General features: G+C 69.5%; 54 protein-coding genes (1 of these 54 only partly in view). 22 read left to right on the forward strand and 32 right to left on the reverse strand.

Going from position 1 to position 52,904, the window contains the following annotated elements:
* The 8 genes from H504_RS0106680 to H504_RS0106715 form a co-directional block, all read right to left on the reverse strand.
* Nucleotides 1-1,754: the 5' portion of a toxin glutamine deamidase domain-containing protein gene (locus tag H504_RS0106680; RefSeq protein WP_026422138.1), read on the reverse strand. It extends 14,692 nt beyond the left edge of the window; the window shows 1,754 of its 16,446 coding nt (coding positions 1-1,754); its start codon is at nt 1,752-1,754; its stop codon lies beyond the left edge, outside the window.
* Nucleotides 1,755-1,771: 17 nt separating this feature from the next.
* The gene (locus H504_RS0106685) at nt 1,772-2,083 is read right to left on the reverse strand and encodes a hypothetical protein (protein WP_026422139.1); all 312 of its coding nucleotides are present in this window, start codon (nt 2,081-2,083) and stop codon (nt 1,772-1,774) included.
* Entirely contained in the window at nt 2,080-2,493 is a 414-nt protein-coding gene (locus H504_RS38475; protein WP_051385568.1) for a YbaB/EbfC family nucleoid-associated protein, read from the reverse strand. Before H504_RS38475 ends, H504_RS0106685 begins: the two co-directional genes overlap by 4 nt.
* A 9-nt stretch (nt 2,494-2,502) precedes the next feature.
* Nucleotides 2,503-4,509, reverse strand: coding sequence for a hypothetical protein (locus tag H504_RS0106695; RefSeq protein WP_026422140.1), 2,007 nt, complete (start codon nt 4,507-4,509; stop codon nt 2,503-2,505).
* 48 nt (nt 4,510-4,557) lie between these two features.
* Nucleotides 4,558-4,914, reverse strand: coding sequence for a hypothetical protein (locus H504_RS0106700; protein WP_026422141.1), 357 nt, complete (start codon nt 4,912-4,914; stop codon nt 4,558-4,560).
* 118 nt (nt 4,915-5,032) lie between these two features.
* A complete protein-coding gene (locus H504_RS0106705) occupies nt 5,033-5,323 on the reverse strand; it encodes a hypothetical protein (RefSeq protein WP_026422142.1) in 291 nt (96 codons plus the stop codon).
* Between the two features lie 27 nt (nt 5,324-5,350).
* Entirely contained in the window at nt 5,351-5,650 is a 300-nt protein-coding gene (locus H504_RS0106710; protein WP_026422143.1) for a hypothetical protein, read from the reverse strand.
* 477 nt (nt 5,651-6,127) lie between these two features.
* Nucleotides 6,128-7,225 carry an epoxide hydrolase family protein gene (locus H504_RS0106715; RefSeq protein ID WP_026422144.1) on the reverse strand — a complete coding sequence of 366 codons (1,098 nt, stop codon included), beginning with the start codon at nt 7,223-7,225 and terminating at the stop codon, nt 6,128-6,130.
* 56 nt (nt 7,226-7,281) lie between these two features.
* On the opposite strand from H504_RS0106715, the gene H504_RS0106720 reads away from it, so the two are divergent.
* The gene (locus H504_RS0106720) at nt 7,282-8,226 is read left to right on the forward strand and encodes a helix-turn-helix transcriptional regulator (RefSeq protein WP_026422145.1); all 945 of its coding nucleotides are present in this window, start codon (nt 7,282-7,284) and stop codon (nt 8,224-8,226) included.
* 12 nt (nt 8,227-8,238) lie between these two features.
* Here the strand turns inward: H504_RS0106720 and H504_RS0106725 are convergent, their stop codons facing one another.
* Nucleotides 8,239-8,667: an ATP-binding protein gene (locus tag H504_RS0106725; protein WP_051385569.1), complete on the reverse strand. Its 429-nt coding sequence runs from the start codon at nt 8,665-8,667 to the stop codon at nt 8,239-8,241.
* A gap of 101 nt (nt 8,668-8,768) precedes the next feature.
* Between H504_RS0106725 and H504_RS0106730 the strand changes: the two genes are divergently transcribed.
* Nucleotides 8,769-9,986 carry a PP2C family protein-serine/threonine phosphatase gene (locus H504_RS0106730; RefSeq protein ID WP_026422147.1) on the forward strand — a complete coding sequence of 406 codons (1,218 nt, stop codon included), beginning with the start codon at nt 8,769-8,771 and terminating at the stop codon, nt 9,984-9,986.
* A 1-nt stretch (nt 9,987) separates the two neighbouring features.
* On the opposite strand, the gene H504_RS0106735 is transcribed toward H504_RS0106730, so the two are convergent.
* From H504_RS0106735 to H504_RS0106745, 3 genes are read right to left on the reverse strand one after another with little or no spacing between them, the layout of a single operon-like run.
* On the reverse strand, nt 9,988-10,350 hold the full coding sequence (locus tag H504_RS0106735) for a cupredoxin domain-containing protein (RefSeq protein WP_026422148.1): 363 nt from the start codon (nt 10,348-10,350) through the stop codon (nt 9,988-9,990).
* Complete coding sequence (locus H504_RS0106740; RefSeq protein WP_026422149.1) at nt 10,351-11,148, reverse strand: ferritin-like domain-containing protein; 798 nt, start codon at nt 11,146-11,148, stop codon at nt 10,351-10,353. It abuts the gene before it with no gap.
* Complete coding sequence (locus H504_RS0106745; protein ID WP_211239273.1) at nt 11,145-11,966, reverse strand: ferritin-like domain-containing protein; 822 nt, start codon at nt 11,964-11,966, stop codon at nt 11,145-11,147. Before H504_RS0106745 ends, H504_RS0106740 begins: the two co-directional genes overlap by 4 nt.
* A gap of 347 nt (nt 11,967-12,313) precedes the next feature.
* On the opposite strand from H504_RS0106745, the gene H504_RS42870 reads away from it, so the two are divergent.
* From H504_RS42870 to H504_RS0106770, 7 genes are read left to right on the forward strand one after another with little or no spacing between them, the layout of a single operon-like run.
* Nucleotides 12,314-13,273: a helix-turn-helix domain-containing protein gene (locus tag H504_RS42870; protein ID WP_026422151.1), complete on the forward strand. Its 960-nt coding sequence runs from the start codon at nt 12,314-12,316 to the stop codon at nt 13,271-13,273.
* Complete coding sequence (locus H504_RS39520; protein WP_425394039.1) at nt 13,242-13,364, forward strand: DUF397 domain-containing protein; 123 nt, start codon at nt 13,242-13,244, stop codon at nt 13,362-13,364. Before H504_RS42870 ends, H504_RS39520 begins: the two co-directional genes overlap by 32 nt.
* A gap of 53 nt (nt 13,365-13,417) precedes the next feature.
* The gene (locus H504_RS0106760; protein ID WP_026422152.1) at nt 13,418-13,603 is read left to right on the forward strand and encodes a DUF397 domain-containing protein; all 186 of its coding nucleotides are present in this window, start codon (nt 13,418-13,420) and stop codon (nt 13,601-13,603) included.
* 52 nt (nt 13,604-13,655) lie between these two features.
* A complete protein-coding gene (locus H504_RS39525) occupies nt 13,656-13,844 on the forward strand; it encodes a DUF397 domain-containing protein (RefSeq protein WP_211239278.1) in 189 nt (62 codons plus the stop codon).
* A 37-nt stretch (nt 13,845-13,881) separates the two neighbouring features.
* Nucleotides 13,882-14,058 carry a DUF397 domain-containing protein gene (locus tag H504_RS39530; RefSeq protein WP_084467441.1) on the forward strand — a complete coding sequence of 59 codons (177 nt, stop codon included), beginning with the start codon at nt 13,882-13,884 and terminating at the stop codon, nt 14,056-14,058.
* A 51-nt stretch (nt 14,059-14,109) separates the two neighbouring features.
* A complete protein-coding gene (locus tag H504_RS39535; RefSeq protein WP_084467442.1) occupies nt 14,110-14,286 on the forward strand; it encodes a DUF397 domain-containing protein in 177 nt (58 codons plus the stop codon).
* A 21-nt stretch (nt 14,287-14,307) separates the two neighbouring features.
* The gene (locus H504_RS0106770; RefSeq protein WP_245614093.1) at nt 14,308-15,396 is read left to right on the forward strand and encodes an LLM class flavin-dependent oxidoreductase; all 1,089 of its coding nucleotides are present in this window, start codon (nt 14,308-14,310) and stop codon (nt 15,394-15,396) included.
* Nucleotides 15,397-15,434: 38 nt separating this feature from the next.
* On the opposite strand, the gene H504_RS0106775 is transcribed toward H504_RS0106770, so the two are convergent.
* The 9 genes from H504_RS0106775 to H504_RS43975 form a co-directional block, all read right to left on the reverse strand.
* Nucleotides 15,435-16,367 (reverse strand): ABC transporter substrate-binding protein, encoded by a 933-nt coding sequence (locus H504_RS0106775; RefSeq protein ID WP_026422155.1) that lies wholly within the window; start codon nt 16,365-16,367, stop codon nt 15,435-15,437.
* 41 nt (nt 16,368-16,408) lie between these two features.
* On the reverse strand, nt 16,409-17,167 hold the full coding sequence (locus H504_RS0106780) for an IclR family transcriptional regulator (protein ID WP_026422156.1): 759 nt from the start codon (nt 17,165-17,167) through the stop codon (nt 16,409-16,411).
* Nucleotides 17,168-17,200: 33 nt separating this feature from the next.
* Nucleotides 17,201-18,355 (reverse strand): LLM class flavin-dependent oxidoreductase, encoded by a 1,155-nt coding sequence (locus tag H504_RS0106785; RefSeq protein ID WP_026422157.1) that lies wholly within the window; start codon nt 18,353-18,355, stop codon nt 17,201-17,203.
* Nucleotide 18,356: 1 nt separating this feature from the next.
* On the reverse strand, nt 18,357-19,265 hold the full coding sequence (locus H504_RS0106790) for an LLM class flavin-dependent oxidoreductase (protein WP_026422158.1): 909 nt from the start codon (nt 19,263-19,265) through the stop codon (nt 18,357-18,359).
* A complete protein-coding gene (locus tag H504_RS0106795) occupies nt 19,262-20,272 on the reverse strand; it encodes an ABC transporter substrate-binding protein (RefSeq protein WP_026422159.1) in 1,011 nt (336 codons plus the stop codon). Before H504_RS0106795 ends, H504_RS0106790 begins: the two co-directional genes overlap by 4 nt.
* A complete protein-coding gene (locus tag H504_RS0106800) occupies nt 20,269-21,027 on the reverse strand; it encodes an ABC transporter ATP-binding protein (RefSeq protein ID WP_026422160.1) in 759 nt (252 codons plus the stop codon). The genes H504_RS0106795 and H504_RS0106800 overlap by 4 nt, the downstream gene beginning before the upstream one ends.
* Nucleotides 21,024-21,854 (reverse strand): ABC transporter permease, encoded by an 831-nt coding sequence (locus tag H504_RS0106805; protein WP_026422161.1) that lies wholly within the window; start codon nt 21,852-21,854, stop codon nt 21,024-21,026. Before H504_RS0106805 ends, H504_RS0106800 begins: the two co-directional genes overlap by 4 nt.
* Nucleotides 21,851-22,858: an NrtA/SsuA/CpmA family ABC transporter substrate-binding protein gene (locus H504_RS0106810; protein WP_026422162.1), complete on the reverse strand. Its 1,008-nt coding sequence runs from the start codon at nt 22,856-22,858 to the stop codon at nt 21,851-21,853. The genes H504_RS0106805 and H504_RS0106810 overlap by 4 nt, the downstream gene beginning before the upstream one ends.
* A gap of 118 nt (nt 22,859-22,976) precedes the next feature.
* The gene (locus H504_RS43975) at nt 22,977-23,054 is read right to left on the reverse strand and encodes a putative leader peptide (protein ID WP_425394040.1); all 78 of its coding nucleotides are present in this window, start codon (nt 23,052-23,054) and stop codon (nt 22,977-22,979) included.
* A gap of 221 nt (nt 23,055-23,275) precedes the next feature.
* Between H504_RS43975 and H504_RS0106815 the strand changes: the two genes are divergently transcribed.
* Nucleotides 23,276-23,734: a hypothetical protein gene (locus H504_RS0106815; protein WP_157440253.1), complete on the forward strand. Its 459-nt coding sequence runs from the start codon at nt 23,276-23,278 to the stop codon at nt 23,732-23,734.
* A 594-nt stretch (nt 23,735-24,328) separates the two neighbouring features.
* Here the strand turns inward: H504_RS0106815 and H504_RS33710 are convergent.
* From H504_RS33710 to H504_RS0106830, 4 genes are read right to left on the reverse strand one after another with little or no spacing between them, the layout of a single operon-like run.
* A complete protein-coding gene (locus H504_RS33710) occupies nt 24,329-24,799 on the reverse strand; it encodes a nucleoside deaminase (RefSeq protein WP_169735337.1) in 471 nt (156 codons plus the stop codon).
* Between the two features lie 38 nt (nt 24,800-24,837).
* Entirely contained in the window at nt 24,838-25,224 is a 387-nt protein-coding gene (locus H504_RS0106825) for a radical SAM protein (RefSeq protein ID WP_169735335.1), read from the reverse strand.
* Nucleotides 25,109-25,594 carry a radical SAM protein gene (locus H504_RS43980; RefSeq protein ID WP_084467432.1) on the reverse strand — a complete coding sequence of 162 codons (486 nt, stop codon included), beginning with the start codon at nt 25,592-25,594 and terminating at the stop codon, nt 25,109-25,111. Before H504_RS43980 ends, H504_RS0106825 begins: the two co-directional genes overlap by 116 nt.
* Nucleotides 25,595-25,612: 18 nt before the next feature.
* Nucleotides 25,613-26,449, reverse strand: coding sequence for a hypothetical protein (locus tag H504_RS0106830; RefSeq protein ID WP_026422165.1), 837 nt, complete (start codon nt 26,447-26,449; stop codon nt 25,613-25,615).
* A gap of 353 nt (nt 26,450-26,802) precedes the next feature.
* Between H504_RS0106830 and H504_RS0106835 the strand changes: the two genes are divergently transcribed.
* The 3 genes from H504_RS0106835 to H504_RS33715 all read left to right on the forward strand — a co-directional run bounded on the left by H504_RS0106835 (nt 26,803) and on the right by H504_RS33715 (nt 30,112).
* Nucleotides 26,803-27,735 carry an ABC transporter ATP-binding protein gene (locus tag H504_RS0106835; RefSeq protein ID WP_026422166.1) on the forward strand — a complete coding sequence of 311 codons (933 nt, stop codon included), beginning with the start codon at nt 26,803-26,805 and terminating at the stop codon, nt 27,733-27,735.
* On the forward strand, nt 27,732-28,547 hold the full coding sequence (locus tag H504_RS0106840; protein ID WP_026422167.1) for an ABC transporter permease: 816 nt from the start codon (nt 27,732-27,734) through the stop codon (nt 28,545-28,547). Before H504_RS0106835 ends, H504_RS0106840 begins: the two co-directional genes overlap by 4 nt.
* Nucleotides 28,548-28,783: 236 nt before the next feature.
* Nucleotides 28,784-30,112 (forward strand): MFS transporter, encoded by a 1,329-nt coding sequence (locus H504_RS33715; protein WP_084467433.1) that lies wholly within the window; start codon nt 28,784-28,786, stop codon nt 30,110-30,112.
* Here H504_RS33715 and H504_RS0106850 read toward each other — a convergent pair.
* On the reverse strand, nt 30,093-32,951 hold the full coding sequence (locus H504_RS0106850) for an NACHT domain-containing protein (RefSeq protein WP_026422168.1): 2,859 nt from the start codon (nt 32,949-32,951) through the stop codon (nt 30,093-30,095). The two genes, H504_RS33715 and H504_RS0106850, sit on opposite strands and share 20 nt — an antisense overlap.
* 393 nt (nt 32,952-33,344) lie before the next feature.
* Here H504_RS0106850 and H504_RS33720 point away from each other — a divergent pair, with 393 nt between their 5' ends.
* From H504_RS33720 to H504_RS0106880, 6 genes are all read left to right on the forward strand, one after another.
* A complete protein-coding gene (locus H504_RS33720) occupies nt 33,345-33,656 on the forward strand; it encodes a WXG100 family type VII secretion target (protein ID WP_035303426.1) in 312 nt (103 codons plus the stop codon).
* Entirely contained in the window at nt 33,657-33,953 is a 297-nt protein-coding gene (locus H504_RS0106860; protein ID WP_026422169.1) for a WXG100 family type VII secretion target, read from the forward strand. It abuts the gene before it with no gap.
* On the forward strand, nt 33,950-35,374 hold the full coding sequence (locus H504_RS33725) for an endonuclease toxin domain-containing protein (RefSeq protein WP_035303428.1): 1,425 nt from the start codon (nt 33,950-33,952) through the stop codon (nt 35,372-35,374). The genes H504_RS0106860 and H504_RS33725 overlap by 4 nt, the downstream gene beginning before the upstream one ends.
* On the forward strand, nt 35,371-35,811 hold the full coding sequence (locus H504_RS0106870; RefSeq protein WP_026422170.1) for a hypothetical protein: 441 nt from the start codon (nt 35,371-35,373) through the stop codon (nt 35,809-35,811). The genes H504_RS33725 and H504_RS0106870 overlap by 4 nt, the downstream gene beginning before the upstream one ends.
* Before the next feature lie 882 nt (nt 35,812-36,693).
* Nucleotides 36,694-37,968: an MFS transporter gene (locus H504_RS0106875; RefSeq protein WP_245614094.1), complete on the forward strand. Its 1,275-nt coding sequence runs from the start codon at nt 36,694-36,696 to the stop codon at nt 37,966-37,968.
* Nucleotides 37,965-39,494 (forward strand): amino acid adenylation domain-containing protein, encoded by a 1,530-nt coding sequence (locus tag H504_RS0106880; protein ID WP_051385572.1) that lies wholly within the window; start codon nt 37,965-37,967, stop codon nt 39,492-39,494. Before H504_RS0106875 ends, H504_RS0106880 begins: the two co-directional genes overlap by 4 nt.
* Nucleotides 39,495-39,503: 9 nt before the next feature.
* Here the strand turns inward: H504_RS0106880 and H504_RS0106885 are convergent, their stop codons facing one another.
* The 6 genes from H504_RS0106885 to H504_RS0106910 form a co-directional block, all read right to left on the reverse strand.
* Nucleotides 39,504-41,831, reverse strand: a complete 2,328-nt coding sequence (locus H504_RS0106885) for a condensation domain-containing protein (RefSeq protein WP_035303429.1) — start codon at nt 41,829-41,831, stop codon at nt 39,504-39,506.
* Nucleotides 41,831-43,420 (reverse strand): AMP-binding protein, encoded by a 1,590-nt coding sequence (locus tag H504_RS33730; protein ID WP_051385573.1) that lies wholly within the window; start codon nt 43,418-43,420, stop codon nt 41,831-41,833. The genes H504_RS0106885 and H504_RS33730 overlap by 1 nt, the downstream gene beginning before the upstream one ends.
* A gap of 58 nt (nt 43,421-43,478) precedes the next feature.
* Complete coding sequence (locus H504_RS43570; RefSeq protein WP_026422174.1) at nt 43,479-44,624, reverse strand: acyl carrier protein; 1,146 nt, start codon at nt 44,622-44,624, stop codon at nt 43,479-43,481.
* A complete protein-coding gene (locus H504_RS0106900; protein ID WP_051385574.1) occupies nt 44,618-45,379 on the reverse strand; it encodes an alpha/beta fold hydrolase in 762 nt (253 codons plus the stop codon). Before H504_RS0106900 ends, H504_RS43570 begins: the two co-directional genes overlap by 7 nt.
* A 134-nt stretch (nt 45,380-45,513) precedes the next feature.
* A complete protein-coding gene (locus tag H504_RS33735) occupies nt 45,514-48,711 on the reverse strand; it encodes a non-ribosomal peptide synthetase (protein WP_211239275.1) in 3,198 nt (1,065 codons plus the stop codon).
* Nucleotides 48,708-48,950 carry a phosphopantetheine-binding protein gene (locus H504_RS0106910; protein WP_026422176.1) on the reverse strand — a complete coding sequence of 81 codons (243 nt, stop codon included), beginning with the start codon at nt 48,948-48,950 and terminating at the stop codon, nt 48,708-48,710. The genes H504_RS33735 and H504_RS0106910 overlap by 4 nt, the downstream gene beginning before the upstream one ends.
* A gap of 240 nt (nt 48,951-49,190) precedes the next feature.
* On the opposite strand from H504_RS0106910, the gene H504_RS33740 reads away from it, so the two are divergent.
* From H504_RS33740 to H504_RS0106925, 3 genes are read left to right on the forward strand one after another with little or no spacing between them, the layout of a single operon-like run.
* Nucleotides 49,191-50,309 carry an amino acid kinase family protein gene (locus H504_RS33740; RefSeq protein WP_051385575.1) on the forward strand — a complete coding sequence of 373 codons (1,119 nt, stop codon included), beginning with the start codon at nt 49,191-49,193 and terminating at the stop codon, nt 50,307-50,309.
* Nucleotides 50,306-51,568: a glutamate-5-semialdehyde dehydrogenase gene (locus H504_RS0106920; protein ID WP_026422177.1), complete on the forward strand. Its 1,263-nt coding sequence runs from the start codon at nt 50,306-50,308 to the stop codon at nt 51,566-51,568. Before H504_RS33740 ends, H504_RS0106920 begins: the two co-directional genes overlap by 4 nt.
* A gap of 25 nt (nt 51,569-51,593) precedes the next feature.
* Entirely contained in the window at nt 51,594-52,799 is a 1,206-nt protein-coding gene (locus H504_RS0106925; protein ID WP_026422178.1) for a pyridoxal phosphate-dependent aminotransferase, read from the forward strand.
* Nucleotides 52,800-52,904 lie beyond the last annotated feature (105 nt).

A 52,904-nucleotide genomic window follows, 5' to 3' on the forward strand; every position in this document is an offset into this window, starting at 1 on the left:
GGCGCCGTGGTGGCCGGGGTCTGCGCCTTGGCGGCGGTGGTCGCGGCCGGTTCCGACGACGACACCTGCCTGCTGGTCGACTGTCCGGCCGTGGTCGTCTCGGTGGTCGCCCGCCCGGTCGTCTGACCGCTGGTCTGGCTGGTCGACTGGCCCGTTCGCTGCCCGCTCGACGACCGGTCCGCCGCCGTCTGGCTCTCCGCCGTCCGTCCGGTCGCTGCCTTGCTCTCGGCTGTCCTGTTCTCCGCTGTCTTGGTCTCCGCGGTCTGGGTTTCCGTTGTCCGGCTCGGTGTCGCCTGGTTCGCCGTGGTCTGACTTGCTGTGGTCCGGTCGAGCGTGGTCTGGCTTGCCATCTGGTTCGGCGTGACCTGGACCGGCTCTGTGTGGGCAGGCGCGGTCTGGCTCGGCGTTGTCCGGTCTGGCGCCGCTTGTCCCCGCGCCTGCTGGTTCTGCGCGGTCCGCTCGGGCGCCTGCTGACCCGGTGTGGTCCGCTCGGGCGTGGTCTGACCTGCTGTCTGGTGCGCCGCTGCCTGGTTCGGCGCTGTCTGGTGTGCCCCGGCTTGGTTGGCCGTGGTCTGCCCGGCCACCGCCGATGAGCCGGTCTCCGAGCCTGCCCTGGACTGGCCGTGGGTGGCCGCCGGGATCGCGGTCGCGGCCTGCGTGCTCGGGGTCTGGCCGGGAACAGTCTGGCCGTTCGCCGGGTGTCCCGCCTGGGTTGCGGGGGAGTACGGCGGTGGCGGCGTTTCCGGGTGCTGTTCCAGGTGCGACTTCTCGGGTGTCTTGCTCGTCGCGCCGTGGGCGATGATCGCGGCACCGGCGAGCGCGGCGTGGTTGCCGTGTCCGGCTACCCGGCCCGCGGCGCCGCCGATGCCGGAGATGGCACCGGAGGTGGCGGAGAAGACGTTCATCTGGAACTGGCCGGTGGTGATGTAGTTGTACAGCGCCTCGGTGAAAGCCTCGTGGAAACCCTCCACACCTACCTCGACGATGACCTCGGGCATGGTGTGCGCCCAGGACTGGGCCAGGTGCGCGAACTTCGCGAACTTGGCCATGACGCCCTCGACACCGGCCGTGGCCAGGTGCGCCAGCATCTCGCCCACGCCGCCCAGCGGGAGCATGAGCACGCCACCGAGGGCGCCGACGCCGACGGCGTTGACGGTGTAGTCGGTGTTCCAGGTGTGCCGGGTGCCCATGGCGAATTGGATCGACTGGGTGAGCACGTCGATGACGACCTGGAACGCGATGCCGATCAGTTCCGCCTGGACGAACTGGATGAACAGCCTGCCCAGCAACGTTTTCAGCAGGTAGCGCACGATCGCCAGCCGCGCGGCGAGCCAGGCGATGCTGGCGCCCGCGGTCATGTACGAGGACGCGATGGCCCAGGCGATCTCGGCGACCAGCGCGAACAGGCTCAGGATCGAGACCAGCTTGACGTACTCGACGTCCACGGCCAGGTCGCGCAGGAACGTGCCCAGGGCGTGGAACTGTTCCGCCGCCGCGTCGAGGTAGTTGTCCGAACCTTCCACGAACGGCGCCATCTGTTGGGCGAACGCGCGTTCGGCGCTGCCCGAGAAGGTGCCCATGATGGTCTGCACGGCTTTGAGCAGTTCGGGCCGGAGTTCGCCCGAGAGCCGCTGCGCGGTGGTGTCCCACGCGTCCGCGAGTTCGCGCAGCTTGCTCTCGTCCGCGTCCGGCCACTCCTCCCCGGTGAGTACGAGAAAGAGCTTGCGCACCTCGTCGGGGACCATCATGGACATCGGTTGTTCGTCCTCGCTCAGTCCGGCTGGACGACGGCTTCGGCGTCGTCGGATGTCTCGGCGAACACGCCCGCGGTCTTGATGGTGCGCGAGCCCGTCTGGGTCAACGTGCGTCGCAGCAACCGCAGGAACCCGGTCGCCTGCTGCTCGGTCGGTCGGTACCCGGTGTCGAACCGCTGGCCCATCTGGCCGGTGCCGCCCGCGCCGGCCGCCTTGTCCACCGCGGCAAGGTGTTTGTCGCAGATGTCGACGGCGATGTCGGCCACCCGGTCCAGGTTGACCCCGCCGTTGCGCAGGGCCTCCGGGTCGACGCTGAGCCGGTCGCTCACCTGGTCCACATCCGCTCGGCGTCGGTGATGGCGGTGTCGAACATCGCGGCGATGTCCGAGCTCACCTCGTCCGGTGTGGACGATCCGAACCCGTTGGGCACCACACCACCGGGCAGCACGTCGGCGAAGATGCCCTGCGTGGTCACGGCCGACTCCCGCTGGGCCTTGGTGACCGCCTCGACCACCCTGGCGCACAGTTGGGCGGGTGGCATGCTGCGCCAGCGCTTGCTGATGAACCGCACCTCGACGAGCTGACCCTGACCGTCCACTGTGGCCTCGACCACCCGGTCCGTCGAGGTGACCACCGTGGTCACCTCCGCGGACCGGCGCAGCGCCGCGGCGATCAGGCCCTGCTGCTCGCGCAGCTCGGCCAGCGCCGCGGCCAACTCCCCGTTCGGTGGTACCGACACCGTCGTCTCCTATTCCGCTGTCGCTTGCGCCGTCGGCGCGGTCTCGTCTTCGATCGGTTTCCGGGTGACGGGCGCGGCCGTCCGCAGGTGCACGTGCCGGGCGGCCACTGGCTCGTCGGTCTCCGGGGCGACCAGGTCGGGGTGCCCGAGCACGCCGAACCCGGCCTGGCTCTCGGTGCCCCAGAACTCCTCGTCCTCCGACAGCCAGGTCTCGCGGTCGCGTTCCTTCTCCTCGCGGTTGCCCCCCGCCCCGCCGCCCGCCATCGGCGGCATGAAGGGCATCCCCCCGAGCCCCGATGAGGTGTCCCGGCTCGCGACCGTGCCGGGCAGCCCGGCCGCCTCCGGGGCGATGGTGTTGAAGTTGGGTGTGTTCCCCGCCCAGTTCGACCAGCCCGTGGGCGAACCGGCGTCGAACGCGTCGGACCCGGGCGCGCCGACCCCGCCGCCGGTGCCGCCCCAGGAATCCGGAGCACCGCCACCCGCGCCGCCCCCGCTCAGAGCCGGCAGGGTGGCTCCGTCCGAAGTAGACACCGGGTTGATGTGCGCCGAGCCCCCGGCCGAACCGGTGCTGGGCAGCGCCACCTGGTCCTTGCGCGGCTGGCCGGGCAGCGACGCCGAGGGCGTCCAGCCGTCGTCGCCGGTCGTCGGGTGGCTGCCGTTGGGCAGCGTACCGGTCGACTTGTCGCCGGTGGTCGTGCCGGGCAGGGTGGGCAGCACCAGGCCGCCGCCGGGCAGCACCGGCAGCGTGGTTCCCGTCGTGCCGCCGCCGGGCAGCACCGTGCTGGTGCCGCCGTTCGGGAGGTTGGCTCCGCCGCTCGCGCCGTTGGTGAGCGGGAAGTCCACCGATCCGGCGGCGCCGCCGCCGGGGAGGTTCGCGGTCGGGTCGCCGATGCCGCCGGTACCGCCCACCGAGCCGTCCGGTGGGGTGAGGCCGCCCGCGCCGATCAGCGAGGCGTCCGGGACGTCGGGTGGGAGCGAGCCGACCGTCGGTGGCTGGTTGGTCTTCAGGTCGACCAGGCCCTTCCCGCTGCGCCGGTAGGCCGCCTCCAGCTTGGCGAACTCGGTGCGGGCCAGTTGGTCCATGGTGGACAGTTCGGTGAGCACGATCGAGCTGATGGTCTGGTTGAACGCGTCCCACAGACCGGCGGACATCAGGCTGCCCGCGACGCCGTTGAACTCGGCGGGCATCGGGTAGGCGAAGAGGTTGGGGCGGTAGCTGGACAGGATGCTCCGGATGTACTCCTCGGCCGCGGTCTTCCCGCCGTTGGCGTAGTAGTCGTCGAGTTGGTAGGGCGGGTTCTTGTCCTTGGTACTCTTGTCGAGACCGTTGTCCACCACCCACTCGTTCACGCTGTTGAGCACGTTGTTCACGTTGTTCACCGGCGAGTTGAGCAGCGCGTTGCGGTGGTCGTACCAGATCTGGGCCATGTTCTGGCCGAACGCCCGCAGCGCGAGCGAGGCCTCCGCGAGCCCGGCGACGGCACCGGGGACGCGGTCGAGGGTCAGTTGCCGGTGCACGTCGCCGAAGGTGAACGCGAGCCGTTCCAGGTTGGCCTGGATCGCGTAGGCGGCCTTGCCCTTGAGGTCGGCGTCGTCGCCGCCGAGGTCGTCGGCCCACCGCTTGGTGGTGGACTGGCCCAGTTCGAGGAAGCGCACGTACTTGTCGGTGACCTGGGTGGCCTCCCGCAGCAGCGGCACGTCCATCAGGCCCGCCTTGCCCGAGGCCAGCCGGGGGACCATCCCGTCGATGGCGTGGTAGGCCGTCGACCAACTGTTGAGCGCGGTGGTGTTGACGTCCACACCGAAGTAGTAGGTGTCCCAGGCTTGGTAGCCGTAGTTGTTCGCGGCCGACCCGGGCGCGGCGAACTTCAGCCACGCGTTGGGCGCCTCGCCCGTGCCCGTCCCGCCGTCGGCGACCGCGTGCAGGTCGCCACCCAGGCCGGTGACGGCGAACAGGATCTGTTCATAGGTGGCGGCGCTGAAGTCGCCGGACACGGGGACGACGGGGTCGGCCATTGCTGCTCCTGCCTGTGTGGACGGTGTGGGCGCGGTGGGTGGTGTTGGTCAGTGCCCCGCTGTGTTGAGGTCCGGGTACTCGGCCACGAACCGGCTGATGTCGTACTGGGCGAGGTCGTCGGTCTCCTTGAACACGCCCTTGGCCGCCACCAGCGCGTTGCGGAACTTCACGATCGCCTGCCGGATCGACTCGTTCTGCTGGTCGATCGTGCCGCCGAAGTGCTTGCCCTTGGTCACCAGGTCCTGCGCCGCCTGCCACTTCTGCGTGCCGGGCTGGGTGCTGAAGTCGGCGTTGAGCGGGTTGGTGGCGGAGTCGGTCGCCTGGTGCAGCAGCAGGTCTTCTAGCTGGTTGAGCACGTCGATGAGCTGGTCGTAGCGGTTCTCGTCGAAGGTGATGTCGGCCATCTGCCGCCTCCTGTGGACTGTCCGAGTGGATACGCCGGACCGCCGCACGCCCGGGGTGGGCGTGCGGCGGGGTGGGACGAGTGCGTGGTGCGACGGCGGGGGGTGGCCGCTGGGCCGGTCAGCCCAGCATGATCCCTTGGCCGCGGCTGTCACCCGCGCTGAAGATGTCGTGCACGTTGATGGACGAGAGCGAGTGCGCGTTGAGCTTGGTCTGCATGTCGGCGTAGGTGGTGGTCCAGTTGTGCTGGGCCTCCTGCCAGAGCGCGGTCGCCTTGCCCTGGGTGGCGACCTCGATGTTCTTCAGCGCGCTGTTGAGCGCGTCCAGGATGTCGCCGAGCTGGCGGACGTACATGTAGAGCTGCTCGTTGAGCTGGAGGTAGCCGTCGTGGTCGATGTCGAACGCGGTCACGGTGGGTGTCCTTTTGGGAATTTTCGATCAGGCGGTCGCGGTGGTCGCGTCGGTGTCGGCGGAGCGGTTGGTCTGCAGCAGCGCGGTCGCCTTGCCGTTGAGCGCGTCGAGCTGGTTCTTCACGGTGTTGAAGTCCGAGCTCCACTCGCCGATCACGGTGGCCAGCTTCACGCCCGAGGCGGAGTTGTTGACCACGGGCAGGGTGGCCTGGATGTTGAGCACGCCGCTGTTGAGGTGCGCCATCTGCTGCAGGCCGGTCTCGGTCGCGGTGATGATCCCCTGCAGCGTGGCGTCATCGTAGCCATAGCGGTTTCCCGGGGTGGTCATGGCGGTTCTCTCCTGGGTCTCAGGCCGGTCGGCACCGGGGAACTTAGGCGCAAATCCACCGCGCGGGACGCCATCCAGGGTTAACAGCGGATGAATCACGAACCGGACTCGACCCGAGTTGCGCTGTTTGGTCTAGACCGATCCGTCCGTCCGGAGTGGATGATCCTGTTGGGACTGTCCGAATCCGGACTTTAGGCCCGCCACCGCGCTTGCCGTGCCTGCTACGCTGTGGCTCCGGTCACTTGCCTTGCCCCGCAACGGTTCTACCTCGCGCCTGCCTCTCAATCGGACTGACGTCGCCCCGGCGGCTTGGCTGGGAGGGGTCGCGTTCGCTGTACGCCGCCGAGACGGCAGCCGTGGCGCCGGATTCCCTGTGGTTGCAAGGGAAACTACCCGGCTTCTGCCGCTCTTTCCGCGCGAGGTTGACAGCTCAAGGAGCTACCCGGTAGTAGCCGTCGACCGCGTGGCGTGACCGACTCAACGCGGCCCGGTGAAGAAGGCGCGGATGTCGGCCGCCACGAGTTCCGGTACCTCCAGGGCGGCGAAGTGGCCGCCGTGGTCGAACCGGCTCCAGTGGACGATCGCGGTGTTGTCCCGCTCGGCGAAGACCTTGATCGTCTGGAAGTCGTCGGCGAACACCGCGACGCCGGTTCGGGCGGTGTTGACCGCCGTGGCGTCGGGAGCCTCGGCGTTCTCGTAGTAGGAGCGGGTCATGCCTGCGGCGGCGTTGGTGAACCAGGCCACCGACACCTCCAGCAGCACCGTCTCCAGCGGGACGAGCGAGGTGCCGTTGCCGAACGAGTTGAACAGTTCGCTGTAGGCGAGCAGGCCGACGGGGGAGTCGCTGAGCCCCGCCGCGACGGTCTGGGGGCGGCTGGCGTTCATCGTGTTGTAGCCGCCGACCTTCTGGAACCACTTCATGTGCTCCAGACCCGCGTAGTCCTGCGGCTCCAGGCGGTCGAACTCGGCCGGGTCGCCGGAGGGGAAGGAGAACAGTTGCAGCACGTGCAGGCCGAGGAAGCCAGCCGGGGCGAGCAGGCCGAGTTCGCGGGCGATCATCGCGCCCTGGTCGGAGCCGTGCGCGCCGTAGCTGTCGTAGCCGAGGCGGCGCATCAGGGTGTCGTAGGCGCGGGCGGTGCGGGCCGTGGTCCAGCCGGACTCGGTGACCGGGGTGGAGAAGCCGAAGCCGGGCGCGTCCGGGATGACCAGGTGGAACGTGTCGGCGAGGTGGTCGATCACGCCCAGGTAGTCCACCGACGAGCCCGGGTAGGTGTGCAGGAGCAGCAGCGGGGTCGCGTCGGGATTGGGCGACTCGACGTGGATGAAGTGGATCGGCTGCCCGTCGACGTCGGTGACGAAATGCGGGTGCGCGTTGATCCGGTCCTCGGCCGCCCGCCAGTCGAACTCCCGCCACGCGGCGACGGCCTCGCGCAGGTAGTGGTTCGGGGTGCCGGTCGCCCAGTCGTCGCCGGGCGCGGGCTGGGGGAGCCGGGTGCGGGCGAGTCGGTCGGCCAGGTCGTCCAGTTCGGCCTGGGCGATCTCGACGCGGAAGGGGCGGATGCTCGGGTTCGTCATGTCCCCAACGCTAGAGTGCGTATAGGAACGTTTACTTCCTAATTGAGGGGGAGTTCGTGGCTGACACCCCGGCTCGGCTGCTCGCACTGCTCTCGCTGCTCCAGTCCCGGCCGGTGTGGAGCGGCACCGAGCTGGCCGAGCGCCTGGACGTCACCACCCGGACGGTCCGCGCCGACATCGAACGGTTGCGCGGCCTGGACTACCCCGTCCACGCCACCCGGGGCGCCACCGGCGGCTACCGGCTCGGCGCGGGCGGGAAGCTGCCCCCGCTGCTGTTCGACGACGAGGAAGCGGTCGCGATGGCCATCGGGCTGCGCGCGGGTCGCGGCATCGCGGGCATCGAGGCGGCCAGCGCCCGCGCCCTCGCCAAGCTCGAACAGGTTCTGCCCCCGCGCCTGCGCCCCGCCGTCGAGGCACTGACATCGGCCGTCGAGCACGCCCCCGAGAACACCGGCACCGACGTCCCCGACCCGGAGGTCGACCCGGCCGTGCTGCGCGCCGTCGCGACCGCCATCCACGCCGTCGAACACTTCCGCTTCGACTACGACGGCGTCCCGCGCCTGGTCGAGCCCTACCGCCTGCTGTCCTGGCAACGCCGCTGGTACCTCGTTGCCCGCGACCCCGCCACCGCCGACTGGGACGTCTACCGCGCCGACCGCCTCACCCCCCGCATGCGCACCCACCGCCGCTTCGCCCCAACCCCGATCGACGACGGCGACTACACGGCGTTCGCCATGCGCCAAGTCGCCAGCAGCGGCTGGAACGTCCACGCCCGCCTACGCGTCAACGCCCCCGCCGAGACTGTGCTGTCCCGCATCAACCCCACCGTCGGCGTCGTCGAGGCCGTTGACGCGTCCACATCGGTTCTGGTCACCGGCGCCGATTCCCTGGAAACGGTGGCCGCGTACATCGGAATGCTCGGCCTGGATTTCACCGTCGAGTCCCCGACCGAGTTGCGACCGCTACTCCGCGCACTGGCCGACCGCTACGCCCGCGCGTGACCCGGGCTCGGGTCAGTCCGTGAGGTGGAACTCGGCTTCGATGGTGGTGCCGTGGGCACCGTCGGTGCCGTGGTGGATGCGCAGTCTGGTGGCCAGCGCGCGCACGATGTTCAGCCCCCGGCCCCGCAGGCCGATCTTGCCGCCCGCGGCGGGGACGGGTTCGCGCCAGTGGCCGTGATCGGCCACCGACACCCGGATCGTGCCGCCCGCGACCTCGGCGTCGATGATCACCACGCCGGGGGCGTCCGGCGGGTAGGCGTGTTCGACGCTGTTGGTCACCGCCTCGCTGACCGCGAGCAGGATCTCCTCGGCGCGTTCGCCCGGGACCTCCCGGGAGGTGAGCCACGCGCGCACGGCGGACCTGATGTTCGCCACGGCCTGGGCGCGGGCGGTGGCCTCGATCCGCAACGGCACGGTGCTCATCATGCCGGTGATACCCACCTGCCCACCCGCCACACCTGGGAACCGGTTCGAGATTTGCTTTCCGGGTTGACCGGTCCTGATCACGGCGCCGGACGGGCGTGGGCAGTAGTCTGCCCGTCGTGTCCGGGAGCACTGGGCCCGTTGATCGGGTAAGCGTGTTGGAAGCCGTCACCGACGTGGGTTTGCGGCACATGAAGCTCGACGAGTTCCTGCGCGCGGTGCTGGCCCGGATCCAGGAGCTGTTCGAGGTGGACACCGCCTCGGTGCTGCTCTACGACGCCGCGGCCGAGGTGCTGACCGTCGAGGCGTCGATGGGCATGGACGAGGAGGTCAGCCACGGGGTGACCGTCGCCATGGGCGCCGGGTTCACCGGGCAGGTCGCGGCGACCCGCGCCCCGGTGATCCTCGACCGGGTCGACGCCACCACCGTGGTCAGCCCCCTGCTCTGGCGCCGCGGCCTGCGCGCGTTGCTCGGGGTTCCCCTGCTCGCGGGCGGTGACCTGGTCGGCGTCCTGCACGTCGGTTCGCTGACCCCGCGCCGGTTCACCACCGACGACAGCCATCTGCTGCACCTGGTCGCCGACCGGATCGCCCAGGCCATCCAGGCCGACGTCAACAACGCCGACCGGGCCGCCGCGACCGCCCTGCAACGCAGCCTGCTGCCCACCCGCTTCCCGGCCGTGCCCGGCCTGGACTTCGCGGCCCGCTACATCCCCGGCACCTCGATGACCGTGGGCGGCGACTGGTACGACGTGTTCACCCTGCCCGGCGACCGGTTGGGCATCGTCATCGGCGACGTCACCGGACACGGCTTGGCCGCCGCCGTGGTCATGGGCCGCCTGCGCAGTGCCCTGCGCGCCTACGCGCTGATCTTCGACAGCCCCGCCGATGTCCTGGCGCACCTGCACACCAAGGTCTCCCACTTCGAGCGCCGCAGCATGGCCACCGTCGCCTACGGCGTCATCGACCTGGACACCCACGGACTCACCCTGTCCCTGGCCGGGCACCCGCCCCCCGCGCTCGCCCTCCCCGACCGGGCCGCCACCCTGCTCTGCGTCCCCGCCGACATCCCCATCGGGCTCGGTCTCACCCCGCCGCAACCCCGGCGGGACACCACGATCGCCCTGCCACCCGGCGCCGTGCTGGCCTTCTACACCGATGGGCTCGTCGAACGTCCCGGCCAGTCCCTCGACCCGTACCTCGACCGGATGCTGGACAACATCACCCACGACGACCCGGCCGCCATCTGCACCCAGGTCACCGAGGCGCTCCTGGGCAGCGACCCGGTCCGCGACGACGTCGCCCTGCTCGTCGCCCGACTCACCCCCACCGCCTGAGCTACCGCACGGTGACGGTGCCGGTCATGTACTGGTGGATCGAGCAGATGTAGGGGTATTCGCCCGCCTTGTCGAAGGTGTGCGCGAAGGTGGCGCCGTCGCCGAGGTCGGCGGAGCTGAAGGACTTGTCGGTGGCCTTGACGTTGTGCTTGGCGGCGTCGGTGAACTTCCAGGTGACCGTGGTACCGACCGCCACGGTGAGCCGCTGCGGGGTGAAGGTGAAGTTCTTGATCTCGACCGTCACCGCCCCGCTCGCCACCGAGTCGCTTGTGGACGGTGCGGGCGGGGTGCCCGCGGACGTGGAGTCCGGGCCGCACCCCGCCAACACCAGCAGCAGAACCGCCGCGCCGAAACGTATCCGCATCTACTTCGGGGCGAGCGCGTCGGGCTTCACAGCCTTGTCGACGCCGATGAAGCTGTCCGGGACCGGGTACTGGCCGAGCACGAAGCTCAGGATGGCCGCGTGCATGGTCTCCACCGGCTGGATGGTGGCCGCGGTCATGATGCCGCCCGCGTCGGTGACGTTGGCGGTGGCGAAGGTGTACGTCTGCGCCGCGGCGTTCTCCAGGTTGAGCGCGAGCTTGGCCACGTCCGGCACCGACTTCACCTGGCCGAGCGCCTTGACCTGGTCGGCGGTGATCGTCAGCGGCGAGTCGGTGATGGTCGGCTTGCCCGCCTTGCTCAAGACCGCGTTCCACGCCGCGGCGTGGTCCTTGTGCTGCTTCATCGCCGTCTGCACGAAGACGCCGATCGCGGGCGGGACCGTGCCGAGGGTGCCCTTGCTCGCGGCGTCGAGCGCGCCGGTGTAGGCGGTAACAGCCAGGTTTTCCAAGGCAGCGGCCAAGGCGACGACCTTGAGGTCGCCGTCGTAGGTCGCGGCGGCCGTGGTGCTCACGGGCGCGGAGCTGGTGCTCGACGAGCTGCTGCTGTTGCTGGAGCACGCGGCGGCCACGCCGAGCGTGGTGACACCGCCGATACCCATCAGGAAGCCGCGGCGGCCCGCGGCGCGACCGCGGGTGAGGTGCGCGAGGTTGGCGGAGAACTCGTCGAGCAGCTTGCGCACGGTCGGGAACGAGGACTCGTGCAGCTCGTCCAGGTCCTTCGTCATGGCGGTCAGCTCGCGTTCGCTGATCTGCATCTCGGGGCGCTTGTCGGTGCTCACTTGACCGCTCCTTCCGCGACCGGCGAGGCCTTCTCGGTGGGGAAGAACGCGTCCGGGAAGCCGACGCCGCCCGCCGCGTCCGGCAGTTTCGCCGCGTCCGGCGGCAGCGCGATCAACTGCGGGGCGCCGCCGTCGATCAGCGCCTTGACCGCGAGCAGGATCGCCTTGTGCTGCGACTCCACCCCCGCGACGCTGGCGAAGAGTTGGCGCAGCTCCGCGGTGGAGACCTGCGAGACGTTCTTGGTGTAGGTCTGCGCGGCCACGTCCTCCAGCGCGATCGCCAGCGCGACCACGTCGGCCGCGCCCTTGATCGTCGGCACGGTCTGCTGCACGACCGCGGCGTACTTGGCGTTGGGGTCGTTCTGCGCCTTGCCACCCAACTTGACCACCGCCGCGTTGAACGCCTGGCCGTGCTCGGTGTGCTGCGCCATCGTCTTCTCGGCGAACGCCTTCACCACGGCGTTGGCGTCCGCGCCGCCGATGAACGGCAGCGTCAACGCGGTTTTGTACGTCGCCACCGCCACGTTCTCCAGGCTCGCGGCGGTCTGCAGCGCCTGCACGTCCTGCGCCGCGTCGGCGGCCGCGACGCCATTGGCGAGCAGCGCGCCCGCGCCCGTCAGGCCGGCCACCAGACCGGCCTTGCCCCACCCGGGCCACATCCCGCCCGGGTCCCGCGAACCGGTCCGCTCCGCGCGGGTGTCCAGCACGGCCTCGACGTAGTCGTCGAGGTCCCGCCTGGCCGTGCGCATCGCGTCGGACTGCAGGTCATCGGACTCGACCATCAGTTCGCGCAACCCGCGCTCATCGATAGGACTCACCACACACCCTCCATCACACCGGTGACCACGCCACGACCCGTGGCGGCTCCGCACCGTCACGGTCATTCCACAAGAGTTCGGGGTGTGCGCCAACTCGGTTTGCCCCTATCACTCGAACGAGTTTGGCACTGACGCGGCGCGGAAATATCGGACAGTCACCCCGTCGTACCCCCGGCCGTGGCCCGACGTGACTCACCGTGCGCGCGGCGATTCCCCGGTGATAGTCGAGAATCGAGCTGGCGATTGACCGTTGCGATGGCTGAAAGACCGGTGCTGACCTGCGCCAATGGAGTGCATTTGGCGCGCCCCGCTCGGGGATTCCCCAGCGCGCCCCCTAACGTGACCGCATGAGCAACAGCTATGCGTCAGCCGCTTACCGGGAGTTGGGCGGGATACTGCGCCAGGTCCGCGAAAACGCCGACATGAGCGCCACGGACCTCGCCACCAGACTGGGCTGGCAAACGACAATGGTGTCCCGGATGGAGAACGGCTGGCGAACCTCGACCATTACGGATGTCGTCCAGTACGTGGTGGCGTGCGGGATGAAACTGCCGGAAGCCCAGCCCCTGCTGGAGTTCGCCAGGATGGCCGAGTGCAAACTGGGATACTACCTGTCGGATGTGCGGATCAGCGGTTCATTGCAGTCGTTGATCTTCCACGAGTCATCGGCCGAGCGTTCGGTGATCTACGAGCCGCAGGTCGTGCACGGACTCCTCCAGACTCCCGACTACGCCCGCGCGTTGATCGCTGCGGTGAACCCGGACGATTCCCAGGACTGGATGGAGTGCGCTGTTCGCACCCGGATGGAGCAGCGCCGGATCTTGTCCGCGTCCAAGCCCGCGCGGTTTACCTTCTACATCCACGAGCAGGCGCTGCGCTTCCAGGTCGGCACGGCCGAAGTCATGCACGAGCAACTGCTTCACCTTGTGCTCACAGCGGCACTGGAGAACGTCTCTCTGCGCGTCGTGCCTGCTGCGGCTGGGCAGAGGTTCGCGGTGAGCGGGGCCTTCCACCTGATGGAGTTCCACCAACACCGGCCCCTCGTGTACGTGGAGCACCTGAGCGATGGTGGTTTGATCCTCGAAGATCACGTCTACCTGCGCGGCTACTACGACCTGCTGCCCACGCTCGCCGACATCGCACTGGATGAGGGACAATCTCGGGAGTTCGCGGCCGACTTGGCCGACGAGTTCGACCGAGGGAGTTACCAGGATGGCGAAGGTGTCGTGGCGCAAGAGCAGCTTCAGCGGCGGGTCAGGAACAGCCTGCGTGGAGGTGGCGTGGTCGGACCACAGCCCCATGGCTGATGGGGTGCTCGTCCGTGATTCCAAGAACCCGACTGGCCCCATGCTCTCGGTTTCCCCCGCCGCGTGGCAGAACCTGCTCGTCACTCGTTGACCGACGGCGTAGCATGAGGGTTCTCGTGGCGACTTGATCGAAGGAGTCACCGGATGGCCCTCACGTTGTGGCGCAAGAGCAGCTTCAGCGGTGGCGAGGGGACGGCCTGCGTTGAGGTCGCGTGGTCAGACCACAGCCCCACGTCCGACAGCGTGCTCGTTCGTGATTCCAAGAACCCGACCGGCCCCGTGCTCTCGGTTTCTTCCGCCGCGTGGCAGAACCTGCTCGCCACGCGCTGACCGGCTCGGGTAGCTCGTGGCGACTCGACCGAAGGAGTCACCAATGGCCCTTATGTCGTGGCGCAAGAGCAGTTATAGCGGCGGAGCTGGATCGGCTTGTGTGGAGGTGGCCTGGTCGGGCCACCTCCACACGGCCGACCGGGTCCTCGTCCGCGATTCCAAGAACCCCAACGGTTCCGTGCTCTCGGTTTCCGCTACCGCTTGGCAAGCTTGCTCGTCACTCGCTGACCGGCTCGGGTAGCTCGTGGCGACTCGATTGGAGGAGTCCAGTGGCCCAGATGTCGTGGCGTAAGAGCAGTTACAGCGGTGGCGAGGGGTCGGCCTGCGTGGAGGTGGCCTGGCCGGGTCACCGCCCCGCAGTTGACGGGGTGCTCGTCCGCGACTCCAAGAACTCGACTGGCCCTGTTCTCCTGGTTTCTTCTACCGCGTGGCGGGACCTTCTCGCCACGCGCTGACCGACTCAGGTAGCTCGTGGCGACTCGACTGAAGGAGTCACAGTGGTCCACATGGTGTGGCGCAAGAGCAGCTTCAGCGGCACGTCGGGGACAAGTTGTGTAGAGGTGGCCTGGTCAGACCACCGCCCCGCAGTTGACGGGGTGCTCATCCGCGACTCCAAGAACCCCGCCGGTCCTGTGCTCTCCCTGCCTGCCACCGCTTGGCGTCTGCTTGTCGTGGGTGGCTGAGCGGGGCCGGGCAGTCTTGCGTTGTGGGAAGCGCCGCAGGCAACGGTCTGCGGCGCATACCATCGGGGCATCGAATTCCTCTGGTACATCCCGAACCAGGCCGAGCCCGGCCACCGTGGTGACGACGTCGTCCAAGACCACAACAGCCTGGACATCCTGACCAGGCACGCCCAGGCCGTGGAGGCGCACGGGTGGACCGGCGCGCTCATCGGTACCGGTTGGGGCAGGCCCGACAGCTTCACCGTCGCCGCCGCGTTGGCCGCGCGGACGACGTCGTTTCAGCCGCTGGTCGCGGTTCGTCCCGGTTACTGGCAGCCTGCGCATTTCGCGGCGGCGTCGGCCACCCTGGATCACCTGACGCGCGGCCGGTTGCTCGTCAACATCGTCTCCGGTGAGGATCAACCGGCCGCGTACGGTGACGTGTCGGGTGACCAGGCGTGGCGGTATGGCCGTACGAAGGAGTTCCTGCAGGTCGTCCGGAAGTTGTGGGCCGAGGAAGACGTCACCTACGAAGGTGAGCACTACCGGGTCACCGGTTCCACGCTGGCGCAGCGACCGGATCGTCGGCACCCGAGGCTGTACTTCGGCGGCGCGTCCGCTGCGGCTGAGGCGGTCGCCGCCACCGAAGCCGACGTCCAACTGTTCTGGGGCGAGACCCTTGACGGCGTCGCCGAGCGGATCGACCGCCTGAAAGCACTCAGCGAACGGCTGGGCCGTGAGCACGCACCGCTGGAGTACGGCCTGCGCGTGACCACCCTGGTGCGGGACACGACCGACCAGGCCTGGGCAGACGCCGAGGCCAAGGTCACCCGCATGGCAAGCGGCGCCCTCACCCCCGACGCCAACTGGTCCGCCGCCACCGGCCAACAACGCCTGCTCACCCTCGCCACCCGAGGCGACGTACTGGACGACAACCTCTACACCGCCCCAGCCCGCGTCGGCGGTGCGGGCGCGGCCACCACCTGGCTGGTCGGTTCAGCCGAGGACGTCGCCAGGTCGCTCCGCAAGTACCGGGAACTCGGCGTCACCCACTTCATCCTGTCGGACACCCCGTACCTGCCGGAAGTCGAGCGCCAAGGCAACCAACTGCTCCCCCTCGTGCGTGCCTGACCCTGGTGTCGCCGGTCGGGCGACACCAGGGTCAGGGGTCACACGCGGGTGGCCGACACGATGTCGTTCACCCAGGGCAGGACTGCGCCCTGGACGTCAATCGTCCGGGGCAGCAAACCGTTGGCGGCCAACAGGTCGGCGGCGCGCTGCTGCTCGCCGAGGAAGTCCGCGTCGACCGGGTTCACGCCGAACGGACGGTTGCGCAGCGCGCGCTCCCAGGCGTCCAGGCTCGCGTCGTTGCCTCGGGCGATGGCGTCGTCGACGAAGAAGCGGGCGGCTTCGCGGGGGTTCTCAGTGATCCACCGGTCGGACTCCTGCAGCGACTCGATGATCGCCGTCAGGGCCGTGCGGTTGTTCTCGGCGAAGTCGCGGCGGGTGAACCACAGTGACGGGTGGCTGAACAGGCCCTCGGTCTGGACCAGGGTGCGCACCTCGGTCCGCGCTTCCACCCGGTCCAGGTCGGGGTAAGAACCGGTCCACGCGTCGATCCCGCCGTCGAGGAACAGTTGCGCGGCGTCGCCACCGGTGTTGACCGGCTCGATGTCGGCCCAGGTCAGGCCCGCCCGGTCGAGCGCAAACAGCAGCAGCGTGGTCTGCCACGACCCGTGCGCGATACCGACCCGCTTGCCGCGCAGGTCCGCGACTTCCCGGATCGGGCTGTCCGCGCGGACGACCAGCCTGCCGTTCTCCGTGCGCGGCCCGGACACTCCAATGTAGACGATGTCGCGCCCAGCGCCGAGCGCGGTGATCGGCGGGGTGAATCCGGTACCGATCACGTCGTAACCGCCGTCGGCGAACAACAGGTCACTGTGGACAGTCGGCAGCCCGGCCCGCGGGTCCGGCTGCGCACCCTGCGGCAGCGCGCGCAGGTCGACCCAGGTCACATCCGGCAGCCTGCGCTCCAGGATGCCGTTGTGCCGCAACACGAACAGCGAGTTGTTGTGCGGGAAATAGCCCACGCGAACAGACATGGCAGTCCTCCAAAATATGGTGACTTGATGCGAGGAGAGAATTAACGAGTCGGCAGCAGCAGTGCGGCGACCTGGTCGACCCGGGCCAGCGCCTGGTCGACGAACCACCGCACCCGGTCGTCGGTGATCAGTTCGGGGGTGGCCCGCAGGGTCAGTGCGGCGTAGCTGAAGCCGTCCGCGTCGAGCACCGGTACGGAGACCGAGCGGATGCCGGGTTCGCTTTCGCCGTCGTTGACCGCGTAGCCCGCCGCGCGCACCTTGTCCAGTTCGGCGCGCAGCTCGTCGCGGTCGCCGATGGTGCGCTCGGTCAACCGGACCAGCTCGGGCAACGCGTCCAGGTCGTCCTCACCCGGCGGCGCCCAGGCCAGCAGCACCTTGCCCATGGCGGTGGAGTGCAGCGGTGTGCGGATGCCGTCCGAGGACTCGGCGCCGACCGTGCCGCCGATCAGCACCAGCGCGTCGTCGCCGCTGCGCACCGCGATGCTGGCCGACGCCTTGGTGGCGCGACCGAGCCGGGCCAGTACCGGGTCCAGCCGGTGCAGGCCGTGCTGGAAGTAGTGCAGTTGGCCGAGCTCGGCGACCGAGGTGCCCAGCCGGTACCGCACGGTGGCCGGGTCGCGCTCCAGGAAACCGGCCGCGACCAGGGTGAGCACCAGCCGGTGCGCGGTGCTGATCGGCAGGGCCATGGCGCGCGCGATGTCGGTGACGCCCAGTTCGGGGCCGTCGTGCCGGAAGCACTGGAGCACGCCGAGCGCTCGTCGCACCGCCTGCGCGCCGGACGGCGCCGCGCTCGTCGCCATCACCAGACCCCCGGTCGTCGGTCGCCGGTCAGTCTACGCACCCAGCGTCACCGGCCCGCGCTCGCCGACCCGGCTGCCGAGCAGCGGCAGCACGCCCTCGGCGACCCGGTAGGCCTCCTCCAGGTGCGGCCCGCCCGCGAGGATGAAGGCGTCCACGCCGAGGTCGATCAGCCGGTCCAGCCGCTCGGCGACCTGCTCGTAGCTGCCGACCAGGCCGAACGCCGGTCCCGGCCGCATCAGCGCGAGACCGGCGAACACACCCGGCTCGACCTCGAAGTCGCGGTAGCCGGTGAACGACTCCGGCTGGAACCCCACTGCCCGGCGCACCCCGAACGAGTCGCCGCCGTCGCGGGACAACTGCGCGCGCACGTCCTCCGGTCGCACGTGCCGCCAGCCGCGTTCGATCTCCGCCCACGCCTCCTCGGGCGTGTCGCGGGCGAGCACATCGATGCGGACGGCGAACCGTGGTGCCGCGCTGCGCTCCCGTACCGCGTCGAACTTGGCCCGTAGCGCCTCGAACGGCTCCAACCAGGACAGGTAGTGGTCCGCGTGCCGCCCGGCCGCCTCGATCGCGGCGGGGGAGGAGCCGGAGAAGAACACCTCCGGGAACGGCAACCCGGCCAGCGGACCGGGCAGGCCGCCGCCCTCCACCCGGTAGAACCGGCCGTCGAAGTCGAACGGGCCGCCGTCCCACACGCCGCGCAGCACGTCCAGGAACTCCGAGGTCCTGGCGTACCGGTCGTCGTGCGCGACCTTGTCGCCCCACCACAACTGCGGCGGCCCACCACCACCGGTGATGACGTTGTACGCGACCCGCCCCGCCGTGGCCCGGTGCAGGCTGGCGGTCATCCGCGCGGCCTGCACCGGGTTCAGGAAACCGGGCTGGAACGCGATCATGAACTTGTACGTCTTGGTCTCCCGGGCCAGCGCGGCCGCCACCGCCCACGGGTCGTCGGTACCGGGGAACGACGGCAGCAGCCCGCCGTGGAAACCCAGGCTCTCCGCCACCCGCGCGGTCTCCACCAGGTAGTCGAGCAGGCCGTAGCCGTCCGGTTCGCCACCGCGCAGGCCCGGCGTGATGCTGTCCGGGCCGGGCGGCGCCCAGTCGCCCCGGGACTGCCGGTGCGCGGTGCGCAGCGAGGACGGGTCGCCCGCCATCCCGATCCGCCACCAGATGTCGATGGTCATGTCACGCCTTTCCGGCCAGCAGTGGACGCACGTGCTGCGCGATCCGCAGTGCCTCCTCCAGCCGTGGCTCGGCGGAGAGGAAGAAGGTGTCGAAGCCGCGATCGTGGTACGCCCGGATCTGGGCCGCGACCTGGCCGTACGTGCCGTGCAGGCCGGCCGCGCCGGACAGTTCGGCCGCGTCCTCGCGGGTGTGCACGGTCGCCTGGAGCGCGGGCCGGACCCGGTCGCCGAGGCGCGCCAGGTGCCGGTCCAGCTCGTCGTCCGGGGCGAGGTCGAACACGTGCACGTCGGCGTGCTCGGCGGAGAGCGCCAGCGCCTCGTCGGAGGTGCCGGACAGGTAGACGGTGGGGAACGGCAGCCCGGCCAGCGGCCCGCCGAACCCGCCTTTGACGACCTCGTAGAACCGGCCGGTGAAGTCCACGTCCTGCCCGTGCCACACGGCTTTTGCCACGGTGAGGAACTCGACGGTCCGGGCGTAGCGGTCGGCGCCGGTGACGAAATCGCCCTGGGTGCGCTGGACCCGCTCGTCCAAGTCGACCTCCAGCCGCCAGGCCAGCCTGCCCGCGAAGGCGCGCTGCAGGGTCGCCGACAGCTTCGCCGCGTACACCGGGGTCGCGATGCCCGCCGGGAAACCCGCCACGACCTCCAGGAACCTGCTGTCCCGGCCGAGCGACCCGGAGACCACAATGGACTCCTCGCCGTGCGGGTCGTACGGGACGTAGACCCCGGCCAAGCCGCCCAGCTCGGCGGCGCGGGAGATCCGGTGCAGGTAGTCGAACGGGGTGAACGCCGGTCCGCCCGCGCGGCCGTCGCTCAGGAACTCCGGCAGTGGCGGCGTTGGGTTCCAGCCGCGACCGGTCACGCCGTCGCCGCGGGTGGGGATGGTCCAGATGATCCTCGGTTCGCTCACCGGTATGCCTCCAGTGCCTGGGCGAGCGGTTCGTGCGCGGCCCACGCGGCGATGTCGATGTCGCGGGCGAGGAAACCGTGTGCCAGCAGGAAGTTCTTCTGCCGGGTCAGTAGATTCAGGCGCTCGTCGGAGAGGTCTGGGTGTAGCGACCGGTGGAAACCGTCCCGGTAGGCCAGTTCGACGCCCTTGGCGCCGGAACGGGTCTCCCGGGCCAGGATTTCCCTTACCTTGTCCAGGTTGTCGGCCGCCCAGTCCGCCGCACGCAGCGTCCGGATGAGGAAGCGGGCTACGAGATCGGGTCGTTCGGCGAGCAGTTGCTCATGCACCGTGATCGGTCGGGGTGTGCCGTTGTTGACCCGGAAACGCCTGTCCGCGAACGAATCCAGGTCGATCCCGATCACCAGACCGTGTGCCACGGCCTGCTCAGCGGCCTGCGCGCCCTTGATGTAGACCGCGTCCACCTCGCCCGCGGTCAGCGCCTCGATCCCGAACAGGGAAGACCCGCCCTCCGCACCGCGGCCGACATCGCCTTGTCCGGTGGGCACCTCGACCAGCGTTACGTCCGCAATGGACAGTCCGGCGGTGCCGAGCGCACCGACGAACCCGTGCAGGGCCATCGCGCGGGGGAAGCTGCGCGCCCGGTCGGCGGCCAGCGCGGGCAGCGCCACCCGCCTGCCGACCAGGTGCTCGGGCGCGGTGATCCCCGAGTCCGGCCGGACCACGATGACCTGCGACTCGTCGATCCAGGTCAGCCCGATCAACCGGGTCGGCGCGCCCTCGGACTTCGCCACCAGCGCGGGCACGTTGCCGCCCTCGCGGAACAACCCGACCAGCCGGTGGTCGAAGTGCCGGGCGGCGATCTCCGGCTCGGCGTCCTGCAGGATGCCGACGGCCAACCCGTCCGGGGCGTACTCCTCGGCCAGCCAGCCGAGGTTGTGCGCCAGGCCGCTTGCGGTCGGGACCGGGCAGCGGGTGTACCAGATCCGGTCTTGTTCGAGCGTGCTCATCGGTGCTCCAGGGGAGGACGGCGGGGAGTGACTCCGAGCGCGGAGAGGTAGTCCTTGCGGTGGGCGGTAACCGCGGGGTCGTCGCGGTCACGCGGGCGGGGCACGTCGATGCGGCGGTCGAGGGCGAAGCCGCCCCCGCGCAGTACGACCACGCGGTCGGCCAGCAGCAGCGCCTCGTCCACGTCGTGGGTCACCAGCAACACCGCCGGGCGGTGCCGCGCGCACAGGTCCGCGACGAGCTCCTGCATCTGCAGCCGGGTCAACGCGTCCAGCGCGGCGAACGGTTCGTCCAAAAGCAACAGTTGCGGCTGCCGAACCAGCGCGCGGGCCAACGCAACACGTTGAGCCTCGCCGCCGGAGAGGGTGGCGGGCCAGGCGCGGGCCTTGTCCGCCAAGCCAACTTCGGCGAGCGCGGCGAGCCCGGGTTCCCGGGCCGCTTTGCCGCGTTGTCCGAGCGTGACGTTGGCCAGCACTCGTCGGGCCTGCACCAGGCGGGGCTCCTGGTAGACGACCGTGCGCACCGGGGGGACGAGCACGGTGCCCGCGTCGGGGAGTTGCAGGCCGGACAGCAGCCGGAGCAGCGTCGTCTTGCCGGTGCCGCTCGGGCCGAGCAGCGCGACGAACTCGCCGGGCGCGATGTCCAGGTCGATCCCGTCCAGGACCCGCTTGTCGCCGAAGCTCTTGGACACGCCGCGCAGCCGAACGACGGAGCTCTTTACGTCCACTGTGGTCTTCTCGGTCGTGTGCGCGCTCATCCGGCTGCCGTTCCGTGCCGACGCCACGGCATGGCGGTCCGCTCGATCAGCCTGATCACCAGGTCCACCCCGATCCCGATCAACGCGTAGATCACGATGCAGAGCACCATGTAGTCGTTGCGGTAGTACTGTTGTGCCAACGTCACCAGGTAGCCGATTCCCTCGGTGGCCCCGACCTGCTCGGCCGCGATCAACCCGACCAGGCTGATGCCGAGGCAGATCCGCAGCGCCATCAGGATGTTCGGCAGCGCGCTCGGCACGACCACCCCGACCGCCAGCCGCCAACCGCGCAACCCGAACCCGCGCGCCGCCTCCACCACCTTGCGGTCCACCGACCGCACCCCGAGGTAGGTGTAGGCGTACATCGGGGAGGCCGACGAGACCGCGATCAGGGCCACCTTGAACGCTTCGTCCACTCCGAACCAGGAGATGAACAGCGGCACCAGCGCCAGGAACGGCACCACCCGGATGATCTGCACGGTCGCGTCGACCAGTTCCTCACCGAGCCTGCTCAGACCGGCGACCAGGCCGAGGACCAGCGCCACACTCACCCCGATGCCCACACCGAGGCCGGCGCGGCGGAGCGAGGCGAGCCCGAAGTCCCACAGTTGCCCGGTGTTCACCAGCTCCCAGAACGCTTGCACCACTTGACCGGGGGATGCGAAGACCTCCGTGGACACCCAACCGTGCGATGTGGAGTACCACCAGAGCAGGAGGATGAGAGCGGGCACGCTGACCCGCAGCAGCAGCGAGAGCCACCGGCTGCGGGACTTGACCCCCAGGAACTCCGGGACCGCCAAGTCCGGGATTGTCCGGACCGTGGTCACTTCCGGTCACCCCAGTCGTAGAACACCTTCTTGGGGTCGGAAGCCTTCGGCAGCACCTTGTTCTCGACGAACACGGCGGACACCCCGGCGAGCTTGTCCTGGTCGGCGGGCTGCGGGAGGCGGAGCACGTTGTCGTAGCGGCCGACGGCGATGTTGTTCTCCAGTTGCGCCCCGGTCGCCGCGGTCGGACCTTCGGTGGCGAAGACGTTCTGGAACTCCTCCGGCTTCGCCTTCTCCTGCTCGTCCAGTTCGGACAGCACGCGGATCAGCGTCCGCACCACCTCGGGGTTCTTGCCCAGCAGGTCGGTGCGCGCGACGAACATGTTCAGGTCGTCCGACGGCAGGTCACGGCCGCGGAAGACCACCCGCGCCCCCTTGGCCACCACCTGCGGGAAGGCCCGCACGATGGCGACCCAGCCGTCCACCTGCCCGCTGGCGAACGCCGACGCGGCCTGGTCCTGCTGCAGGTAGACGCGCTGCACCTGGTCGGCCGGGATACCCGCCTGCTTGAGCGCGAGCAGCAGCAGGTACTCGCCCCGCCCGGCCTTGTTCACCGCCACCCGCTTGCCGCGCAGGTCCTGGACCGTCTTGATGGGACTGTCGGGCGGCACGACCAGACCGTCACCGGCACCGGCCCGCGGATCGGTCACCACATCCTTGACCGCCACGATCCGGATGTCGTCGGAGGTGGCCAGATATCCCAGCGCCGGGGAGAAAGCCCCCTCGGCGAAATTAACCGCCCCCGAGTGAATGGCATCCGTCGTCGCCGTGAACGACGAGTACGTGCCACCCCACTCCACCTTGGCGTGTAGCGCGGCCAGGGGTCCGTCGAAGCTGCCGTGCTTCTTGGCGTACGCCAACGGCCCGTAGTTCCCGGGATCGATCAGCTTGACCACCACATCCCCGTCCTGCGCGTCAGCCGAACTGCCGCAGGCGGCAACCCCCACGACGAGCCCAACGGCGGCGATGATCCGGGCGATTCTGGAATGCGCGAAAGTACCCATGGGCGTTTCTGCTTACCCCTAGTTCACGAGGAATCTGCGTGCGTTTTTCGGTCGCCGACTCCCCGCCACCCACCCTCCGGGCACGCGGTTCACCGACCAAAGTGGACAGCGACGTCGCTCAACGCGACGAACACAGCGAACTGGCGACCCGAACCAGGTCGACATGCTGACGACCAGCCAGCCGCAGCGCTCTCATGCCCCCAACGCTAGGTACGCCGCCCACCCCCCGTCAATCGCCCCCCGCGTCTTCCCGCATCATGGAAACCCCTCTGACCAGCCACTTCCTCAGGTACGGTCGCCCCCCTCTTCCACATCGTGGCAAACCACGCCGTGTCTGCTCGCATCCTCACCTCATGTCGAGCCCGGCGCCGGGGTGCGGCATGCTCCACCTACCGACCTACTCCTCCAGTACGGCGGGTGATCCAGATGCCGACCGACCACGACGAGCGAACCCCACTGCCCGACCGGGAAACCGGGCGGCGCAAGACTGAGGTGGCCATCACGGCCCTGTTCCTGCCCGCCGCGACCCCGCCGGTCGTCACCTGGTTCGGCGGCACGATCCCCGGCGCGCTGGAAACCGCGTTACAGGTGTGCGGCCTGCTATTCGGCCTCCTGCTACTCACCTACCTGAGCGACGGCGGAATCAAGGAGATCACCCGACGCGGCCGAGGCATCCCAGGCACCCTGGCCCCCGTAACCGGAGCCATCTCAATCGCGTTTTTCGCCACTTTAACCCTGGCCAACCTCAGCGACGCATTCGCAGGCGAAAAACCACTGCCAACCCCAATCCCCCTCTTCCGCGACATCGCCGCAGTCGGTTTCCTCACCCTGTTCCCGATCTACCTAACCCTCCGAGCCACCGGCGGCAAGCACTGACCGATGCCGGCAGGCTCGCGGCCACCAGTGGTGTCGTGGCCGGTGGATGGCCGTGTGGTGGGTGCCTTTGGCGACGTCCGGGTTGAGGAACACCCGGAACTGCCGGTTGTTCGTTTGGCGGGAGTGGTCACTGGGCGTCGATGGCAGGTGTGCACCTTTGCGGCCGTGATGATCGGGCGGCGCCGGGCTGCGGCCTGGTCTGCATTGTGGCTGACCGGGTTGCGGCCGCCGGGCCTGCTGGGCGCGGGCTTTGCCACGTCGCGCGTCTTCGCAGTCTTGACCACACGGTCGGCCCACAGGTGCCCTGACCAGCGTCGGAGTCGCCGAGCGTCTCTGCCCCGGCCGATGACGGTCGAGATGATGCCGGCCCCCATCGGCCAGAACCCCCCCCAGAGCAGCCCCCACCCTCCCGGGGGGCGTCCCCGGAGCCAGTCTACCGGCTTGGCAAGATCGACAGGGGTTGGTGCCGTGGCCTGTGGATGACTGCGTGGAGTGTGGACAACTCAGCCTGGACGGGTGGCTCAGTCGCAAGGTTCGGGTCAACTGCTGCGCCGTGCTGATCACGTGGTGCATCCGACATGGGCCTACGGTCGGTCACACAGCGGGGGATTTGTTCAACGCGAAAAGGGCGCGACATTCGTCTCGTCGGATTCCCTCGTGGACTTCCAGCGCGGGTGTCCCTGCGGCGACCACGTCTCTGGCTCGGATTTCGATTTGCCGCCAGGTGAACAACTCGTCCGGGTGTTCGGTGGACCAATTCTTGGCGTCTTGTTGGGTGGCGCCGAACACGATGCCTGCCATTTTCGCCCAGATGGCGACCGAGGTGCACATGGGGCAGGGTTCCAGCGTGGTCACCAGGTATGCGCCGGTCAGGTACCGCGATCGCCGTGCGCAGGCGGCGCGGCGGATGGCGGTCATTTCCGGGTGTGCGCTGGGGTCGTTGTCCGCGCCGACCAGGCTGCTGCCGGTCTCGGCGAGGATCGCGCCGTCTGCCAGTACGAGCGAGCCGAGCGCGTAGTTGCCCGCGCGTGAGGCTGTTCTGGCCAGTTCCACGCAGCGGTCCATCGCGCAATCGAAGTCAAGGCCCATGGTCTACCTCCACGTCACGTCACCGGCCACATCGCGAGCAAATCGGATAAATCGCACACGCGGCTGTCGAGGCTTTCCCTGGACCGCTCGATCCACAGGACACCGTCGTTCTCGATGACCCAGTAGTCGTGGTCCCAGAAGTCCACGCAGCGTACAACCATTCGTCCACTGTGGACGCGCGCCAGGTCGGCGACCTCGGCGCGCACCGCGGTGAGCGCGCTGCCACTGATCTCGTCCGGCCCCCGGGCGGCCCGACCCCTCGGCACCACCGGGACGAAACTGATCTTACGAGCGCCGTGCTCGACCGCGAAATCCACCATGGACGGCAGCACCGACACCGTGCCGGTGGTGATCACAGTGTGGATCGAGAACGGGATGCCGCGCTCCCGACACGCGGTCATGCCAGCCTGAACCCGCCCGAACGAGGGAACCCGGAACACCTCGTCGTTGGACGCGTCCGGCCGGTGCACGCTGAACTTGAACTTCCCCGCCCACCCGCGCGATGGCGTCGAGCACCTCGGCGCGCACGTCGATCCCGTTCGAGATGACCACGACCTTGTCCAGGACGGCCCCGACGGTGGTCACGATCTCCGGCAGGTCGACGCGCACCGTCGGCTCCCCGCCGGAGAGCTTCAGGGAACGCACGCCGCGATCCCGCAGAACCGCGGATATCGCCCCCAGATCATTGACGGACAACTCCTTGCGGCTGGTGTTGGGCGCCTGGCAGAAAGAACAGAACGCGTTGCACCTGCGTGTCACCCGTACACACACGGAGCTGGGAAAACCACATCATTGCGTATCATGGCCCGCAACCATTTCCTCGGTGAGCACCAACATGGTCAGGATCTTCGACATCTGTTCCGCGAATTGCTGCGCGTAGTCGAGCGCGAATTCAACGCGCGCGTTCTTGTCGGCACCCGGGACGTCGTGCACCCCGTAGAACACGATCACGCCGTGCGGCTGCGCTGACTCGTCGTGCCTGTTGGTGCGGGGATCGAGGGTGAGCACCGGGCAGGACAGCACCCACCGCTGCGTCGGCTCGATCATCTGCGCCACGCGCGTGTCGTAGAGCGTGTGGTGGTCGACCGGCAGGTCTTCGAAAAGCGGCCGCCGCTCCCGATATGATTTCCCGCTGACTATGTGCGGCGTGTCGACGGCGAGTCTGGTGAAACCGAACTCGCGCGGCATCCTGATGTTGAGCACGGCGAGCTCGCGGTCCTGTTGCAGGTAAGTCGTGCCATTCTCGTGCACGGCCACGAAATATCGGCCGTTGCAGGGAATCTCCAGCGCCTTCGAGATGAGCTCGCAGACCGTGGTCAGGGTGCTCCTCAGCAGATCCTGCTGGCGTTGGCGCAGCAGGTCCATTTTCCGCTCGAACCGCTCGTTCTCCACGATCCGCTGCCTCCTCGTGACGTACTCGCTACCCACGAGGGCGACAGCTCCGCCTACGAGGAACAGGTTCCCGGCTCCGAGGCCTTCGATGGAACGCCACAAGTCCTTGTCCCGCAGTTGCTCGGACAAGATGTTCACCCAGATCCCCAGCAGCACCACCGAGAGCAGTGTCGCCACGAACCGGAATGAGTTCCAGGACAGCGCCCGTACGTCGGTTCCCGCGCGGTTCGTCACCCCCCGTGTTCACCTTAACGGAAGGGGCGCACGCGCACGAGGCGTGCTCTGCCCCCGGTGCCGGTGAAGGATCGTCACTTTGCGCTGGCTCGCCACGGCATCGCCTCCGGGCTTCCACGAGCTCTTGGGGGGGGGCGGTTGGCGTCCCAGAGTGGTGGTGTGTGGTCGCGGCCCGATCCGATGGCCAGTTCTTGTCAGGCGATTTTCCCCTGAATGGCTGGAACCCCGCAGCTCGTCGTCAGGTCCCGGCCTGCTCGTGGGGGTGGTCGTTGCCGGCGGATTCTCAGGGGAGTTTGCCGTGCGCTTACGTGGGGTGGGGCGGGGGATAACCTGGTGGGGGTTAGCGTGGCGGGGTGATCGAAGCCGAGGGCTTGACGAAGCGGTATGGGGCGAAGACTGCGGTTGACGGTCTTTCGTTCGTGGTGCGGCCGGGGATTGTGACCGGGTTCCTGGGGCCGAACGGGGCGGGGAAGTCGACCACGATGCGGTTGATCCTGGGGTTGGACGCGCCGACGGCGGGGTCGGTGACGGTGAACGGGAGTCGGTACGCGCGGTTGCGGGCGCCGTTGCGGGAGGTCGGGGCCCTGTTGGAGGCGCGGTCTGTCCATACCGGACGGAGTGCGCGCAACCACCTGCGGGCGCTGGCCGCGACGACCGGGGTGCCGACGAAGCGGGTGGACGACCTGTTGGAGATGGTCGGGTTGGCCGATGTCGCGCACAAGTGGGTGCGGGGGTTCTCCCTCGGCATGCACCAGCGGCTGGGGGTCGCGGCGGCGTTGTTGGGGGACCCGCACACGTTGGTGCTCGACGAGCCGGTCAACGGGTTGGACCCGGAGGGGATCCGGTGGATTCGCGGGTTGTTGCGGTCGTTGGCCGCGGAGGGGCGCACGGTGTTCCTCTCGTCGCACCTGATGAGCGAGATGGCGCAGACCGCTGAGCAGGTGATCATCGTGGGGAAGGGGCGGTTGATCGCGGACCTGCCGGTCGCCGACGTGATCAACCGCGCGTCCGGGTCCACAGTGGAGGTTCGAACGCCGCAGGCGGATGAGTTGCGCGGTCTGCTGGCCGACCGGCGGATCGCGGTCACCCCGATCGCCGCGGACCGGTTGGCGGTGAACGGGGTGAGCAGCTCGGACATCGGGTTGATCGCGCTGGAGAACCGCATCCACCTCGTCGAGCTGACGCCGGTGCTGGCGTCGCTGGAAGAGGCGTTCATGGACCTCACCCGCGACGCGGTCGAGTTCGGCGGCGCGACCCACCCCGCTCTGGAAGGCACCCCGCGATGACGGCCTCGACCGAGTACCTGATCAGCTCCGCCGGGTCCGGGGAGGTCACCCTGGCCAGGACGATCAAATCCGAGTGGGTCAAGTTCGGCACCCTGTGGTCGAACCGGCTGCTCGCGGCCACCGCCGTGCTCGGCATGGTCGGCATCGGCTGGGTGGCGTCGTTCTTCACCAACCACGACTGGGACCACCTGCGGCCACGCCAAATCGCGCGGTTCGACGCGGTCGACACGAGCCTCAACGGGTGGAACCTCGCCCAGCTCGCCATCGGCGTCCTCGGCGTCATCCTGGTGACCGGCGAGTACGGCACCGGCATGATCCGGGCCACGCTGACCGCCGTGCCGACCCGGCGTCCGGTGTTGTGGGCGAAGCTCGTCGTGCTGACCGTGGTCGCCGCCGTGCTGATGACGGCCACCTCGTTCACCGCTTTCCTTGGCGGGCAACTGTTCCTCGGCTCGCACTCGACCACCCTCGGCGCCCCGAACGTCCTGCGCGTGGTCATCGCCACCGGGCTCTACCTCACCCTGGTGGCCGTGCTCGGGCTCGCCTTCGGCACCCTGCTCCGCAACACCGCGGCGGGCATCGCCTGTTTCATCGGCATCCTCCTGGTCCTGCCCGCGATCACCGACGTGCTGCCCAGCTCCTGGCAGGACACCGTGGTGAAATACCTGCCCAGCAACGCGGGCCAAGCCGCCCTGACCGTCAAAGCCGACCCGGCCCTACTCGCCCCGTGGACAGGCATGGCCGTCTTCGCCTGCTACGTCGTCGCCGCACTGGTCTGCGCAGCCGTCACCCTCACCCGCCGAGACGCCTGACGCCACGACAACGTCGCCGCCGGACTGCGCCTCGTTGGCCGCGCCCGCGCAGTCCGGCCCCGGGTCCCCCTGATGGATGAGCCCTGCTCGGCCCTCGACCCCACCTGGGCCACATCGTCGAGCGCGGCGACACCCACGCGATGTTCACCGTCCCCAGCGACCCCCGCACCTCCGACTACGTCAACGGCCGTTTCGGGTGACGCCGGCACCACCGTCGGTGCGGAATACTGGTGGATATGGGCGAGCGAACGATCGTGCACGGTCCAGCTCGGCGAGTGGGCCGCCGAAGCGGACTGTCCGGCTGGACGGTCGTGGCGGCGGCCATCGGGAACGCGTTGGAATGGTACGACTGGGTCGCCTATCCCGTTTTCGCGGTTTACTTTAGCGAACAATTCTTTCCCGGGAACGGCAACCCGCTCCTGGCCGCGTTGGCGGTTTTCGCGATGGGCTTTCTCTTCCGCCCCCTCGGTGGGATCTTGCTGGCCAGTTACGCCGACCGGCACGGCAGGAAGCCCGCGTTGACCTTGTCGGCTGGCCTGATGGCCGCGGGCAGTCTGATGATCGGGATCTGCCCGACCTACCACCAGTGGGGCGTTCTGGCCCCGATCGTGCTGGTGATCGCACGCGTCTTGCAGGGCCTGGCCACAGGTGGGGAGTTCGCCGCGGCGGCGACCTACCTCGCGGAGGTGGCCCCGCCGGGTGAACGCGGTCTCTACTCCAGCTTCACCTATGTCACCGGCACGGTTGGCGTCGTGTTCGCGACCCTGACCAAGATCGTGCTGCTCCAGGTGATCGGGAAGGTTGGACTCGAGGTCTGGGGATGGCGGCTCCCTTTTCTCTTCGGTGCCATCGTCGGGGTGTGGGCGTTCGCGATGCGGAACTCGTTGGGTGAGACCAAGCTGTTCGTGCCGAGCGAGGACCGGCGTGTCCGTCGGCCGGTGCTGCAGGTTCTGCGCGAGCACCCGGCGAGCGGGCTGCGGGTCGTCGGTTTCACGGTCGGCGCGACCCCGGCCTACTACCTGGTTGTCTTCTACCTGCCCGAGTACGTCATCAAGCAGTTCCATGCCGACGAGTTGACGGCGCTGCGGATCGCGGCCGTGGTCCAACTCGCCCTCGTCGCCGTGCTGCCGTTTCTCGGTGCCCTGTCCGATCGGGTCGGGCGCAAGCCGCTGCTGGCGACCTTCGCGATCGGTTACCTGGTGCTGGCGGTCCCGATGGCGGCGCTGTTGGACGGTTCGCCGTGGGCGTTGCTGGTCGTGATGGGCGTCGGGGTGCTGTTCTTCGCCTGCTACGCGGCTGTGGCGCCGATCGCGATGGCCGAGTTGTTCCCACCGCAGATGCGTTCCACCGGGTTGGGCATGCCCTACTCGGTGGCGGTGGCGGTGTTCGGCGGCCCCGCACCGATGCTGCTGCAGGCGCTCAACGGGCAGGGGCTCGTCTGGGTCGTCCCGTGGGTGCTCTGCGCGCTGTGCGGTGTGAGCCTGGTGGTGTACCTGACCTCGCCGGAGACCGTGAACAAGCCCATCGGGGGACCGGTGACGGTGGTCAGCCCGCCGCCAGGATGATCGTCTCGGTCGGCGGGGTCTCGCCGCTGTCGCGGCGTTCGAGCAAGGTCAGCCCGGCAGCGGTCTGGATGAGCGCGGCCCGCCCCGAAGGCCCGTCCGCCTCCCCGGCGAGGCACAGCACCCGCAGCCGCAGGTCGGTCGCGGTCTGCCGGGTCAAGACCTTTTCCCGAGCGGCGAACGGTGTGATGGCCACTCGCACCTCTTCGGTGGTCCGCAAGGCCCAGGGCGACGCGGAGGACGGTACTTCGACGGGCAGTGGAGAACCCGGTGGCACGATGTGGTCGCGGGCGTCGGTGACCCCCGAGTACCGCAGGAACGCCGTGGTGAAGCTGTCGAGCCAGGTGTCCGCGGGCGCGTTCTGGTTCAGGACCCAGACCAGTGCCTGCGAGAGGGTCCGGCCCATCACCTGGTCGTGCGCGGTGTCGAAGTCCGCGTTGGGATCGTGCGGATCTCGCGGTTCCGCCAGCCGCGTGAGCTCCGCGCGCAGGCGCCCCACCTGTTCCCGCGTGGTCGCCAACCCGGCCCCCGGCGTGATCCGCAGGTCTTGGTCGACGAGCCCGTGGTCGCGGGCGTGACACAGGGTCCTGTCCAGGTCGTAGAGGTGGTCGTGGAGATCATCGTCACCGCGGTCGCCGTCCGGCTCCGCCAACAGCCCGCACACGAAACCGGTGATGACGAGTGCCCTGGTCAGCAGCAGCCTGGTCAGCCCACGTCCGGACCGCTCGATATCGGCCCGGACGTGGGCGACCAGCGACGCCCGGTCGACCAGGTGCGGGTGCGGCACCCCCTTGGGTACCCACAACCGCTGGTCACCCGGGGCCAGCCACACGCTGTTACCACCCACGGCCAGTCGCGTGGCCGGGCTCTCCTCGATCTCCGGCCGCCGCGGCAAGCGGTAGGGGCCGTGGCCTGCCATGACCTCGTTGGCCCAGAGCACGAACGCGCCGGCCGTCTCGGCCCGAACGCCGACGACGGGGTCGTCCGCGCCGGTCCCGGCGGGCACCGTCGGGTCGGACAGCGCGCGGTCGCGGAGGTGGAGGGCGTAGATCCGGGCGGTGACGGGGCGCACGCACACCTGCGCGCCGTCGGCTCTCGTGACAACCTCGCGCAGGAGCCCACCGAGCAGGACCCGGGCGACGAGCCTGCGGCGGGTGGGATCGCTTGATTCCACCAGGGCGTCCAGTTCCGCGCGCACCTCCGGCCCGATGTCCCGGCCGTGCCGCTCGACGTCGAAGGCCAGCGACAGCGCGTCCTCCGTGCCGGAACGCAGGCAGGAGCGGACGATCGCGCCCAGGTCGGCCCCGGCCCGGGGATCGGCGACGTGGAACAGGATGGTCTCCCGCCACCACGGGTCATCGATGGCCTTGACCTGGCTCATACCCGACCCCGCGGTGGAGACGTGCGCGGCGGCGAGGTACTCCTGGATCGTCAAGTGGGCGAAGGACCACGTCGTCTCCTCCCGGTCCACGAACAGCCCGGTCCGGCGCACCCGGTCCAGGACGGTCTCGACGTCCGCGTCCGCGAACAGGCCGGTGATCCGCGCGACGACGGCGCTCCGGGGCAGCTTCCGGGTCTTGCCCAGCATCATGTCGTGGGCGAGCGCGGCCAGCAGGTCCCGGACCTGGCCGCGGTCCTGCTCCGCGACCGCGCCGCTGCGCTCGTCCCGACGCCACAGCAGGACCTCGCAGATCTCGCGGTAGAGGTCCACCCTCGCCTTGGGCAGGGTACCGCGGACCTGGTGCACGTTGACGATCATGGTCAGCAGCAGCGGGTTCACCGCCAGCGCCCGCAACCCCGGGTCGCCGCGCACCCGGTCGAGCAGGTCCCCGGCCTGGTCCCGCGCCCGCGCGGCGGTCTGCCTGGTCCGGCGGTCCTTGGCGCGGCGGTCCTCGTCGCGGGCGAACGCCCCGTACCACGCTCGGACGAACCGCTCGACCTTCTCCTCGGTGAGGCTGTGCACTCGGTACACCGTGGCGCCGCCAACCGGCTCGGTCTCGTACGCGCGCGGTCGGGACGTGATCACGAAATCGTTGCCGTAGTGGCTTTCGACCTGCGCGGTGATCCAGTTGGCGACCGCCCTCCGGTGCGCGCGGTCGGCGATCTCGTCCAGCCCGTCGAGGAGCACCAGGCACCTGCCCTCGTCCAGGCGCTGCTCGAACCAGCCCACCGGTTCGCGGTGCTTGGTGCGCCCCCACCACTGGGTGACCAATGTCGACAGGGACAGCCGCTCGTTGACGATGCTGTCGACGTGATCACGCAGGTACAGCAGGATCGGGACGTCCCGCCGCCCACGCCGTCCCTCCCGCGCCGTCTGCCGGGCGAGATGGCGCAGCAGGGTCGTCTTGCCACTGCCGGGAACGCCGAGCACAGCGAGTGCGACCGCGTCCCGCCTGCCCACGAGCTCCTCGACTGAGAACAGTTCGCGCCGGGGACCCTCTGCCTCGTCCAGGACACCGCTGTCGACCAGGGTGGGTGCACGCGGCTCCACCTGCAGGTCAACGAACAGCTCGTCAAGGCCCGGGGTGTAGTACCCGGTGGTCACCAACCCGCTCAGGTCGACATCCCGCAGGCTGTCCCGCAAGGCCGCGCGGTAGCGGTGGTGGAACCGCGAGAACCGCCGCGCGAGCGCGGCGTCGATGTACTCGACCGCGCGCCCGCGCCAACGCGCCAAAAGGTCCTGCGTGACCTTCCCACCGAACGAGACCAGGACCACGGCCAGTTCGATGACCAGGGTCAACCCGATGAACAGGAGGCTCGCTTGCGGTTGCCGCACCGACAGCACAACCGCGCCTGCCGGGGGCAGCACCGCCACCAGGAACACCACGAGTCTCTTGCCCATGGTTCGATCATCGCCCGAACGACAACCGGGTTACCCGCCGCGGAGCGCCACCACGGGCTGGGATCAGCGCGTTCCCTGCGCCGCCTGCCGACCGGGGTGGCGCAGCCGAGGAACCATCATCGCTGAGTCCGTCCTCGGGTGACGAACTGGGGAATTCATCGCGCTTGGCGGTGCGGTTGGCTCAGATCGAGCTGTTTCGCGGTCGGTCGTGAAATTTCCTGCGGCGATCGGGTTACTTGTGCCGCGGTCCGTGCCGGGATGGCCAGTGTCATTCTTCCGCTTCGCCCGATTTGCTTTTCGGAATCAAGGAAGAGTGACCCCGATCGCTACCCGAGTTGCTAGTGTTCCTTGCTGCCGACCGGCGAACGGCGAACCTGTGCGGAGGGGTGCGGGATGACGGCGGGGTATGACGCGATACCGGAGGAACTCCAATTCTGCGCGGCCATGTTGGCGCAGGTCGACACCGAAGTGCGAGCCGCGCTCGACATTTTACAGTCCGAAGTAGACGGTCTCTTTTCCGGTGGTTGGCAAGGCCCGGCCGCCGCCGCGTTCGCCGATGCCTGGCTGGAATGGCGGGAAGGCGCGGACGAGGTCGTCGACGGTCTGCATGACATATCGCTGGTGCTGCGGGCGACCGAGCGCGAGTACACGACGAACGAGCAAGGCGCGACCGACAGGATCACCGGCTCCGGGTCAGGTCTGTAGATGGTCGACTTCCGCGTGGACCCCGCTCACCTCGACCACGTCGTTGCCGAGATCGTCCGGTTCGACACCACTTTCGAGACCGCGCTCGACGACGCGGACAAACGGGTGAACCAGTTGCACGCCAGTTGGTCCGGCGACGCTGCCGACCGGCAGCGCGCCGCGCACGAGGAGTGGAAACGCGGCGCCGAGAAGATGCGCGAGGCGCTGGCGACCATGCGCGAGATCGCCAAGACCGCGAGTGGCAACTACACCGACGCCGCCGCGGCGAACGCCAAGATGTGGGAGCACTTGCGGTGACCAGGCCGATCAAAGTCGACACGAGCACCTACGAGGCCGCCAGCAAGGTGTTCGGCGTCGACATCCACGCCGCGTTGTCCAAAGCGGGCGCTGACCTGGAATCAGGTCTTTCCGGGCAGGGTGGCATGGCGGGCGCCGACCCTGGGGGCAGCGGTTGGGCCGATTCCTACGACGAAGTCGCGAAGACCGTGCACTCGCTCGTCAGCGACCTCGGCACGGCCTCGACAACCCTTGCCGGGCTCCTGCAGCAGAGCGGGTTCAACCACGGTCAGGCAGAGGACGCGTCCAACGCGGACAAGTCCGTTCCCACCGCCCCGGACGACTCCACGTACACCGCCGTCCCCGAACCGCTCGCCGACCTGCCCTCCGCGCACGGCGGCTCTGTCGGCCCACCCGGGCTCTGGTGGCTGGTTGAGCACACCGTTGGCTACGTCTGGCCCGATGGTGACCCCGACAGGCTGCGCCGGGCAGCCCAGGCGTGGACCACTGCCGCGGGTGCGCTCGACGGCGCCGCCGGTCACGTCCCCGCCGCCGTTTCGGGCATTTCCAGTCAGCAGTCGCCGGAGGTGAACGACGCGACCACGGTCTGCCAGGGCTTGGGCGACAACATGGGCACTGTGGCCGCCGCCTGTCGCGACCTGGCCAAGAGTTGCACCGACCTCGCCGCCCAGGTCGACAAGGCGCACAACGACATCGAGGACGAACTGATCAGCCTCGCCGAGTGGACGGCGGGCATCGAGGCCGGTGGCGCTCTCGTCGGCTTCTTCACCGCGGGCATCGGCGAGGGCGCGGCGCAGGCGGTCGAGGCGACCAGGGTCGCGGCCACCGCGACCAGGATCGGCAAGATCATCGAGGCGCTGATCGAGGTCGGCGCGACCATCGCCCGCGCGGTCGGCACGGTGGTCGGTCGGGTCGCCGAGGCCGCTCAGCGGCTCGAAGTCATCCTCGGCGCCCGGCTCAGCAAGGCCGTCGCCACGGTCGTGAGCAAGATCCCCGGTGTCGGCAAGACCGCGGCCGACGACGCGTTCGAAGGGCTCAGCGCGTGGACCCTGGGGTGGTCGCAGCGCGGCCTGGAGATCGAGGCACGGCTCGGCGGCAACCTACCGCGTAGCTTCCCCACCATCGACAAGTTCGAGAACGGTGTGGCCACCAGCATCAAGAGTGTCGACCTGAGCGCGGCCACCTACCAGAACACCAGCGCGCTGACCTCCAGGCTGGCGGGTTACGTGGACAAGGTCTCCGGGTTCAACGGCGCGACCTTCGACGGTACAGTGATCCGGTCCGGCCAGGTCACCGACCGTGTCCTGCAAGTCGCCATCCAGCCGGGTGTCGCCTCGCCCGCCCAGCGCGCGGTGCTCACCCAGTTGCAGGCGTACGCGACATCGAAGAATGTGCGATTGATCGTTTCGGAGGTTTCGTGAGCGAGCAACTGGTGGGGGTCGACCTGCGGCGGGGCGAGTACGTGGTCATCACCTACTCCCAGTCCCGGTCGGGGATGTGGGTCCTGGACGGGGAACCGGTCCGGTTGCCCGCCACCTCCACCCCCGCGCAGCTCGGCGTTGCCGTCACCGACGCACTCGCCCGCTCCCGAGGCGGCCTGGACGACCCCGGCCGTGCCGCCAAACCCAGCCAACCACTGCTCGACGCGTTCGGCGTCACCACCTACGCCGCCTATACCAAGGGCACCAAGTCAGTCGAAGTCTTCCGCGGCGCGGGTGGAGTCGAGGTGACCCCACAGCGCAACGAGGGCGGCAGCAAGGGCTTCACCCCGATCGTGGACGAGGCGCGAACATTGGTCGATGCCTCTCCCAACGCCGTGGGCGACGCCGTGGTCGCCGCGTTCGGCAAGGCAGTTTAGCCAGACTGCTGCATCCTCGGACGCCCCACCAGCCGCGGAGCAACCAACTCGGTCTCCACCCCACTCGAAACCCTGACCACGCATTTCTGCAGCGCGCCTCGGAGCCTGCCGATTCAACTGCCTGTTTCATCTGGCGCACATGGCCGGCGTTGCTGTCAGGCGACCAGGCCGACTGTCGAGGCGTGCCGAGGCTCAGAGCCCCTGGCGTGGGTCTTCATGGCCTGAGACTGTCGGTGGGTCGGTCTAGGCTGTGTATTTGGGGGCTTTGTTGGCGGTTGATCTTGGTGTGAGGGGGCTCTGGGCCTCGGCTGCGCCTCGGGGGTCGGCCTGGTCGCCTTCGGCGACGCCGGCGCCCGGCCCCAAAATAAAACCTGGGGTGCCCGTTGTGGTGAAGTTGTTTTGTTTGGGGCCCCTAGCGGTGGCCTGGGTAAGGCTAAAAGGCGGGGCCACTGGAAAGCGTGGCCTTACCCGCCGGCCGGCTTAGGCCACCGCTTCCCCCAAACAAAACAACTTCACCACAACGGGCGGTTGGTGTCGGCGGGTCCCGAGGCGCGCGGTGCGAGTGTGGGACTTCGTCGATTCGGGGTGGTCTTTTTGGGGCGTGCGGTGCGGGTGTGGTGCTTCGTCGATTTGGGTGGGGGATTTGAGACTCCTGTTGCGAGGATGCGCAGTGCGATTCGTGTGGCGGGTTTCGGGCGAAATCGTGGTGTTTGGCTAGGTGGAGGTGGGGTGGGGGGTCGGGGTGGGGCGCCGGCTGGGGTGCTTGGGTGGTGATGGAGGCTGGATGTTTTTGGGGTGTTGGCGTCTTGTAAGGGTTCTTGACAGGTGTCTCCGTGCTGCGACGATGGGGTGTGCTGAGGGGCGGCGTGTTGAGGAGGCTGTGTGGCTGGGGAACCGTCCACTGTGGTTGGGGTGGCTGAGGTGGTGCCGCCGCGGCGGAATGAGTGGTTGTTGGTGGGGTTTACCGGGACCACCAATACGGCGGATGCGGTGATGCGGGTGGCGTTGCCGCTGCTGGCCACTCGGGTTACGGAGTCGCCTGCGTTGGTGGCGGCGGTGTCGATCATGTTGAGTCTGCCGTGGCTGGTTACCGCGTTGCACATTGGTGTCATGGTGGATCGGCGGGATCGGCGGGTGTTGATGGCGGGGGCCGAGGTCGCGCGGATGGTGGCGATCGGGGGGCTTGCGCTGGCGGTGGTGTTCGGCGTCGCTGGGTTGGTGGTCATCTACGCGGTGGCGTTGGTGCTCGGGGTGGCTGAGGTGGTGGCGCAACTCAGTGCGGCCTCGATCATTCCGGCGGCGGTGCCGCGTGCGCGGTGGCAGACGGTGAATGCTCGGCTCACCGGCACCGAGTACGTCAGCTTCAGCTTCGTTGGTGCGCCGATCGGTGGGTTTCTGGTCGCTGCGGGGTTCGCCGTGGCGCTTGGGGCGACGGGTGCGGCGTATTTGGTTGGCGCTTTGTTGCTGACCATGTTGGTCGGTAACTTTACGGCTGCGCCTGCCAAGGAGCGTCGGCCCGCTGGTGTTGAGATCAGGGAGGGGCTGCGGTTCCTGCTGGCGCACCGGTTGCTGCGGTCGATGGCGTTGCTGATCACCGTGATGGCGGGGTGCTGGTCGGCCTGGTACGCGCTGATCCCCGTTTACGCCGTCGGGCCGCTGGGTTTGACCGCCCAGCAGTACGGCTTCCTGTTGACCTGCCTCGGTGCCGGTGGCGTGCTCGGCACGGTCCTGGTGGGCCCGGTGAACCGGTTGATCGGCCGCCGCTGGTCGATGTTCGTGGACATCATCGGCACGGCTTTGATGGTCGGCATTCCCGCCGTATTGCCGTCGGCGCCGGGAAGCGCTTGGCCGATTGGTGTCGCCGCTTTCGCCGCTGGTATCGGTGGGACCATGTGGACGGTCAACTCACGGGTCATCACACAGTCGTTGGTGCCCAATGAAATGCTTGGCCGGTTCAACGCGGCCAGCAGGCTGATCTCGTGGGGGATGCTGCCGGTCGCGGCGGCCGTCGCGGGCGGCCTCGCCCAACTATTCGGTTACCGGGTGGCGTTCGGGCTGTTCGCGGTCCTGTGCCTGGTGCTGGTTTTCCTGTTCCTCCGGGTGATCACCCCGGGCATGCTGGACGAGGTCGACGCGCCCGCCGAGGAGTCGGTATGACCAGTATGTACGCGATGTTCGCCGTCACCGCCGAGACGGTGCCGGACGCGGTTGCGCTGGAAGTCGACGATGACGTGCTGACCTACGCCGATCTGGCGACGTTGGTGGACCGGTTGGCTGCGGCGTTCGTGGCGTCGTGCGGTGATGTGCCTGCCGCGGTTGGCCTGCTGGTTTCGCGCAGTCTCGTGGCGTATGCGGGTTACCTGGCGGCGTTGCGGCTTGGCGCGGTCGTTGTGCCGTTGAACCCGTCGTTCCCGCCCGCGCGCAATCAGGCTATGTGCGACGCTGCGGGCGTTGAGTTGGTGTTGGTCGACGCCGCTGGGGAGCCGCAGGCCCACGCGGTGACCGGGGTGGCGCGGCTGGAGCTGATCGCGCCGGATTGGACAGTCGGGCTGTCCGGACGGTGGTCGCGGCCGTGTCCGTCTACTTCGGACGATGTGGCTTATGTGCTGTTCACCTCCGGGTCGACCGGGACGCCGAAGGGTGTGCCGATTCGGCACCGCAACCTGCCGAGTTTCCTCGCCCACTGCCGCCGCCAGTACGGGGTCGAGGTGGGCAGCAGGCTCTCTCAGACCTACGACCTGACCTTCGACCCGTCGGTCGGTGACATGTTCACCGCGTGGAGCGCGGGCGCGACACTGGTGGTGCCCCAGGCGGCCGAGATACTGACTCCGGCCCGGTTCGTCGCCGCGCGCGGTATCACGCACTGGTCGTCGGTGCCGTCGGTGATCTCCCTGGCTCGGCGGTTGCGTGGGCTGCGGCCCGGCAGTATGCCGACGTTGCGCAGCAGCGTGTTCGCCGGTGAGCAACTGACCGTCGAGCAGGCGCGCGCATGGGCTGCGGCGGCGCCGAATAGCGTCATCGACAACGCCTATGGCCCAACTGAACTCACCATCACCTGTATCGGCCACCGGCTGCCGGAAGACTGGCTCGACACGCCGAACGGAACTGTCCCCATCGGACTCCCGAATGCGGGCCTCGACGCGGTGGCCGTGGCCGAAGATGGCACGACAGAAGCCACAGACGGTGAACTGTGCGTTCGCGGCCCGCAACGCTTCGACGGCTACCTCGACCCAACCCACGACACGGGCCGGTTCCTGCGCTCGACCCCGACCGGCGCGATGATCCCCGTCGAAGGCCGCCCGCAGCCGGACGACTGGTATCGCACCGGTGACCGGGTTCGCGTGGTGTCCGGCCAATTCGTCCACATGGGACGGCTAGACGACCAGGTCAAGATCCGCGGCTACCGCATCGAACTCGGCGAGATCGAGGCCGTCGTCCGGGCGCAACCCGGCATCGCGGACGCCGTTGTCCTCGCGATCCCCGCCGATGGCGGGACGATCACGCTGCACGCGCTGTACACCGGCACCGAGGTCGACGCCACCCACCTGGCCGCTGCCGTCGCCACCCGGCTGCCGGAGTACATGGTTCCCGCCCACTTCCACCACACGGACGGCTTTCCGGTGAACGGCAACGGCAAAGTGGACCGTCGCACCTTGGCCGCCGGCCTCGAATCCAGTAGCTGAACGGCAAGACTAGAGCAGGTCGGTCAGGGCGCTGGCGATCGTGGTGGCCGACTGTTCGGTGAGGACACCGTGATGCCCAGTGTCCAGCCGCAAGCGGGCCGGTGGCAATGTGAACAATCCCGCCCACTGGTCCAATTGGACTTCCAGCAGATCGGCTCCGATCAGCAGCCCAGCCCCCGGAACCTGTTCCGTACCAACGAATGCCGCGACCGCCTCCGTGTGCCGGACGTGCACCCGCCAACGCTCCAGCAGGGTGGCGGTGGGTACCGTCTCCGAACCCGCCGCGGCCAGTTGCGCGGCCAGCACCCGCACGGCCAGCTCGCCATCGTCAACGACCGGCAAGGGCGACCCCGGCGGCACGCCCATCGCCGCCGCGAACGTCTCGAAACACTCGCGCCTCCGGCTCGCGTCCATCGGGTAGCCGACCGGCGGAGCCGCGTCCAGCACGGCCAGCGCCGGACCGGTCCCGGCCAGAGCGGCCATGGCGTAACACACCTGACCGCCCATCGACCATCCACAGAGGACGTCCGGGGCGCCGCCCTCGGCAAGCAGATCCGCCAGATATCGTTGCGCCATCGACTGAACGTCGGTCAGCGGCGAGCGTTCCTCGGACGCCGTGACCCGCCACCCGGGGGGCAGCGCGGCCGCCAGGTGCCGGTAGTCCTGCGCCGACCCGCTCGCACCGTGGACGAGATGCACGTGCGGCCCGTCGCCGTCCCGCAAGGTCACCAGCGTGCTCACCACGTCGGTGGGTGCGGCCGCCAACTGCCCGACCAGCGTGCGCGGGGTCGGCCGGGCCAGCCAGGCGATCACGTCGAGGCGCTGCCCGGTCGCCGCCTCGACGGCGACCGCCAGTTGCATCACCTTGAGTGACCGCCCACCGGCGGCGAAGAAGTCCTCGTCCGGGTCGCTGGCCTCGTGCCCGAGGACGTCCAGCCAGAGCTGTCCGGCCAGATCCCACGTCGTCGACCGAGGTAGCGTCCGCACCGGTGTCGCGTCGGGCTGGTGGTCCAGGTTCCCGGCCGACGCGCGAGTGCGCACCGTGAGGTCGGCGACCCGGGTGTTGGCGTCCGTCGTGAGCACGGTGTCCAGGTCGTGCAGCAGGCGCATGACCGTGGTTCGCTCGTAGCGGCCGGTGTTGTACTCGACTTCCGTCCAGTACGCCCCGTCGACCTCCCAGAACGCGATCGCGATGTCCGCGCGCGCCGCCCGGTTGGGGGTGCGGTGCAGCACCATCGGCACATCCCCGAGGGACAGCCCCGCGGCGATCGGCCCGAGGTAGTTCAGCAGTAGCGGAGCGTAGTCGGACAGCATCGACTGGGTGGACTCGGTGAGCGCGCCGAACACCGTCGCGTAGGGCACGTGCTGGTGGGCGAGCATGGTCCACGTCGAGTCGCGGCTGTGGCCGACCACGTCGCCTATGGTTTCGTCGTCGCGGACGGCGGCGCGCGCGATACACAGGTTCGCCAGGTAGCCGACGAGTGCCTGGTCGCGCGGGGTCATCCGGTTGGCGAGCACCGCGCCGATCGCGACGTCCGTGCCTGCGCCGCCGCGCGCGAGGACGATCTGCAGCGCGGCGAGCAGCACCGCGAACGGGGTGGCGTAGTGCGAGGTGCCCAGGGCGCCCACCGCCTCGGCCGCCTCCGCGCTGAACCGGTAGCGCAGCGTCACGCCGGGGGCGCCGGTGCCCGCGAAACGGTCATGGTCGGCGCACACGGTCGTGGACGTCGCGCCGTCCAGCGCCGTCCGCCAGTGGTCGAGGCTCGCCGTCCAGTCACCGGCGGCCTGTTCGGCGGCGTAGGTGGTGAACGGCTCCGCGTCGCCGTCGAACTCCGGGTCGACGCCGGCCAGCGCGGCCGCGTAGGCCACCGACAGGTCCTGCATGATCAGGTGGATGCCCCACCCGTCGACCACGACATGGTGCACGGTGAGCAGCAGTTCTTGGCTGCCGCCGACCTCGACCGAGGTCAGCCGGGCCAGCGGTGCGGTGTCCAGCGCGAAGCTCTCCTCGCTGAGTTCTTCGCACACCAGCCGCAGCAACTCCTCGGTCGGCACGCCGTCCGGGTCAGCGATCCGCACCCGCCGTACGGGCGCGGGCAGGCTCGGCGCGACCACCAGTCGCAGCGTGTCGTCCACCCTGTGCACCGCCGTGCGCAGCGCCTCGTGCCGGTCGACCACGTTCTGCCAGGCCACACCCAGCGCTGCGAAGTCCACAGTGGACTCGCAGCCGAGCCGCCAGGTCAGGTTGTAGACCGACTGGTTGCGGGCGCGCTGGTGCACCCACCAGAGCGCTTCCTGCATGGGCGTGGCGGCGACCCCGACCTGTTGCAGCGTCATCACGCCGACCCGACCGGCGAGGTCACCGCCGTGAACTCGTCGGTGAGCCGCCTGCGGTCGATCTTGCCGACCGGGGTGAGCGGGATCTCGGCCCGGTAGTGGTAGCCGCGCGGGCGCATGTACCGGGGCAGCCCCTCGACGAGGCCCGCGAAGGACTCCGCGCTGACCGCGGCCTCGCCGGTGTAGAGCGCCTGCAGGTCGATCTCGCCGTCCTCGGCGGGCACCGTGATCACCACGACCTCGGCGATCGACGGGTGCCTGCGCAGCGCCGACTCGATCTCGGCCAGCTCCACCCGGTTGCCGCGGATCTTGATCTGCTCGTCGACCCGGCCGCGGTGCACCAGCAGGCCGTGCTCGCGGCGCACCCGGTCACCGGTGCGGTACCAGAGCGCCGCGGTGACCGGCCCCGACGTGTGCAGCGCGGCGCGCTCGTCGGTCAGCGGGTCGTAGTCGAAGAACCGGCCCGGGTTCTCGGCGGGGTCGAGGTAGCCGGGGAAGCGCTGCGGCCCGCGGATGACCAGCTCGCCCTCGTCGGCGGGGGTCCCGTCCTCGCCGAGCAGCAGGTACTCCATGTGCGGGTACAGCTCGCCGATCGGCATCGACCGGTTGGACGTCTCGGGCAGGTCCTGGCCCAGCGGGATCTCGTGCCCGGTCACCGTCACCGTGGTCTCGGTCGGTCCGTAGCAGTTGAAGATCCGGGTCCGGCCCGCGGCCGCCGACCACGCCCGCACCTGTTCCAGCGTCAGCGTTTCACCGCCGAAGAAGCTGCCGCGCAGGTTCGGCATGCTGTCCGGCGCGAGCGCGCGCAGCCGCTTGGCGAAGGAAATCAGCGACGGCACCGACATCCAGTGCGTCAACCGCTTGGCGTTGACGAACTTGACCGGGGTGAACACATCCGAGTGCTGCGCCACACACAACGTCGCGCCGGACCCCCAACTGCCGAAGATCTCCACAATGGACCCGTCGAAGGCCATCTCGAAGGTCTGCGACACGCGGGCACCGGGTTCGAGGAAGTAGCGGGGGATGACGTCGCCGAGGAACGCGGACACGTTGGCGTGTGTGGTCGGCACGCCCTTCGGCTTACCGGTGGTGCCGCTGGTGTAGATGATGTAGGCGATGTCGTCCGGCCCGCGCTCGACCACGGCGGGCAGGTCGGCGGGTGGCCCGGTCTCGGCGAGCAGGTCGGCCATCCGGGTGCCTGAGAGGTCTAGTAGAGCGATGTTGGCGCCGCGCCGGTAGTCGTCGACATCGTCACCGGAGGTGTCGTCGAGCACGGCGAGGTCGATGCCCGCGTCCGCCGTGATGACCAGGTTGCGCGGGGTGGTGGCCGCCGGGTTGAGCGGCACACACGCGGCCCCGAGGCGTTGCGCGGCAAGGTAGGCCACGTATCCGGCGGTACTGCGGGAAGTCAGCAGGGCTACTCGCTTGGGCGCCCGGCCGAGCTCGCGGTACATGAACGCGGACATCCGGTCGACGGCGGCGCTGAGCTCGGCGTAGGTCAACGTCGTGGACAGCACCTCCAGCGCCGACAGCCGCGGGTTCGCCTCGGCCGAGTCGAGGAACCAGTGGTACATGGTCTTGGTGGTCATCGCGGTTCCCTTTCACGGTGCGTGCCGTGGGCGGCGGGCGGGTGGCAGCGGTGGGGCGTCATCGCGCCCGCTTCCTCGTGAACGCGGCGCACAGGGCGGTCATCTGGGTGAGCGTGTCGGGGGTGAAGTCCTCGTCGGAGAGTTCGACGCCCAGTGTCCTTTCGGCGCGTTCGATGATTTCGACGAGGCGGAAGGAGTTGAAGCCCGGGAGATCGCGCAGTGAAACGGCTCCGTGCACTTCGGCCTCGTCGATACCCAGTACCGCCGCGATGACGGAGCGGACAGCGAAACCGATCTCATCATCCACAGTGGACCCATTGATCGCGGTTTCCGCTGTGGCAACGAGGTCGGCGTCGGCCTGCAGTAGTGCGCGCAGTGTGTTGATGAGGTCGTCGGACAAGCTGCCACCGCGCCTGCGGGAGAGGAACAGGCGGCCGCCGAGCGCGGCCATCGCGTCGGCGTGGGTGTGGGCCGCGCTGAGCACGTCCGCCGGGGTGTCCGGTAGCGAGGCGAGCCAGGTCGCGTACAACCGGCGGGAGCGGCCGAGCAGCCATACGTCCTGGACGAGTGCGTCCGGTGCGGTCCGGCCGAGCTCCGCGAACTCCTCGGGTGACGACCGGGGCGCGGCCGCGTTGTCGCGGTGGTACTCCCGGGCCGGCGCGGTGTCGTCCACCGCCAGTACCAGTGCCGTCGCGAGTGGTAGAGCGTCCACATCGGACTGTTCCAGTCGCCAGGCGCCCGGCCGGGCCGGACCCCACGGCGTCTCGTCGTGATAGGCGTCCACCACGCAGGTTCCGTTGCCGCACAACAGGAAGCTGTGCTCCTCGTGCCTGCGTCCGGCGTAAGGCGTCCACGCCAGGTCGTGTACGTCCGCGACCACGTACAGGGTGCCGTGCTCGGCGGCCAGTTCGACCAGCCGGGACCCGGTCACGTCGTCGAACCGGTGCGCCACCCGCAACCCGGCGAGGTCGTGCGCCTGCGCCAGCCGGTCGGCCAGTCCGGCGGCCAACCTGGGCACACCGTGCTGGTCGGCCCTGGTCTCGAAGCGCGGGGCCGACCCGAGCACCACGTGCGCGCCCGGCCCCCGGTAGCTGTCGAGCAGTACCGCGAGGTTCGACTGCAGGCAGTCGAACTGTTCGGCGGGTAGCTCGTCGAGCAGCGGCGACCAGTCGCGGTGGTAGGTCTCGGTGGGCGCGGTCAGCACCGCTGCTCCTGGAACTCGGCGATCCGGTCGGTCAGCTCGCCGAGGTTGGCCTGCTCGAACACCGCGAAGTGCTCGGCGCCCAGCGACTCGACCCGCAGGTCGGGCGCCAGCTCGCGCCAGCGGCGCACCGCCCCCGCCCGGTCGGTGAACCCCTCCGTCGAGTCGGGGGTGTCCGGGCACATCAGCAGCAGCACCCGACCCGGGTACGGACGTTCGGTGCGGTAGTCGACCAGCGCCCGCATCTGCGCGCTGACGGTGCCCAACACCCGCTCAAGGCTCCGCGGCTCCGGTCGCGGACCCAGCCCCGCCAGGATCGCCGACCGCACGCGCTCGTCACCCGCCGCCGTCGGCGGCCGAGGCAGCGGTGACGCGTCGACCACCACCAGGTCCGGGGTGCTGCCCCGGTCGGCCAGGCGCACCGCCAGCTCCCAGCCGACGGTCCCGCCCAGTGACCAGCCGAAGATCATCGACGGGGTCAGCTCACCCACCGCGGCCAACGCGGCATCCGCCATCTCCGCGACACTCGTCTCAGGCCGCTCACCAGGCAGCAAACCGGCCGCCCGGATCGCGTACACACTGTGCGTGGTACCGAGCGACGACGCCAACGGCAGGTACGGCCCGAGGCCACCGCCCGCGCCGGGCAGCATCACACAGACCGGCCGATCCCGGCGCCGAACCAACGTGATCAGCCTGCCGGGCAGCGTCACCTCGGCCGAGGGGTTCGCTCGCGGCCGGGACGCTGCTGGCTGGGCCATTGTTGGTGGGGATGCTGTTGGCTGGGCCGTTCTCGGTGGAGACGCTGCCGGCTGAGCCGTTGTTGGCTGGGGCGCAGTGGGCTGGGACACGGTCGGTTGGGACACGGTCGGCTGGGGCGCGGTTGGTTGTGTTGTCACTGGCCTGTCCCGCGGATCAGGGTGGCGAGCGTGGCCACGGTGGGGGACCGCAGGAAGTCGATGACCTGGACGGTCACCTGGTAGCGCTGCTGGACCTCGGCCAGCACCTGCACGATCATCAGCGAGTGCCCGCCGTAGCGCATGACGGGTGTGTCCGGGTCGACCGCCGGGACCGACAGCACCTCCGCCCACAGCGCGCACAGTTCGGCGGTGAGGTCGTCGACCTGCGCGGTGGGCGCGGGTGTGGCGAGTTGTTCGGCGACCAGCCGGTCGGCCAACGCGGTCAGCGCCTTGCGATCGGTCTTGCCGGTGGCGGACAGCGGCACGGCGTCCAGTCCGAAGATCCGGGTGGGCAGCATGTGGGTGGGCAGCCGCCGGGCGCAGACTGCCCGCACGCCGTCGGTGTCGAGGTTCGCGTCCGGCTCGGCGACCACGAACAGGACCAGCTCGCGGGCCTGCGCGTCACCGCGGACCACGGCCACCGATGCCAAGACGCCGGGTACCGCGTTGGCCACCGTCTCCAGCTCGCCGAGTTCCACCCGGTGCCCGCGGATCTTGACTTGGGTGTCGCCGCGGCCGAGGTAGGTCAGCACGTCGTGCTCGTCGCGCACGACTTGGTCGCCGGTGCGGTACATGACGCCGTCGCCACCGAAGCGGTCCGGTAAGAACGCGGCGGCGGTGCGCTCCGGGTCGTTGATGTAGCCATCGGCGGGCGCGATCCCGCCGATGAACAGCTCGCCCGCGACCCCGTATGGGGCAAGATGCCCCGTCTGGTCCACCACGTAGGTCGCGACGCCGGGCAGGGCGGTGCCGACAGGTACATGCGCGGGCCAGACCGGGTCGTCGCCGTGCAGCCGGTGGGTCGTCACCGCCTGCGCCTCTGTGGGCCCGTACAGGTTCACCAGCTCGCACCGGGGGTGTCGGACGAAGAACGCCCGGATCTCCGCGTCGGCCAGCAGTTGCTCGCCGGACACGCACAGGTACCGCAACGCGGGTAGGTGCACCCGTTGTCTTGCCACGCACTGGACGAACGTCCGCAGCGCCCCCACGGGTAAGAACAGGTGAGTGACCGCGGTGTCCGCGACCCGGCGCAGCACCGCGGGCATGTCCCGGCGGTCCGCTGGTCTGCGCGAGACCACCGTGCCGCCGCCGAGCAACACCGGGACGATCTCCTGGAACGACACGTCGAACCCGGCGGGCGCGAACTGCAGGAACCGGGTGTCGGTGTCGTGGTCCAGCGCCCCCTGCTGCCACGCGGCCAGGTTGAGCAGCGACCGCATGCCCATCAGCACGCCCTTGGGGTTGCCGGTCGAGCCGGAGGTGAACAGGACGTACACCCCTGCGTCCGGCCGCGCCTGTGACGGCGCGGTCTCCGTGTCGCTGCCGAGGTCGGCCACCGGCACAACGGGCACGGACACGCCGTCGACCGGGTCGCCGACCGTGAGCCCGCAGCCTGCCCGCGCCACCATCCCGGCCAGCCGTTCGACGGGCAACCCGGCCTCCAACGGCAGGTAGGCGGCACCGCGACGGAGGATGGCCAGGATCGTGGCGACCACGTCGTGCAGCCCGTCCAGCCGCAGGCCGACCACGTCGCCGGGGCCGACGCCCCGCTCGGCGAGGCCGGTGGCCAGCCGGGCTGACCTGTCGGCCAGTTCCCGGTAGGTCAGCTCGCCGTCCGGGTCGGACACGGCGACGCGGTCCGGGTGCCGCTCGGCGGTCTGCTCGAACCACTCGGTGATGGTGGTGGCGACGGGGGTGGCGGGCCTGCCGTCGTGACGCAGGCTCTGCGCGGTGGACGCGTGGTCGAACAGGTCCGCGAGGCGCAAGCCGCCGTCGGCGACCGCCCGGCGCAGCGCGGTGCGCAGTGACACCAGCAGGCCGTCGGCCACCCGGGCCGGGATGAGCGCGCGGTCGTACTCCAGTTCCAGCAACCAGCCGTGCCGGGTCGGTGTCGCGCCGAGCCACAGGTCGAACTTCGCGGTGCCGTTCGCGGGCTCGTGCACCTCGGTGATCGGGCTGGTGCCCGCGTTACCGGTGTTGTCGGTGGTGTTCTGCATGGCGAGCATGGCGGAGAACAGCGGGTTGCGGTCGTTGGTGCGCTCCGGCTGGACCAGCGACACGAGCCGGGTGAACAACACGTCCACCGACGCGCGGCAGAAGTCGATCTCGGTGCGCACGGCGGCCAAGTGCTCGTCGACGGTGCGCGTCCAGTCCACTTCGGCGGTGACCGGCAGCGTGTTGACGAAGAACCCGCACAGGTCGAACGACGCGATGGTCCGACGGGCGGCGAACGGGCTGCCGATCAGCACCTTGTCCACCCCGCCGTGCCGAGCGAGGACAGCCGAGTAGACGCCCATGAACAGCACGAACGGGCTGACCCCGGCGCGCTTGCACGCGGCGGTGAAGTGCTCGGCGAACTCACCGTCCACTGTGCACGAGACGCGGTCGCCGGTGAAGTCTGTCTGTTGTGGACGGTTTGGGCGCGGGTAGAGCACCAGCGGCGGCACCGCGCGCAGCCGTTCGGCCCACGCGGCGGCTTTCTCGGTGATCGCATCGGCGCTCGCGGCCCGGTGCTGCGCAGCCAGCTCCTTCATCAGCCCCTTGGCCCGCGAGGCGCCGAGCGTCGCCAGGGCGTCGGTGTCCGCCGGGTCGAGTGTGCCGTCGAGCAGTGCCGAGAGGTCCCGCATGATCGGCACCATGGACAGCCCGTCACCGACGATGTGGTGCGCGCACAACAGGATCGACGCCGCTCGGCCGTCGTCGGCGAGCACGGCGGCCCACCGGTACACCGGGCCGGTGGCGAGGTCGAACGGAGCCCGACCGATCTCGGCGCCGATCTCCGCGAGCACGCCGTCGAACTCCGCGACGGGGGCGGTGTGCACCCGCAGCGGAAAATCGGTGGCCCCGGGCACCGGTAGCAGCCGCGCGCTTACCTTCGGGCGCAGGGTGAATACCTGGCGCAGTGCCGGTTGCACGGTGACGAGCGCGGTCAGTACCCGCGTCACGCTGTCGGTGTCGAGCGGGACCGCGCACCGCGTCGGGTCCAGGTCGAACCGCATCGTCTGGTTGTAGATCTGGCGGGCCGAGACCATCGAGTCCACCACGAGCAGACCGCGCTGTGACTCGGTGATCTCCAGTACCGCCGCGGGCTCGTCGTCGTGCAGGTCCGGCGGCGTGATGTCGACCGCGGTCACGCGGGGCTCCCCTCGGCGTGCACCCCGATGGTGGCGAGCCACTGCTTCAACTCGCCGATGGTCCGCACGCCCGCCATCCGGGTCGCGTCGATCTCGGCGTCGTCGTCGGCGGCGACCTCGACGGCCAGCCGCAGCAGCGACAGCGACTCCAGGCCCGCGTCCAGCACCGGGGTGTCGTCGTCGAACGCGGCGGTCGCGTAGCGGGCGATCGTCGAATCGAGGTCCAGTCGAGCCGTCATCGGGGGTCCCACCTCGTCGTTACCGAACCGGCGCGCCGCGACCGCGGCGTCTGCCGTCGAGAATCCACAGCCGCGATGTTGCGCCGATGTACCCGCGATGCACGCGCGCTGTCCGCGGCCCGCGCGCACCGGGGCGGCCGGGTCGGTGGCGACAGGCTCCGCAGAACGCGGCCACATCGCGGCTACATCGGCGGCGGTCAGCATCGTTCTCGTCGACGGCCGAGCGGAGGGAGCAACGCGATGACGATCAGCGCACCGGCACCGATCAGGACACCGGCGCCGCGGTCGGTCGGCGGCCGGGTGGTGCTCAAGATCGGGACCACCTCACTGGTCACCGACGGCGAGCTGGACCCGGTGAAGCTGCGGTGGTTGTGCGCGGCGGTGCGCACCGCGGTCGCCGGGGGTCTCGCGCCGGTGCTGGTCACTTCCGGCGCGATCGCGATCGGACGCACCACCCACCCCGGGCTGGCCGCAGACCATCCACACGAGACTGATCTGCCGGACCCGGTGCGCCAGCAGGTCGCCGCCGCGATGGGGCAATCGCTGCTGTACCGGGCGATCGAGGACGAACTGGGCAGGCACGGCTTGCGTGCCGCGCAACTGCTGCTGACCCCGCCGGACCTGATCGAGCCCGCGGGCACCGACTTCGCCCACACGGTGGACGCGCTCATCGACCTCGGCGTGGTGCCGGTGGCCAACGAGAACGACGCGCTCGGTGTGCGCAACAACGACGTGCTGGCCGCGTTGCTCGCCGGGTTCATCGGCGCCGAACTGCTGCTGTTGCTCACGAACGTGCCCGGCCTCTACGACGGCGACCCGGTGCGCGGCGACGCGGCGCTGATCGCCGACGTGCCGGTGCTCAACGCCGAGATCGAGGCGCTTGCCGGTGAGTCGTCCGGCGCGGGTACCGGCGGCATGCGGATCAAGCTTGCCGCCTGCTGGATCGCCACGTTCCGGGGCGTGCGCGTGGTCATCGCCGACACCGCCGATCCCGCCGTGGTGCTGGACGCCTGGCGCGGCGAGCCGGTCGGCACGGCGTTCTGGCCGCGTCGGCAGGAGGGCCGCCCACCGTCGATCGGCGCGCTGTGGCTGGCGTTCCGCACGCCACCCGTCGCCGTGCTCGCCTGCACCGCCGACGGGGTCGCCGCGCTGCTGTCCGGCACACCGGTGCTCGCCCGCCACCTCGTTGATCCCGGACCCGCCGCGGGCGTCATCGCCGGGCAGGTGCTCGAACTGACCGACCACACCGGGCGTGGCCTCGCCCGCGGTGCCGCCGCTGCCGACGGCGCGCGGCTGACAACCGACCCGACGACGGTCGCCGTGCGCGACCACGTCCTGATCACAGAGGACCCGCGATGACCACGACTGTCCAAAGTGTCTCCGAGGTGTGCCGCGCGGCGGCCGACGCGGCCGCCGAGGTCGCCGTACTGTCCACACAGGACAAAGATCGGGTGCTGCTGGCGATGGCCGACGCCGTCGAGCGGCACGCCGAGCAGATCGTGCGGGCCAACGCCGACGACGTCGCCGCGGCCAGGGCGAGCGGCGTGTCCAGCACGTTGTGCGACCGGCTGACCCTCAACGAGCGGCGGATGGCCGGGCTGTCCGCCGCGATCCGCACGATCGCCGCGCTCCCGGACCCGGTCGGCGAGGTCGTGACCGGCTGGACCCGACCCAACGGCATCCTCATCCAGCAGGTCCGCGAGCCGCTCGGCGTGGTGGCGGTGATCTACGAGGCCCGGCCCAACGTGACCGCCGAGGTGGCCGCCCTGTGCGTCAAGACGGGCAACTGCGCCGTGCTGCGCGGCTCGTCGATGGCGATGGCCACCAACCGGGCGGTGCTGGCCGCCATCCAGGAGGGCATCGCCGAGGTCGACGAGATGCCCGCCGCCGCGGTCCAGCTCATCGACGACCCGTCCCGCGATGCGGCGCTGGAACTCATGCGCGCCAAGGGTTTTGTCGACCTGCTCGTGCCGCGCGGCGGCCCGGAGCTGATCGCGTCGGTCGAGGCCAACGCCACCGTGCCGACCGTCATCGACGGCGCGGGCAACTGCCACGTGTACATCGACACCGCGGCCGACCGGCGGATCGCCACCGACGTCGCCATCAACGCGAAGACGTCGCGGCCCAGCGTGTGCAACGCCATGGAGACCCTGCTGGTCCACCGCGACCTCGCGCACGACTGGCTGCCCGGTGTGCTCGACGAACTGGCCTTGCTCGGCGTGCGGATCAAGGGCGACGAGACGGTGCGCGCGCACTGGCCGCGCGCCGAGGCGGCCACCGAGTCCGATTGGGACACCGAGTACCTCGACCTCGTCCTCGCCGTCCGGGTGGTGGATGACGCGGAGGCCGCGATCCGGCACATCCGCCGTCACGGCACCGCGAACGCCGAGGCGATCGTCACCGCCGACATCCAGACCGCGCGCCGGTTCACCCAACTCGTGGACGCGGGCAGCGTGTTCGTCAACACCTCCACCCGCTACTCCGACGGCGGCGAGTTCGGCTACGGCGTCGAGATCGGCGTGTCCACCCAGAAACTGCACGCCAGGGGCCCGATGGGCCTCGCCGCGCTCACCACCGTGAAGAACGTGGTGTGGGGCAACGGCCAGATCCGCGTTTGACCACCCGCGAACGAGGGAGCCGCACATGACGATCTACCTGGAGCCGCGGACCGGCCGGTCGCCGACGCACGGGTCGACGCTGGTGGACGGAGTCGCGCAAGCACTGTCCATCAAGCACAACAACCTGGTCTACGAGATGCGCGCGGCCGGCCGCGACGTCATCACCCTGTCACTGGGGGAGGCCTTCTTCGACCTGCCGGTGCCCACTTTCGACGACCTCGGCGCCGACGGTGGGGTCGGCACCGGCCTGCACCACTACTCGCACTCCCGCGGCCTCCCGGAACTGCGGACGAAACTCGCGGGCTACTACGCCGACCAGTTCCAGGTCCCGGTCGACCCGGACCGGGAGATCATCGTCACCGCGGGCTCCAAGGTGGCGATCTACATGGTGCTGCTGGCCACCCTGGAACCGGGCGACGAAGTGATCATCCCGGAACCGTTCTGGCTCAGCTACCCCGAACAGGTACGCCTGTGCCGCGGCGTCCCCGTCCTGGTCCCACAAGACGTCAGCGTCTACGACCTGCACCGCTACGTCACCCCCCGCACCAGAGCGCTGATCATCAACAATCCGAACAACCCGTCCGGGCGCGTTTATGGTGAGGCGGAGCTCGCCGCGCTGCACGACCTGGTGCACGACAACGGCATGCTGCTGATCGCGGACGAGGCGTACAACGAGTTCGTGCCACCGGGACAGCCCTTCCGCTCCTGCGGAGCGTTCGACCCGGACAAGGAACACACCGTCACAGTGAACTCGATGTCGAAGAACTACGGCATATCGGGTTGGCGCATCGGATACCTGCTCGCCCATTCTCGACTGGTGGACGCCGTCCTGAAAATCAACCAGCATCTCATTACTTGCGCGCCGACCATTTTGTGTCGGTATGTGGCGGAGCATTTCGACGACATTCTTGCGCATACGCGCCCGCAAATCCAGCGGGTGGTGGCGCTGCGCAACGAGGTGGCTGAGCAGTTGGATACGCTTGGAGTGCGGACGTTACCGGGGTCGGCTTCGTTCTACCTGTTCGCTTCACTTGGTACGTCCGCACTGGACTCGACGGTGTTCGCTGAGCGGTTGCTACGGGACAGTGGGGTAAGCGTGGTCGCTGGAATAGCTTATGGAGATTCGTGCGATCGTTACATCCGGATCTCAGTGGGCACCGAGTCACCAGAACGAGTGACCCAGGGCATCACCGCCATCCGAGACCTGATCGCCGCCACATCACCCCACTAACCGCGAAACCCCCACGCAAATCGACGAAGCCCCATTCTTGTACCGCGCACCCAAAAACCCAGCCCTGATCGACGAAGCGCCACTCCCGCACCGCCCCCCCCCCCC

Origin of the sequence: Actinokineospora inagensis DSM 44258 (assembly GCF_000482865.1) — a bacterium.
GTDB classification, from domain to species: Bacteria; Actinomycetota; Actinomycetes; order Mycobacteriales; family Pseudonocardiaceae; genus Actinokineospora; species Actinokineospora inagensis.

Bases quoted from the DNA above. Each gene is read 5' to 3' on its own strand.
- H504_RS0106715 (WP_026422144.1), bottom strand. From the start codon at position 7,225: ATGACGAACCCGAGCATCCGCCCCTTCCGCGTCGAGATCGCCCAGGCC.
- H504_RS33720 (WP_035303426.1), top strand. From the start codon at position 33,345: ATGACGGCGGGGTATGACGCGATACCGGAGGAACTCCAATTCTGCGCG.
- H504_RS0106695 (WP_026422140.1), bottom strand. From the start codon at position 4,509: ATGGCCGACCCCGTCGTCCCCGTGTCCGGCGACTTCAGCGCCGCCACC.
- H504_RS0106885 (WP_035303429.1), bottom strand. From the start codon at position 41,831: ATGACGCTGCAACAGGTCGGGGTCGCCGCCACGCCCATGCAGGAAGCG.
- H504_RS0106825 (WP_169735335.1), bottom strand. From the start codon at position 25,224: ATGACCGCGTGTCGGGAGCGCGGCATCCCGTTCTCGATCCACACTGTG.
- H504_RS43975 (WP_425394040.1), bottom strand. From the start codon at position 23,054: ATGAGAGCGCTGCGGCTGGCTGGTCGTCAGCATGTCGACCTGGTTCGG.
- H504_RS0106780 (WP_026422156.1), bottom strand. From the start codon at position 17,167: ATGGCGACGAGCGCGGCGCCGTCCGGCGCGCAGGCGGTGCGACGAGCG.
- H504_RS42870 (WP_026422151.1), top strand. From the start codon at position 12,314: ATGAGCAACAGCTATGCGTCAGCCGCTTACCGGGAGTTGGGCGGGATA.
- H504_RS0106735 (WP_026422148.1), bottom strand. From the start codon at position 10,350: ATGCGGATACGTTTCGGCGCGGCGGTTCTGCTGCTGGTGTTGGCGGGG.
- H504_RS0106700 (WP_026422141.1), bottom strand. From the start codon at position 4,914: ATGGCCGACATCACCTTCGACGAGAACCGCTACGACCAGCTCATCGAC.
- H504_RS0106760 (WP_026422152.1), top strand. From the start codon at position 13,418: ATGGCCCTCACGTTGTGGCGCAAGAGCAGCTTCAGCGGTGGCGAGGGG.
- H504_RS0106920 (WP_026422177.1), top strand. From the start codon at position 50,306: ATGACCACGACTGTCCAAAGTGTCTCCGAGGTGTGCCGCGCGGCGGCC.
- H504_RS33710 (WP_169735337.1), bottom strand. From the start codon at position 24,799: ATGGACCGCTGCGTGGAACTGGCCAGAACAGCCTCACGCGCGGGCAAC.
- H504_RS39535 (WP_084467442.1), top strand. From the start codon at position 14,110: ATGGTGTGGCGCAAGAGCAGCTTCAGCGGCACGTCGGGGACAAGTTGT.
- H504_RS0106860 (WP_026422169.1), top strand. From the start codon at position 33,657: ATGGTCGACTTCCGCGTGGACCCCGCTCACCTCGACCACGTCGTTGCC.
- H504_RS0106775 (WP_026422155.1), bottom strand. From the start codon at position 16,367: ATGTCTGTTCGCGTGGGCTATTTCCCGCACAACAACTCGCTGTTCGTG.
- H504_RS39530 (WP_084467441.1), top strand. From the start codon at position 13,882: ATGTCGTGGCGTAAGAGCAGTTACAGCGGTGGCGAGGGGTCGGCCTGC.
- H504_RS0106880 (WP_051385572.1), top strand. From the start codon at position 37,965: ATGACCAGTATGTACGCGATGTTCGCCGTCACCGCCGAGACGGTGCCG.
- H504_RS0106785 (WP_026422157.1), bottom strand. From the start codon at position 18,355: ATGACCATCGACATCTGGTGGCGGATCGGGATGGCGGGCGACCCGTCC.
- H504_RS0106850 (WP_026422168.1), bottom strand. From the start codon at position 32,951: ATGGGCAAGAGACTCGTGGTGTTCCTGGTGGCGGTGCTGCCCCCGGCA.
- H504_RS33730 (WP_051385573.1), bottom strand. From the start codon at position 43,420: ATGACCACCAAGACCATGTACCACTGGTTCCTCGACTCGGCCGAGGCG.
- H504_RS33715 (WP_084467433.1), top strand. From the start codon at position 28,784: ATGGGCGAGCGAACGATCGTGCACGGTCCAGCTCGGCGAGTGGGCCGC.
- H504_RS0106900 (WP_051385574.1), bottom strand. From the start codon at position 45,379: ATGGCCCAGCCAGCAGCGTCCCGGCCGCGAGCGAACCCCTCGGCCGAG.
- H504_RS0106800 (WP_026422160.1), bottom strand. From the start codon at position 21,027: ATGAGCGCGCACACGACCGAGAAGACCACAGTGGACGTAAAGAGCTCC.
- H504_RS39525 (WP_211239278.1), top strand. From the start codon at position 13,656: ATGTCGTGGCGCAAGAGCAGTTATAGCGGCGGAGCTGGATCGGCTTGT.
- H504_RS0106710 (WP_026422143.1), bottom strand. From the start codon at position 5,650: ATGACCACCCCGGGAAACCGCTATGGCTACGATGACGCCACGCTGCAG.
- H504_RS0106925 (WP_026422178.1), top strand. From the start codon at position 51,594: ATGACGATCTACCTGGAGCCGCGGACCGGCCGGTCGCCGACGCACGGG.
- H504_RS0106840 (WP_026422167.1), top strand. From the start codon at position 27,732: ATGACGGCCTCGACCGAGTACCTGATCAGCTCCGCCGGGTCCGGGGAG.
- H504_RS0106910 (WP_026422176.1), bottom strand. From the start codon at position 48,950: ATGACGGCTCGACTGGACCTCGATTCGACGATCGCCCGCTACGCGACC.
- H504_RS0106795 (WP_026422159.1), bottom strand. From the start codon at position 20,272: ATGAGCACGCTCGAACAAGACCGGATCTGGTACACCCGCTGCCCGGTC.
- H504_RS33740 (WP_051385575.1), top strand. From the start codon at position 49,191: ATGACGATCAGCGCACCGGCACCGATCAGGACACCGGCGCCGCGGTCG.
- H504_RS0106810 (WP_026422162.1), bottom strand. From the start codon at position 22,858: ATGGGTACTTTCGCGCATTCCAGAATCGCCCGGATCATCGCCGCCGTT.